Origin of the sequence: Brevundimonas sp. SPF441 (assembly GCF_009661015.1) — a bacterium.
Classification (GTDB): Bacteria; Pseudomonadota; Alphaproteobacteria; order Caulobacterales; family Caulobacteraceae; genus Brevundimonas; species Brevundimonas vesicularis.
Map to the genome: position 1 here is coordinate 1 of NZ_WJWX01000017.1, position 54,981 is coordinate 54,981.

Sequence of the window (54,981 nt, forward strand, 5' to 3'; positions counted from 1 at the left end):
TCGCGGGCCTTCTCGATCCGTTCTTCCTTCACGATACACTACCGTTTGCCGCGGGATGGAGCAGCCCGGTAGCTCGTCAGGCTCATAACCTGAAGGTCGTAGGTTCAAATCCTACTCCCGCACCCAAAACACCAAAAAGCCCCACCGCCAAAAGCCGTGGGGCTTTCTGACGTCTGGCGGTCAGAGGCCGAGACGTAGACATCGTCAGGCCGGAAGACGTAATGGCCTGTGCATCGGCCAGGCGAAAGCCGTCGCTGTAGGCGAAGGTGCTTGCTTCGGTGTCGAACAGATGTACACGGAGCGAGTTCCTGTCCAAGCGGACGCTTCGACATTCAAAGCTAGTCTTCTGGCACCGTAATCGCCCATGCGGTGTTGCTGACATCCGTTAGGCGCGACGCGCCGAGGTGGACAGGCCGCCGTCGCCCAGCAGCTTAAACGCTAAGCCCAGCGGGCTACGCCAGCTTAAGCACACAGTCGCTGAAGCCCACGACACCCCGGGCTAAATCCGCATCACGACAGAAAACCGCATTGGGCCATGTGATGCGTAGGTCGGCGACCAGCTCGTTGGCGAAAAGCTCGACTACTCCAGAGGGACGATGAGCAGACTAGGCTTAACAGAGCCCGGCACCGTGCTGGCGCGCCCCTAGATCCCGCCGCTTCGCATGACGACGACTGCGATCAGCGTCAGGAAGACGACGGCTGCGGCCGCTATGGCGAGGGCCGTGATGCGAAAGGCGCCGCGCGTCGGCTTGTCGGGCCGGTCTTCGTAGCCAATCGGGACTTTGCGGGGTTCTTTGTCGGTCATGGGCGATCAACGCACGGAGGCGGTTCGCGTTCGCCGACGCGTGTCAGCCTTCGGCGCAACCAAGGCTGCGCCGAAGGCTCTTGATGTTCGTCAGAAGCGGTAGGCGACGCCGACCCGAAGGTTGCGCCCCGGCAGAGGGGCGATGTCCTTGAGGAAGGACACGTGTTCGCGGGCTTCCTCGTCCGTCAGGTTCCGCGCCTCGGCGAACAGAGTGACGTTCTGCTGGGCGAAGGGGCGGACCGCGACCGAAGCGTTGACCAGGGTGTAGTCGTCGGTCGGCAGTTCGAACGCGTTGGCGACCCGGTCCTGTTCTCCAACGTGGCGAACCTCGGCGCTGGCGTCGAACTTGGTCGATGTCCAGGCCAGACGTCCGGTGACGGAGTAGGGCGGGATCCGCGCGGCAGGGCCGAAGTCCGTCTGGGCGTGGACATAGTCGGCCGCGCCTTCCAGCGACAGTTTGCGATCGCCGTCCTGCCAAAGCGCATAGGCGCCTTCCAGCTCGAAGCCATAGAACTTCGCGTCGGTCTGGACGAACCGATAGATGGGGAAGAACTCGTCCTCTTCCTCGAAGTAGAACTGGTCGCCCGTCGGCCGTTCGTCGATGAAGCCGTTATACCAGGAGTGATAAACGTGCAGATCGCCGGTGAACCTGCCGCGATCATAGTGGGCGGTGCCCTCCAGCGTCGTCACCTTCTCGGAGTTCAGCGTCAGGTCGCCGGTCTCGTAGGCGGCGGTGGCGATGTGGACGCCGTCGGCGAACAACTCGACCTCGCTGGGCGCGCGTTCATTGTGGGCCAGGCTGAGGCCCAGGAACAGCCCGGCGGTCGGGCGGATGAAGGCGGCGGCGGACGCCGACCAGTTGTCGAACTCGCGCGTGACTTCGCTTGCGCCCCCGATGGGCGTGCCGCTGAGTTCGCGCCGGTCATAGCGCAGGCCGCCCTCGAAGCCATGGTTGCCGAGGTCCAGACGCTGCACCGTATAAAGGCCCAGTTCGTCGATCTTGACGCTGGGCACGAAGGCCTCCTCGCCGATGGCCTCGAAGTTACGCGACAGGGCCTGAACCCCTATGGCGCCGTTCCAGCCGTTGCGTTCGCGCTGGACCAGGTCCGCACGGCCTTCCCACCCATCGGAGTTGAAGATGGTGCCCGGCTCGCCCACGGCCTCGAACTCGGTGTGGGTGTAGTCGGCATGGCCGTAGGAGCCGCGCAGGGCCGAGAAGGGCCCGCTGTCGAAACGGTATTCGCCGCGCGCGTCCCACCGCTTCTGGTTCAGCTTGATGAAGACCGATTCCTCGGCGACCGTGCCGTATTCACTGTCGGTGTTTTTGTAGGAGACGCCGGCGAAGCCCTTGTCGCCGATATAGGAACCGCCGACGCCCCAGGCTTCAAGATCGGTATAGCTGTTGGGCTGGGTTCCGGTGTCCTCGCGCGCAGTGCCTTCGGCGGCGGCGCGCCTGGCGGAAATGGCCGGGGCCGGGATGTCATAGTCGTCGGTCTTGCGCTTCACCCCATCGACGTTGAAGGCGAAGTTTCCACTGCCGACGGTCATGCGTCCGAAGGCGCTGCGGCCGTCGTCAACGCTGGACGCCTGGGTGGAGACCACGCCGGACACGCCGCCCTCGGGGATCTCGGTGGGGATGCGATCGTCAAGAACATTGACCACGCCGCCGATGGCCGAGCCGCCATAGACCAGCGTCGCGGGCCCGCGAATGATCTCGATACGATTGGCCTCGGCCGGGTCTGTGGCCACGGCGTGGTCGGGCGAGACAGAGCTCGCGTCGATCAGGCCGATACCGTTGGTCAGCACCTGGACGCGCGGCCCGCTAAGGCCGCGAATGACGGGTCGGCTGGCGCCGGGCGCGAAGTCGGTCGAACGAATGCCCGGACGCCCGCTCAGCATGTCGCCGAGCGAGGCCGCCGGCGCCGTGGCCAGGGTCTGTTCGTCCACGACGTCCGTCGCGATTACCGAGGCCCGCTGGCTGATGCCATAGGGCGCGCCCGTGACGATAATATCGCCCAACTCCGCCGGGGCTTGCGGAGCGGACTGCGCGGCGGCGGCGCCTGCCAGAATCGTGGAGCCTGCGGCCGCCATGAGCAGGGATCGCGAGACGCTTGAGGGACGCATGAAAAAACTCTCAGCCTGGGGAGGAAGTGACTTGTTACGAGATAACGTCACATAGGCTTTGCGCAATCAAGAACCCGACGACGATTTTGTGTCGGGCGTGTCTCCAGGGGCGCCGCGTGCCGGAGAAGAGTCGTGGACTACCTTAGAGGGAGAATGGCGCACCCGACAGGATTCGAACCTGTGACCTCTGCCTTCGGAGGGCAGCACTCTATCCAGCTGAGCTACGGGTGCGTCGGCCGGCGCGACGCCGGAACAGGCCGCTTACATCATGGCGCAAGCGGCCTCAATCCCGAATGCGCGGATGACGACCGGATGGCCGCCATCAATCACCGACAAGGAAGGCCGACGGCCTCAAGCAGCGCGAAGCGCGATAGGCCCAAAAAGAAAGCAATAGGGCGCTCGCGCCCTACTGCGCCGTCATGCCCCCGTCGATCTTGAACTCGGACCCCGTGACGAACTTGGATTCGTCGGACGCCAGATAGAGGACGCAGTAGGCGACGTCGTCGGGTTCGCCGATCCGCTTCAAAGGAATGCCACGCGCGAGGCGCTCGTGCGCCTTGTCCTCGTCCCCGCCGGCCATGGCGATGAAGGGATCCAGGATCGGCGTCTTGATGAAGACAGGGTGGACCGAGTTGCAGCGCACGTTCCATTCGGCCTTCGCGGCCTCCAGCGCCAGCGTCTTGGTGTACATCCAGACCGCCGCCTTTGTGGCGTTATAGGCGCCCATGCCGGGGGCGGCCGCGAGCCCTGCGATCGAGGAGATGTTGATGATCGAGGCCGGAGCCGAGGCGCGCAGATGCGGCATGGCGTGTTTGGCGCCCAGCATGATGGAGCGCAGATTGATCTCGTACTGACGCTGCCAGTTCTCGATCGTGTCCTGCTCGACGAAGGCCAGGGGGCCGCCGACGCCGGCGTTGTTGACCAGCACCGACAGGCCGCCGAGATCGGCGACGGCGGCGGCGATCACACCTTCCCATTCGGCCTCGCTGGCCACGTCGTGGGCATAGGCGAAGGCGGCGTCCGGAATTTCCGCATTGATCCGGCTCGCCAAGGCTTGAGCGCGCGCGGCGTCGATGTCGGTGACGGCGACGCGGGCGCCTTCGCGGGCCAGCATGAAGGCCATGGCTTCGCCCAGGCCGCCGGCCGCGCCGGTGATCAGGGCCGTCTTGCCGGCGACGCGGCCGGGACGCGCGGAGCCGCTCACGACTTCACCCCCATGCCGGCGGCGGCGTCGTCAATGAAGCGGGCCAGGGTCACGTCCTTGTCCGTCACGCCATCGGCGTCGTGGGTGGTGAGCAGGATCTCGACCCGGTCGTAGACATTCGACCATTCGGGATGGTGGTCCATCTTGTCGGCCATCAGGGCGACGCGGGTCATGAAGCCGAAGGCGGCGTTGAAATCCGCGAACGTCAGCGTCCGCGTGATGGCCGGGCGATCGCCGTCATGCGCGCGCCAGGCGGGCAAATCCTTCAGCGTTTCCGCTACGTCAAGCCGTGTGTCGGTCATCGCGTTTCCTCTTTTTCCATTTTGCGTAGGGCGCCTGATGGATGGCGGCAAGCGGCGAAGCCGCGCGGATCCGTCCAGGGAACCCATGGTCAAGCTTGTGCATTGAGCGAGCAGCGATCGTCGCTCTTCGGCGTCATCGGTCGCCAGCGGGGTTAGGATGGAAAATCTCTGGATCGCCGCCCTGGATGCGGCCGACCGCAAGCGGATCGAACCGCATTTGAAAGAGCGCGAGATCACACGCGGCCAGATGCTCTATGACGCCGGCGAGGCGGTCGATCAGGTGTGGTTTCCGATCAAGGGCGTGGTGTCGCTGATGACCATCCTGCCGGATGACAAGATGGTGGAGACGGCCGCCATAGGGCGCGAAGGTCTGATCGGCGTGACCTGCGGACCGTTCAACGCCCGCGCCGCCAGTCGGGCCATTTCCCAACGCGACGGGATCGCGGCCCATTGCTCGGCCGAGGTGTTCGGCGAGGCGCTGGAAGACAGCGAGACTCTGCGCTCAGCCCTGTCGCGCTTCACCGAAGGCTTGATGGCGCAGGTGCAGCAGGCGGCCGCCTGCAACGCCCAGCACCGGCTGGACGAACGGTTGGCCCGCTGGCTGTTGATGCTTCACGACCGGGCCGAGGATGACCGGATCGATCTGACGCAGGCCGATATCGCCGGTATGCTGGGCGTGCGTCGCGCCACGGTGTCGGAGGTCGGCACGGTGCTGGAGCGCAAGTCGCTGATCCAGCGGGGACGTGGCTGGGTCAAGGTGCTGGATCGCGACGGCCTGGAGGCGGCGTCGTGCGGCTGTTACGGCCTGATGCGCGACGTGATGAAGGATTTGAAACTGCCGCAGCCCGAAGCGGCCTGATCGGGTGTCTCATTGGATGACGGGGGCGCTGCGACGCGCTAGACGGTGCCCATGACCGACGCCTCCTCCCACGGCCCGCACTCGTCGGGTGATCGTTCCTCCTTCGGCTTTCGCGACGTGGATGCGCGCGAGAAGGTGAAGATGGTGCGCGGGGTCTTCGATTCCGTCGCCTCCAACTACGATGTGATGAACGACCTGATGAGCGTCGGCGTCCACCGCATCTGGAAAGACATCGCCGCCGCCAAGCTGAACCCGCGTCCCGGCGAGACCATTCTGGACGTCGCGGGCGGCACCGGGGACATGGCGCGTCGCTATTCCAAGATGGCGCGCGCCGCCCAGGAGCGGCGCGGCGGCGAGGACGCCAATGTCATCGTGCTGGACTACAACGCCGAGATGATCCTGGCAGGCGTCCACAAGGGCGGCGAACCGGAAACGCAGTGGAGCGTCGGCGACGCCATGAACCTGCCGCTGCCGGACGCCTCGGTCGACGCCTATTCGATCAGTTTCGGCATCCGCAACGTGGCCCATATCGACAAGGCCCTGGCCGAGGCGCGCCGGGTGCTGAAGCCGGGCGGTCGGTTCCTGTGCCTGGAGTTCTCGCGCCCCACCACCACGCCGATCCGCAAGGTCTATGACGCCTGGTCCTTCCACGCCATTCCGCGCATCGGCGGCTGGGTCGCCAAGGATCGCGACAGCTATCAGTATCTGGTCGAGAGCATCCGTCGCTTCCCCGATCAGAATATGTTCAAGGGCATGATCGAGGACGCCGGCTTCCGCCGCGTGTCCGTCACCAACCTGTCGGGCGGGATCGCCGCCATCCATCATGGGTGGGCGATCTGACCAGCCGGATCTATCGCACGGCCCCGCCGCCGCCCGCGACGGTCGCGGTCCAGAACCCGGTTGCGTCCTTTCTGCGTCTGCTGGGCTGGCTGTGGGTCCTGGCGCGTCATGACGCCCTGATCCCGCGCGAGGTGACCCATCTGCTGCCGGCCTGGACGCGGCCGTTCGCACGGTTCGTGCAACTGTTCTCAGGTCGCGCTGGGCGTCAGGGGCGGCCGGGCCAGAGGCTGGGCAAGGCGTTCGAACATCTGGGCCCCGTGGCGATCAAACTGGGCCAGGTCCTGGCGACGCGCGCCGACATCTTCGGGCTGGAGTTCGCGCGCGATCTTGGACGGTTGAAGGACGCCTTGCCGGCCTTCTCTCTGGAAGAGGCGCGGCGCGAGATCGAGAAGTCACTGGGTCGTCCGGCCGAAAGCCTGTTCATCGACCTCAGTCCGCCGGTCGCCGCCGCCTCCCTGGCCCAGGCGCACCGCGCGACCCTGGCCGACGGGCGGGCCGTGGCGGTCAAGGTGCTGCGCCCGGGAGTCGAGCGGCGGGTCGCCAATGGCCTGGATTCGATGCGTCTGGCCGCGCGGCTGGTCTGGCGGCTCGTGCCGATGGCGCGGCGGCTGGAGCCGTCCGCCTTTGTCGAGACCATCGCCAACTCGCTGGATCTGGAGTTGGACATGCGGCTGGAGGCCGCCGCCGCCAGCGAGATGGCCGAGGTGCTGGCCAAGGACGGATACATGTCCGCGCCGGCCGTGATCTGGGACGGGGTGGGCAAGCGCGTGCTGACGCTGGAGTGGGCGCAAGGCGTGCCCATGACGGATCCGGCGCTGCTGGACCTGCCGGGATTGGACAAGGATCAGCTGGCCGACAATGTCGTGCGCGCCTTTCTGGTGCAGGCGTTGGACCACGGGGTGTTCCACGCCGATCTGCACGAGGGCAATCTGTTCGCCAGCGCGCCGGCTCATCTGACGGCGATCGACTTCGGCATTGTCGGGCGATTGGGACCGGCGGAGCGGCGCTATCTGGCCGAGATCCTGTGGGGCTTCATCAGTCGCGACTACGACCGGATTTCGCGCGTGCATTTTGAGGCCGGCTACGTCCCGCCGCACCACTCGGTGGAGACCTTCGCCCAGGCCCTGCGTGCGGTCGGCGAGCCGGTGATCGGCCGCGCCGCCAGCCAGGTGTCGATGGGCCGGCTGTTGGGCCAGTTGTTCGAGATCACCGCCCTGTTCGACATGCGGCTGCGGCCCGAACTGATCCTGCTGCAAAAGACCATGGTCTCGGTCGAGGGCGTGGCGCGCCGCCTGCAACCCGATCACGATCTGTGGAAGGCCGCCCAGCCGGTGGTCGAACGCTGGATCCGCCGCGAGCTGGGACCGCAGGCCCAGGCGCGTGATGCGATCAACGAAATGATCGCCGCGGCCCGCGCCATCTCGCGACTGGTCCAGGAGCCGCCGCGCCCGGCGGCCGTGGTCATCGAAAAGTCGGGAACTCCGGCTTCGGTGACGGCTTCAGTCACGGTCGCGGTCATCGCGGCTTTGGCGGCCCTGGGCCTTTCGCTCTGGCCCTATCTGACCTGACCGGAGCTTTCGCTATGAAGCCGACCTTGATGAAGACCGCTATTGCAGCCGCCGTGCTGGTGGCGCCCATGCCCGCCTTGGCCCAAGCCGCAGCCGGCGCCGTGCCGAACGCCTTCGACCGCCCGGCTCAAACCGCAGCGCCTCAAGCCCGCGCCGCCGCTGCGCCCGCAACGGCGTCCGCCGCCCAGGCTCCCGACATCGCCCGTTCCGAAGAGGCGCTGCGCGCCGTGATCGCCAGCGCCCAGGGGACCGGCTTCGACTATTCGGATTTCACGACCGGCCTTGGAACCCAGATCCGTCAGCAGGAGGCCCAGGTGGTCCCGCTGATCAAGGGCTTCGGCGCCGTCAAGACGGTCGAATACGTCAAGCAGGAAGGCGAGGCCCAGATGTTCAAGGTCACCTTCGACAATCAGGTCACCGAATGGCTGATCGGCTTCGACGCCGAGGACAAGATCGCCGCCCTGCTGTTCCGCCCGGCCGAGCGCTGACCGTCAATCCAGCGAAGGCTTGCCGCGCCCCGACTTGATCGAGGCGCGGGTCGTCTTGGCCTTCAGGCGGCGTTCCTTGGACGCCTTGGTCGGGCGTGTCGGCACGCGATAGACGGGGCGGATTGAGGCCTCGTCCACCATCGCCTGAAGCCGTTCGATGGCGTCGGCGCGATTGCGCTCCTGGGTGCGATGACGCACGGCGGTGATCAGGATCACGCCTTCCAGCGTCAGCCGGCTGCCGGCCAGCTTCATCAGCCGCGCCTTGACCGGATCGGTCAGCGACGGCGAGTTCTTCACATCGAACCGCATCTGAACGGCGGTCGACACCTTGTTGACGTTCTGCCCACCTGGACCGCCCGCGCGGTAGAAGTGAAACTCAAGCTCGTCCTCGGGGATGACGGTGGTCATGTCGCCGCCTTGCGCGCCTTGACCACGGCCTGGTCCAGCGCCTGCAAGAAACGCGAACGGTCGGCGGCCGAGAACGGCGGAGGGCCGGAGGTCGCCACACCCATCGACCGCAGATGCTCGCCCACCATCCGTCCCGCTAGGGCCGAGCCGATGGAGTCCGGGGTGAAGGGCTGGCCGTTCGACTTCAGCGCCTGTGCGCCCGACTTCAGACAGCGGTCCGCTAGGGGGATATCGGCGGTGATAACCACGTCGCCTACGCCCGCCCGCTCAGCGATCCAGTCGTCGGCGATGTCGGGGCCGGCGTCCACCACCACCTGTTCGATCAGCGCCTCGCGCGGAACCTGCATCCAGGTGTTGGAGACGACATAGGTCTTCAGCCCATAGCGGCGGGCGACGCGATACACCTCTTCCTTTACGGGGCAGGCGTCGGCGTCGATGTAGAGCACGGTGGGCATGGGCCTGACCTAGCGCGGACGCGACCAATGAAAAAGGGCGGGACCGTCCGGCCCCGCCCTTTCCGTTCAGACCAAAGCGGTCCTCAGTTGCGATAGGCCGGCGGCATCGGCGTCTGCTGGCGATAGCGGTCGCGCAGCATCAGCGGGCGGCTGGTAAGGGGCTGTTCGACGCCATTGACGAAGACGGCCGACGGCTGGCTGAGCGGCTCCAGCGGATCGCCGGACCAGACCACCACGTCACCCGCTGCGCCCGGCGCGATCTGGCCGAACTGCCCGGCCATGCCGAAGATCTTCGCCGGATTGACCGTCAGGGCGGCGATGGCGGCACCATAGGGCAGGCCGTGCGAGACGGCGTTGCCCGCGTTGTAGCGGGCCTCGCGGGCGCGGTGGGTCGAGCCCTCGTTGCCCTTGATGGCGATCAAGACGCCCGCCGCGTTCAGAGCCGCTGCGTTTTCCGCCCGCGCCGCCCGCATCTCGAAATCGCTGGGCAGGTTGGAGATGGGGTTCAGCAGCACCGGTACGCCGGCTGCGGCGATGTCGCCGGCGACCAGCCAGCCTTCCTCGGCGCCGTCCAGGATCAGCTTGATCCCTTCCTCGCGCGCCAGACGCAGCACCTGCTGAATATCCGAGGCGCGGTGGACGGTCACGATCAGCGGCATCGTCCCGTTGGCGACGGGGATCAGCGCCTCGAGATCGGCGCGCGACAGGCTGAGGTCGCGCAGGCCCGCCCGCTCATAGGCCGACTTGTTGCGGGCATAGAGGCGGACTTCCGACAGCGTCTCCTTGAACAGGACGAACTGCGCCCCGCGCGCGCCTCCGGCGATGCCGGCTCCGGCCTCGCCGAACGGGGCGACCATGGCCACGCGCGGCTTGACCAGAATGTTCGAGCCTTGACCCAGATTGATGATCGCCGCCTGACCCGCGAACAGGCCCGGCGTCTGATAGCCGCCGTCGCCGGCGCCGGCCGTCTCGTCCTCATGCACATGGCCGCCGGAAGAGCCGGGGTGCTGGGGCACGACGATGGCGCGGGTGATGCCGCCCAGCCGCGCGACCGGCAGGGTGAAGGACCAGGGGTCCAGGCCGTACGAGATGTCGAAGGCGGCGCTGAGCGTATTGGCGCTGTTGCGCAGTTCGTTGGTGCCGCTGACCGAACTGACCTCGGTCCCGGCCAAGCCGGAATCCACGGCGACGAAACCGGGCGCGACTGTCTTGCCCGCTGCGTCGATGACGTGGGCGCCGGACGGCGCGCCGCCTGAGCCCACAGAGACGATCTTGCCGTCGCGGATCACGACCGTGCCGTTCTCGATGACGGAGTCGCCGGTCAGGATGCGTCCGCCGACGATGGCGACGGTTTCATTTTGGCCTACCGCGCTTCGCGCTGCTTGAGGCCCGGACTGGGCAAGGGCAGGAGCCGCGAGAGACAGGGCCGCGACGGCGCCCGCGAGGATGTGAGACAGGCGCATCAGCGGGCTCCTTCCGTGACGTTGGCGGCGGTCAGGCCATAGCCCGGCTGACCCAGTTCGAAGTCGCTGGTCGGCTGATAGGCGGGGTTGCTGCGATCAAAGGTCAGGGCGCCGTCGATGAAGACCTGATCGGCGCGGGCGTAGATCGAGAAGGGATCGGCGCTCCAGATCACCACGTCGGCGCGCTTGCCGGGCTCCAGCGACCCGGTCTGGTCAGCGATGCCGATGGCCTTGGCGGCGTTGGAGGTGATCCAGCCGATCGCGTGTTCTTCGGAAATGTTCAGCCCGGCGCGGCGACCGGCCGACAGGGCGGCGGCGGCCTCCTGGTTCAACCGTTGAGTCAGCTCGGCGTCGTCGGAGTGGATGACGGCGCACGATCCCTGCTGGGCGTCGACCAGAGCGGCGTTCTCCTCGATGGCGTCCAGCGCCTCCATCTTGAAGCCCCACCAGCCGGTCCACATGGCCGCGCAAATGCCGTTGGCGGCCAGTTGCGGCGCCAGCTTGTAGGCCTCGGTCGCGTGGTGGAAGGTCGTGATGCGGTAGCCGAACTCCTTGGCCATATCCATCATCAGCGCCATCTCGTCGGCGCGATAGCAGTGGTTCTGAATCAGGATCGAACCGTCCAGAACGCCCATCAGGGTCTCGTTCTGAAGGTTGCGGGTCGGGGCGGCGCCTTCGCCGTCCTCGCGCCACTTGTCCCATTTGGCCTTGTAGTCGCGTGCGGCGATGAAGGCGGCGCGATAGCCGGCCATATTGCCCATGCCCGTCGCCGGGCTCTGGTTGCGGCCGCCATAGACGCGCGACGGGTTCTCGCCGCAGGCCATCTTGACCGTATAGGGGGCGGCCGGGAATTTCAGGCCTTGCATGGTGATCGAGGGCACGTTGCGGATCGTGACGCCGCGTCCGCCGAACAGATTGGCCGAGCCGGGCAAGATGTGAAGCGTGGTCACGCCGCCGGCGCGGGCGGTGTTGAAACCAGGGTCCTGGGGCCACAGCGAATGTTCGGCCCAGACCTGGGCGGTGTTCGGGCTGGTCGCCTCGTTGCCGTCGCTCATGCCGCTGACGCCGGGCGACGGATAGACGCCCAGGTGGCTGTGCACGTCGATGACGCCGGGGGTGACATAGCGGCCGCGCGCCTCGACAACGCGATAGCCGGAAGGGACGGGGGTCGAGGCGTCGCCGACGGCGGCGATCTTGCCGTCCGTGACCACGACCACGCCGTTCTCGATCTTGCGATCCGTGCCGGTCAGGACGGTGGCGCCGACCACGGCGAAGTTCTCGCGCGGCAGGGGATGATAGGTGGAGGGATAGGGATCCAGCGTCGTCGCGGGATCCAGACCGGCGGCCAAGGTCCGGTCCTTCGACGGTTTCGCGGCCGTATCATCAGGCGTCTGGCCGGTGGTGGCGCAGGCCGACAGGCCCAGCACGGCGCATGTAATGGCCGCGAGGCTGACGCCCCGCAGATGATGTCCGATCATCGAAATCCCTCTCCCGCGAAGCGTCAGCCCCGACGCCGCTTGTGACCGGCATAGAAGGGCGTTCGGCCGCGACCGTCAAAAGGTTTCGGCGTTCGTCTTCTGGACGCCCGCAGCCGCGACGGCTAACGGCAGGCGCATGAACGCCGATGACCGTCCCGAGGACGAAAACCCGCATCTCGACCGCCCGCTGCGATCGTTCGGCCGCATCAAGGCCCGCCCCATCAAGCCCCGCCAGGCGGCGCTGATGGAGACCCTGCTGCCCGCGATCGCCGTGCCCGATCCCAAGGCCGGGCCGCTGGACCCCAAGACGATGATGCCCGAGGCGACCGAGGTCTGGCTGGAGATCGGCTTCGGCGGCGGCGAGCATATGGCCGCCCAGGCGGCGACGCGGCCCGACGCCTTGGTCATCGGCTGCGAGCCCTTCCTGAACGGCGTCGCCTCGGCCCTGCGTCACGTGGAAGAGGGCGGACTGAAGAACGTCCGCATCCATGCCGACGACGCGCGCGACCTGGTCGACGCCCTTCCGGACGCCTCGGTTGACCGGGTGCTGATCCTGTTCCCCGACCCCTGGCACAAGGCGCGCCACAATAAGCGCCGCCTGCTGCAGGACGAGACGGCCCAGGCCTTCGCGCGCATCCTGAAGCCCGGCGGGACCCTGCGCTTCGTCACCGATTGGCTGGACTACGCCGAATGGGCGCTGGAGCGGCTGAACCGCACGCCGGGACTGGAGCGGATCGGCTCCGCGGATCAGGACTGGTTCGTCCCGCCTGCCGATCACGTCGTGACGCGCTACGAAGAAAAGAAGCTTGGCGACACGACCCCGGTCTTCCTTGAATATCGGCGCGTCGATTAGCAGCTAAGGGGTCGTTCCAACCGGACCTGACCTCCATGGCCTTTTCGATCTACGACGCCTCGGCGCCCGTCTTCGTGCGTACGCTGAACAATCTGTCGGCCTTGCTCGACAAGGCGCTTGCCCAGGGGTTCGATGAGGCGGCCCTGATGGAGACGCGTCTCGCCCCGGACATGAACCCGTTCCCAGCCCAGGTACGCACGGCGGCGTTTTCGGCGCGGGCCTGCGTCGCCCGGTTGGCCGGACAGGACTGGCCCAAGACCGACGATACCGAAGCGTCGTTCGCCGAGCTGAAGGCCACCATCGCCCTGTCCATCGCCTATATCGAAAGCGTGCCCCGCGACGCCTTCGAAGGCGCCGAGACGCGCGAAGTGGTGCTGCAATTCCCTGCGGGCAGCACGAGTTCAACGGCGTCGATTATCTGACCGGGTTTGCGCTACCGAACTTCTTTTTCCACGTCACCATGACCTACGCCCTGTTGCGCGCGGCGGGCGTCGAGATCGGCAAGCGCGACTATCTGGGGCCGCGCTGACGGCGGGTTTGATCGCGGGGGGCTGACAACCCCTTTCGGTTGGCCTATATGGCGCTCACATCGTTAGACCGGCGTCCAACGGCGTCGTTCCAAGCGGCGGCCCGGACGGACCGCCGCTTTTGTTTTGGATATTCGTCGCTTGCGCGCAAGAACCGCCCAGGATCGCCAACTGCTGGACCTGATCGACCCCATCGCGGAGTCGTTGGGCCTGGACGTCGTGCGCGTGCGCCTGATGACCGGCTCCAAACGTCAGCGCCTCCAGATCATGGCCGAGCGGCCGTCCGACCACGACATCTCGGTCGAACAATGCGCCAAGCTGAGCCGCGCGGTGTCGGAAGTGTTCGACGCCGCCGACCCCATCCCCGGCGAATATATGCTGGAGGTGTCGTCGCCGGGCATCGACCGGCCCTTGACCCGTCCCATCGACTTCGACCTGTTCGAGGGCGAGGAGGCGCGTCTGGAAACGGACCGGATGATCGAGGGCCGCAAGCGGTTCAAGGGCGTGCTGGCCGGCTATGAAGACGGCAACGTCCTGATCGACCTGGACGGCGAGGACGACACCGCCCTGATCCCCTTCGACTGGCTGAGCGACGCGAAGCTGGTCCTGACCGACGCCCTGATGAAACGGGGCGCCGCCATTCGCGCCGCACGCGGCGAACCCGAAGACGACGGCCTTCCCGAAGGGGAAGCCTCCGACCTGACAACCGACACCACGACCCCTTCTGAGGACAACGCCTGATGGCCGTCACCGGTATTTCCGCCAACCGCCTCGAACTGCTGCAGATCGCCGAGGCCGTCGCCCGCGAGAAGAACATCGAGCGCGAAATCGTCATCGAGGCGATCGAAGAAGCGATCCAGAAGGGCGCCAAGTCGCGCTACGGCGCGCATCACGACATCCGCGCCAAGATCGACCACAAGACCGGCGAGCTGTCGCTGACCCGTCACGTCACCATCGTCGAGGACGACTGGATGCCGGAAGACGAGCTGGAAGAGTTCAACGACAGCGCCATGGTGCGCCTGAAGGACGCCTCCAAGCGCGATCCGGAGGCGGTGGTCGGCAAGGAATACGTCGAGAACCTGCCGCCGTTCGAGTTCGGTCGGGTGCAAACCCAGATGGCTCGTCAGGTCGTGACCGGTAAGGTCCGCGAGGCCGAGCGCGCCAACCAGTACGAAGAGTTCAAGGATCGCGTCGGCGAGATCGTCAACGGTACGGTCAAGCGCGTGGAATACGGCAACACCATCGTCGACCTGGGCCGGGGCGAAGGCGTCATGCGCCGCGACCAGTCCATCCCGCGCGAAGTGTTCAACATCGGCGACCGCATCCGCACCTACATCTACGACGTCCGCCCCGAGGCCAAGGGCCCGCAGGTCATGCTGTCGCGCGCCCACCCCGGCTTCATGGCCAAGCTGTTCGCCCAGGAAGTGCCGGAAGTTTATGACGGCGTGATCGAGATCCGCGCCGCCGCCCGTGACTCCGGCTCGCGCGCCAAGATGGCCGTCCTGTCGAACGACAGCTCCATCGACCCCGTCGGCGCCTGCGTCGGTATGCGCGGCTCGCGCGTTCAGGCGGTCGTCGCCGAACTGCAGGGCGAGAAGATCGATATCATCCAGTGGAATCCGGACGAGCCGACCTTCATCGTCAACGCCCTGGCCCCGGCCGAAGTCTCCAAGGTCGTGCTGGATGAAGAAGCCGGCCGCGTCGAAGTGGTCGTGCCGGACGAGCAGCTGTCGCTGGCCATCGGCCGTCGCGGCCAGAACGTCCGCCTGGCCTCGCAACTGACCGGCTGGCAGATCGACATCATCACCGAGGCTCAGGACTCCGAGCGTCGTCAACGCGAGTTCGCCGAGCGTACCGGCCTGTTCCAGGAAGCCCTGGACGTCGACGAAGTCATCGCCCAGCTGCTGGTCACCGAAGGCTTCGCCACCGTCGAAGACCTGGCCTATGTCGATCCGTACGAAGTCTCCGAGATCGAAGGCTTCGACGAAGAGACCGCTGAAGAGCTTCAGGCCCGCGCCCGCGAATATCTGGACAAGAAGGCCGCCGAACTGGACGCCAAGCGCGTCGAACTGGGCGTCGAGGACGGCGTGCTTCAGGTGCCGGGCGTCACCCTGCCGATCGCCGTCGCCCTGGGCGAAGGCGGCGTGAAGACGGTCGAGGATCTGGCCGACCTGGCCACCGACGAAATCCGCGGCGGCTATGAAGTTAAGAACGGCGAGCGGGTGAAGGTCCCCGGCGTGCTGGAAAGCTTCAATCTGGCGCAAGAAGACGCCGAGCTGCTGATCCTGCAGGCGCGCGTGGCCGCCGGCTGGATCGACGCTTCGGAACTGCCGCAGCCCGAGCCGGAAGAGTACGAAGAAGAGGGCGACTACGCCGAGGGCGAATACGATCCGGACCAGGTGTTCGGCGATGCGCCTGCCGAAGACGACACGGCCGAGGGCGAAGAGTCCGACGCCGAACCGTCGAACGCGTGATGGGAGACCTGGCCACATATGAGCTTGCGCGACGCAACGATCGATAGGGAACGCCGGGACCTCGTCTCTCACGAGGTCATGGACGAATCTCGCCTGATCCGTTTCGTCGCCGGGCCCGATGGCCAGGTGGTCCCCGACCTGGGCAGGAAGCTGCCCGGACGCGGCCTGTGGGTCGAAGCCAGCCGCGCCTCGGTCGAGGCGGCGGTCAAGAAAAACGGCTTCACCCGCGCGGCCAAGACCAAATTGACCGCCCCGGCCGACCTGGCCGATGTCGTCGAACGGCTGCTGGCAAGGCGCTGTCTCGACCAGCTGGGTCTTGCCCGGCGCGAAGGCGTTCTTATATCCGGCTTCGAGAAAACCGCGGCGAGCCTGCGTGCGGGCAAGGCCGCCTGGGTGCTGGAAGCCGCCGATGGCTCGGCCGACGGGCGCGGAAAGATCCTCGCCCTGGCCCGTCATCAGACCGCCAAGATCTGCGGCGCGTTCACGGCGGACGATTTGAGTTTGGCCCTTGGGCTGGAAAATGCGATACACGCCGTCCTGCTTGCGGGCGGACGCGCCGATCGGTGGACCATCGAGGTCGAACGACTGGCTGGATTTCGGCCGCTTCGCCCCCCTCACTGGAACGTTTCCAGTGTCGAGGACGGATCGGCGGGAGCACCCCCTACAGGGGCGAGCTGAGGATTTTAGCGGCCGAGGGCCTGTCTCCAAGGGCGGAGACGGGCTCACGGTCGTTCATGGGTATTAGATGAGGACGGCGGGCCTTTCCGCCCCGAGTAAAGCGACCGGATGAGCGACGAAAACGACAAGACCAACCAAGGCCAGGGCAACACGGGCGGCACCCCGTCCCAGACGGGGCCGCGCGCTCCGCTGAGCCTGAAGCCGCGCGTTGTGGGATCGGTGCCGACCGGCACCGTGAAGCAGAGCTTCAGCCATGGCCGATCCAAGACGGTGGTGGTCGAGACCAAGCGCCGCGCCGGCGCCGGCGGGCCGCAACGTCCGCAGGGCTTCGATGTCGCACGTCCTCAACAGGCCGCGCAGGCGCCGCGTCCGCAAGGTCCGCGTCCGTCGCAACCCGCCGGCGGCGCCCTGTCGGCCGAGGAGCAGGAAGCCCGCCGTCGCGCCATCGCCCTGGCCACGCAAGCGAACGCCGCCAAGGCTGACGCCGCCGCCGCCGCCAAGGCCGCCGCAGACGCCGCCGCGCGCGAACAGGCCGCCGCCACCGAACGCGCCGCCCAGGCCGCTCGCGACGAGGCCGCCGCCGCCAAGGCCGCCGCAGAAGCTGCACGCGCCGAAGCCGCCAAGCTGACGGCGGCTGCGCCTGTCGCGCCGGCCAAGCCCGCACCCAAGCCGGCCGCGCCCGTGGCCGCCGCGCCTGCGCCTGTCGCGCCGACCCCGGCGCCCGCGACTCCGGCCCCGGCTGCGCCCGCCCGTCCGGCCGCTCCGGCCCGCCCGGTGGTCAACTTCGGCCAACGTGTGCCCAAGCCCGGCAATCCCCAACGCGCCGCGCCCGAGCGTCCGGCCTTCGGCGGCCGTTCGGCCCGCGAGCAGGCGATGGGCGGCGGCGATCGCGCCTATTCGGACCGCCCCCAGAGCGATCGCCCCCAAGGCGACCGTCCGCAGGGCGCCCGTTCGGGCCCCGGCGGTCAACGCCCGCAAGGCGCCAAGCCGGCCGAGCCCGTCCGCTATTCGGCCCTGAATCCGCGTCCGGCGCCGGGCGCCGCCCGTCCCGGCGGCGCGCGTACCGGCCCTGGCGGTCGTCCGACTCCGAACGCCCCGCCGGCCGAGGCCAATGTTCTGCGTCCCGCCCGAGCGCCCGGCGCCGGCTTCGGTCGTCCGGCCGGCCGTGACGACGATCGCGAGAAGCGTTTCTCCGACGCCGGCAAGGCCGTCAGCCGTACGCGTGGCGAGCCCAAGCGCCGCGAAGGCCGCATGACCATCCAGTCCGTGGTCGGCGACGGCGACGCCGCCGAGCGGATGCGCTCACTGGCCTCGGTCCGTCGTGCTCGTGAACGCGAGAAGGAAAAGCGCAAGGGCGGCTCGACCGATGCGCCCAACCGTCCGCGCGAAGTCGTCATTCCCGACGTCATCACAGTGCAAGAGCTGTCCAACCGGATGGCCGTTCGCGGCGTCGACATCATCAAGTTCCTAATGAAGCAGGGCCTGATGATGAAGATCAACGACGTGATCGATTCCGACACCGCCGAACTGGTGGCCGAAGAGTTCGGCATGGCCGTCAAGCGCGTCTCGGAATCCGACATCGAAACCGGCTTCCTGGGCGAGGCCGACGATGCGGACGCTTCCGACACCCGCGCGCCGGTCGTGGCCATCATGGGCCACGTCGACCACGGCAAGACCTCGCTGCTTGACGCCCTGCGCACGACCGACGTCGCAGGCGGCGAAGCCGGCGGCATCACCCAGCACATCGGCGCCTATCAGGTTCGCCTGCCGGACGACCAGAAGGTCACCTTCCTGGACACCCCGGGCCACGCCGCCTTCTCGGCCATGCGGGCGCGCGGCGCCAATGTGACCGACATCGTGGTTCTGGTCGTCGCCGCCGACGACGGCGTCATGCCGCAGACCATCGAAGCCATCCAACACGCCAAGGCGGCCAACGCGCCCCTGATCGTGGCGGTCAACAAGATGGATAAGCCCGGCGCGACGTCGCAGAAGGTCGTCAACGAGCTGCTGCAGTACGAAGTCATCGCCGAAAGCCTGGGCGGCGAGACCCAGATCATCGAGGTCTCGGCCAAGGAGCGGATGAACCTCGACGGCCTGCTGGAAGCCATCCTGATCCAGGCCGAGGTCATGGACCTGCGCGCCAACGCCGATCGCTCGGCTGAGGGCGTGGTCATCGAGGCCAAGCTGGACAAGGGTCGCGGCCCGGTCGGCACCGTGCTGGTCAAGCGCGGCACGCTGAAGCGCGGCGACATCGTCGTCGCCGGTGGATCGTGGGGCAAGGTTCGCGCCCTGCTGAACGAGCGCAACGAACAGCTGACCGAAGCCGGTCCGTCGGTCCCGGTCGAGATCCTCGGCCTGGACGAGGCGCCCTCGCCGGGCGACGTCTTCGCCGTGGTGGAATCCGAAGCCCGCGCCCGCGAGCTGACCGAATACCGTCAGCGGGTGAAGCGCGAGAAGGCCCAGGTTTCGGGCGGCTCGGTCTCGCTGGTCGACATGATGGCCAAGCTGGGCTCCAAGAAGGCCTCGGAACTGCCGGTCGTCATCAAGGCGGACGTGCAGGGCTCGGCCGAAGCCATCATGGGTTCGCTGGACAAGATGAGCACCGACGAGGTGCGCGCCCGCACGGTCTATTCCGGCGCCGGCGGCATCACCGAGAGCGACGTCAACCTGGCCAAGTCGGCCGGCGCGCCGATCCTCGGCTTCAACGTCCGCGCCTCGAAACAGGCGCGCGATCTGGCCGACCGCGAGGGCGTCGAGATCCGCTACTATTCGATCATCTACGACCTGCTGGACGACATCAAAGGCGTGCTGTCCGGCATGCTGGCGCCGCTGCAACGCGAAACCTTCCTGGGCAACGCTGCTGTCCTTCAGGTGTTCGACATCTCCAAGATCGGCAAGATCGCCGGTTGCCGGGTGTCGGAAGGCGTGGTCCGCAAGGGCGCGCGCGTCCGCATCATCCGCGACGACGTCGTGGTGCTGGAGCTGGGCACGCTCAACACGCTCAAGCGCTTCAAGGACGAGGTCAACGAGGTCACGGCCGGCCAGGAATGCGGCATGCAGTTCCAGGGCTTCCAGGACATCAAGGAAGGCGACTACATCGAGTGCTTCACGGTCGAAGAGATCAAGCGCACGCTGGACTAGCTCCTCGTCGCGAGCGCGAATAGACCGAGGCCCGGAACTCAGGTTCCGGGCCTTTTCTTTTGCGGCCCGGGGGCGATGCGTTCGAAGTGTTCGTTCGCGCTTCGTCAACGCCGCTGGCTGTGCATTCGCGAACGGCGGCCGTTCATCGCCGCAAGCGCGGTGGTGAAGGGCAGGGGACGACGGCACGGTCCCGATCATTGAGGGCCGGTCGTCGGTCCTCTCACCGACACAGGACACGCCGTCATGAAGACTGTCGCCGCCATCGCTCCCGTCCTCGCTCTCGCCGCCGCCCTTACCGTTGCGGCGCCGGCCGCGCCCGCCTTCGCCGCCGACCTGACCGTCGCCTTCCCGAGCGCGGCGCCCCAGGGCCAGATCATGGTCGCCGTTTTCAACAGCGAGGCCAACTATGGCGGCGAGGGCCAGCCGGCCCAGGTCGCCATGCTGGATGCCGCCGCCGGCCAGACTAGCGTCACCTTCGACGGGCTACCGGACGGCGACTATGCGGTGCGCGCCTTCCACGACCTGAACGGCGACGACAAGATGAACACCAATCCCTTCGGCATGCCGGTCGAGCCCTTCGCCTTCTCCAACAACGCCGTTGGCAATATGGGACCGGCGTCTTGGGAGCGCGCCAAGTTCGCGGCCGCCGGCGCGACGACCCAGTCGATCGATCTGAAGTAAGCGACGAAATCCGGAGCCGGATCATGACCCCTTCACGCCGTTCCTTCCTGATGGGCGCAGCCGCCCTCTCGGCCGCAGTCGCCACGCCCGAGATGGCGCGCGCCGCCGCCGCCCTGGACGCCGTCGCCGCGACGAAGGCCGACTGGGCGCTGGCGACTCAGGACGTCGAAGGCGACATTGCGCGCCAAACGATGCGCCTGGTCCACGGCCGGGCGCCGGCGGGGTTGCAGGGCGCGCTGTATCGCAACGGACCGGCCAAGTTCCGGCGGCCAGGCGGGTCGGCAACCCACTGGTTTGACGGCGACGGCATGATGCGCGCCTTCCGCATCCAGGACGGCCAGGCGACGCTGGAGGCGCGGTTCGCCGACACGCCCAAGCGCCGCACCGAAACGGAGCTGGACGCCGTGGTCACGCCGGGCTTCGGCACCAAGGGCGACGGCCGCGCCCGCATCGGCTCGAACGACGACGCCAACGCCGCCAACACCGCCGTCATGGTCGCTGGCGATCAGGTCTGGGCGCTCTGGGAAGGGGGATCGCCGCTGGCCCTGTCGGCGTCGGACCTATCGACGCAAGGCTTCGTCACCCTGCGCGACGACCTGAAAGGCATGCCGTTCCAGGCCCACCCGCGCTATGCGCCCGATGGGTCGATTTGGAATGTCGGCCTGGCCGGAAACCGCGCAGTGATCTGGCGTCTGAACCCCGACCGCAGCCTGAACGACGCCCAGATCGTGTCCCTGCCGCGCGCCAGCTATATGCACGACTTCACCGCCACCGACCGGCACGTGATCCTGGTGCTCCAGCCCTGGGTGTTCGCGACCCACACCATGCCGGTGACCGCAGGCCTGGCCTGGCGGCCGGAGATGGGGACGCAGGTTCTGGTGTTGGACAAGGACGACCTGTCGAAGCGCCGCCTTTATGAGTTGCCGGGCTTCTTCCACTTCCACCTGGGCGACGCCTGGGCCGAGCGCGACGGCACGATCCGCTTCGATGTCGCCGCCAGCGGCGATCCGCGCTTCGCGGTCGATGGCGCGCGGGTTCTGGTGGATGGGTATGGGGTCGTTCCGGGCGATCCGGCGAAACTGGCGCTGATCACCCTGCGACCTGATGGGCGCGCCGACATGACCTATAGCGATGTCGTGGGTGAATTCCCGAAAGCCGATCCCCGTCGTGCGGGGCTGAAGCGCAGCCTGACCGCCCATACCTCCGGCGAGACTCGCGGCCGTCCCCTGCCGACGGGACTGGCGGTCCACGACTGGGACAGCGGTCGCTCGCACGCCTTCGAGTTCGGCGTGCATCAGGTGGTCGAGGAGGCGGTCTTCGTGCCCAAGCCCGGCGCGGCGGCGGAACGCGACGCCTGGCTGGTCGGACCGTCGGTCAATCTGAAGGATGGGCGGACGGAACTGCATGTCTTCGACGTGGCGCGGATCGAGGACGGCCCGGTCGCGACCTGGCAGGCGGACGTGGCCCTGCCGGCCGGCTTCCACAGCGCGTGGGCGGGATAAGGCCGAACGGGCACAGCCTTTGCGGGCCTTCATGGTTCGAAAAGGCTGACGTGCCAAGGTGAAACCATGACCCCAGTCCAGACGCCCGCCGACCTTCGCCCCATCACCGCCCTGCGCTTCGGCGCGGCCATGTGGGTCGCCGTCTACAGCTTCTGGGAAAACCTTGCGGGCGCGGGTCAGTCGGGCCTGGTCGCCAAGGGCTATCTGGGTGTCGAGCTTTTCTTCGTCCTGTCCGGCTTCATCCTCAGCCACGTCTATCTGGCGGCGGCGGGCGAGAAGCGGTTCTCGTATCGCGGCTTCCTGTGGGCGCGGATCGCGCGCGTCTATCCGCTGCATATCGCCACCCTGATCGGCGTGGGGCTGCTGGCAGCCGCCGCCCTTTTCGCCGGTATGAGCGTGGACGCCAATGTGCTGAGTTGGGCGTCGCTGCCCGCCAACCTCTTCATGGTCCACGCCTGGGGGCTGGCGCCGGTCGCGGGCTGGAACCATCCATCCTGGTCCATCTCTGCGGAGTGGTTCGCCTATCTCTGCTTCCCGCTGTTCGCCTTCGTCTTCTGGCGTCTGCGTCACCGGCCGATCGCGGCGGTGGTCGGGGCTGCGGCCTTCCTCGTCATCCTCTATTTCGCGTTCGAGCAACTGGCCGGCTTCGCCTTGACCGAAGCGACGATCCGCTGGGGCGCGCTCAGGATCGTGCCGTGCTTCGCCTTGGGCTGCGCTCTCTATCTCGTTTATCGCCGCGCGCCGTTGAAGGCGCCGTGGCTGTGCGCCGCCGTCTCGTTCGGCCTGATGGTGCTCAGCGCCGCGCTCGGGCTATGGGACGGCGTCACGGTTCTGCTGGCCGGCGCCCTGATCCTGTCGCTGGCCTCGCTTCCCAACGAACGCGCCGGATGGCTGGCGTCAAAGCCGGCCGTCTACCTCGGCGAGATCAGCTATTCGGTCTATATGGTCTGCGTGCCGTGGAAGCTTCTGGCGGTCGGTTTGGCCGCCAAACTGTTCGACACGCCGGACAAACAGCTTCAAATTTTCGTGTGGTTGGCGATCCTGGCCATTCTGCCTGTTGTCGCCGCCGTCTCCTATCACCTCGTTGAACGCCCGGCGCGCAAGGCTCTGAGAGACATGGCCGACAAGCGCGCCAAGCGTCACGACAAGATTTCAGAAGGAAATATGAAGCACGGCGATATGCCGAAACAACTTGCGACAGGTCGTGATCCCGTGGCCTAAAGGGCGCTTCCAAAGGCGGGTCGGGATACCCCAAGCATGTCAAAACGGCTCAAAGCCGCCGCGGTTGCGGCGACCCTCGGTTTTTTTGCGCTGGGCGCCGTCCCCTCCACCGCAAAGGCTGATGAGCCCTATTGGCAGTGCGTGACCTTCGCGCGCATGTTCTCCGGCATCAACATCTTCGGCGACGCCTGGACCTGGTGGCGCCAAGCCGCCGCCAACTTCCGCACCGGCAAGGCCCCGGAAACCGGCTCGGTTCTCGTCTTCCGCCCCGAGGGCCGCATGAGCCGGGGCCACGTCGCCGTCGTCTCCGACATCCTGACCGACCGCGTCGTGCGCGTGACCCACGCCAACTGGGGCGGCAGCCGCGGCAAGGTCGAAGAAAACGTCACCGTCGTTGACGTCTCACCCTCCAACGACTGGTCGCAGGTCAAGGTCTGGTACAATCCGATCAACGACCTGGGCACGACGGTCTATCCGACCTACGGCTTCATCTACAAAGGCGCCCGCGACGCCTTCGACGCCGGCCGTCAGATCGCCGCCAACGTCTCGGCGCAAGGCCAGCACTAAGCTTGCACCGCTCGCCATCGCGGGCGATAGGCGGGCATGACCCAATCCAGCGACATCACCTACGCCGGCTATCTGGCGTTGGACGACCTGCTTTCGACCCAGCATCCGCTGTCGGACCAGCACGACGAGATGCTGTTCGTCGTCATCCATCAGACCAAGGAACTGTGGCTCAAGCAGATATTGCATGAGACGGCCCTGGCCCAGTCGATGGTGCGCGCCGGCGACCTGGTCCCGGCCTACAAGAGCCTGGCGCGTGTCTCCCGCATCCAGGCGGTGATGACCCATAGCTGGGACATTCTGTCGACGATGACGCCGTCGGACTATCTGCGGTTCCGAGGGTCGTTGGGGTCATCGTCCGGCTTCCAGAGCGACCAGTTCCGATGTTTCGAGGCCATGCTGGGCCTGAAGGACGCCAGCTTCCTGAAGTTCCACGAAGACCGTCCCAAAGCACTGGCCGCGCTTCAGGCCGCCATCGCTGCGCCCAGCCTTTACGATGACGCTCTGGCCCAACTGGCCAAGGCCGGTCTGCCGGTGCCCGCCGAAGTGCTGAACCGCGACGTGACCCAGCCCTATGCGCCGTCCGAAGCCGTCGAGGCGGCCTGGCTGGAGGTCTATCGCGACACGGAACGGTGGTGGGTCCTTTATCAGCTGGCCGAGAAGCTGGTCGATCTGGACGACGCCCTGCTGACCTGGCGGCACAAGCATGTCGTCACGGTCGAACGCATCATCGGTCGGCGTCGCGGCACGGGCGGAACGGAAGGCGCCGCCTATCTGGCCTCGACCCTGACCAAGCGCTGCTTCCCCGAGCTGTGGTCGCTTCGCACCAAACTTTGATGTCGCAGGCGGCAACCTTCGCCGCGCCGGACCATTTCGCCGTTTGACCGCAACAGCGGAAGGAATGGACGAGATGAGCAACCCCAACGCCCACGACATCAAGGTTCTGAACGGCCTGATCGAAACGACGCTGGACAGCGCGGACGGCTATCGCGAAGCCGCCGAACAGACGCAAGACCCGCACTACCGCACCCTGTTCGAGCGCCGCAGCAGCGAACGCCAGCAGGTCGTCGACGACCTGTCGGCCGCCGTGCGCGGTCTGGGCGGCGATCCCGAGTCCGATGGATCGATCCTGGCCAAGGCCCACCGCGCTTTCCTGGATGTGAAACACGCTTTGCTGCGCAACGACGATTCCGTCGTCGGTTCGATCAACTCGGGCGAAGGGTTCATCGCCAACAAATATGAAAAGGCGCTGGAAGACACCGGCATTTCCGCCACCACGCGCGAGACGATCCGGCGGGCCTATGCGGCGGTCAAGACCGAGCATGAGCAGATGGAAGCCCTGAAACACAGCCTGGAAGGCCAGCGCGACGCGGCCAACCCCTTGTTCCCGCAGTAATTCCGGACTGACGGATTTGAAAAAGGCCCCGGCGTTTCCACCGGGGCCTTCGTCATTTGATCGTGTAGCCTGAAACTAGGCTTCTTCGGTCTTGGCGGCCGAACCGGTTTCCGGAACGACGACGCCCTTGGCGGGACGGACCGTCTGGCGCTCGGCGATACGGGCCGACTTGCCGCGACGATCACGCAGGTAATAGAGCTTGGCGCGACGCACGACGCCGCGGCGCTTCACTTCGATCGACTCAATGTTTGGCGACAGGATGGGGAAGCGGCGCTCGACGCCTTCGCCGAACGAGATCTTGCGGACCGTGAAGGTTTCGCTGATGCCGCCGCCGTCACGGGCGATGCAGACGCCTTCGAAGGCCTGAACACGTTCGCGCTCGCCTTCCTTGATCTTCACGTTGACGCGCAGGGTGTCGCCGGGCTGGAATTCCGGGATTTTGCGTTCGCCCAGGACGCGGGCTTTTTCTTCGGCGTCCAGCTGTTGAACGATGTTCATGTCATTTCTCCTCGGGCTTTGCGCCCTTTAGCTGTGAGTTGGCGAGATGCGCCTGCCAGAGGTCCGGCCGCCGCTCCCGCGTAGTCGTCGCCCGCTGCGCCTCGCGCCATCCCGCGATCCTCTTGTGATCGCCCGACAGCAGCACCTCGGGTATCTCAAGCCCCTCAAACGTCCGCGGTCGCGTGTACTGCGGGTGTTCCAAGAGCCCGTCCTCGAAGCTTTCGGACGACAGGCTGTCGCCTGAGCCGAGCACGCCGGGGATCAGTCTTACGCACGCCTCGATCGCGACCATCGCCGCCGCCTCGCCGCCGGCGAGAACCGCGTCTCCGACCGAGACCTCCTCGAACCCGCGTGCGTCCAGCACCCGCTGATCCACCCCCTCGAAACGGCCGCACAGCACGACGATCCCGTCGGCTTTCGCCCATTCCTTGACGCGCGCCTGGGTCAGGGGTCGACCCCTGGCGCTCATGTACAAAAGCGGCCGTTTCGGTCCCGGCAGGCTATCCACCGCCCGAGCCACAACGTCCGCCTTCAGCACAGCTCCCGGGCCGCCACCCGCAGGGGTGTCGTCCAGGAAGCCGCGCGTATCTGTGGAAAAGGCGCGAATGTCAACCGTTTCCAGGCTCCACAAGCCCTTCTCCCGCCAGGCCGTGCCAATCAGCGACACGCCGAGCGGGCCCGGAAAGGCCTCGGGAAACATGGTCAGGACGGTCGCGGTAAAGGGCATGGCGCGCGCCCTTTACCGCTCCGTGACCGGAAAGGCGAGCCGAGTCAGGTCGTCGGCGCCCCGCCGCCCGCCGCGATCCAGCTGTCCACCTGGTCCTCCAGCACGTCCAGCGGCACGGAGCCGGAACCCAGGACCACGGCGTGGAAGTCCTTTATGTCGAACCGATCGCCCAACGCCGTCCTGGCCCGGTCGCGCAGTTCCTCGATCTTCAGCTCGCCGATCTTGTAGCTGGTTGCCTGGCCGGGGTTTGTGATGTAGCGCTCGACCTCCTTTTCGATGTCGCGCTCGGACAGCAGGGAGTTCTGGCGGAAATAGTCCATCGCCTGTTCGCGGCTCCAGCGCTTGGCGTGCAGACCGGTGTCGGTCACCAGACGCACCGCGCGCCACAGCTCGGTCGAGAGCCGGCCGAAGTCGGAATAGGGGTCCTGATAGAAGCCCATCTCCTTGCCCAACTGTTCGGCGTACAGCCCCCACCCTTCCGCATAGGCGCCGTAGCCGCCGAACCGGCGGAAGCGCGGCAGGCCCTCGATCTCCTGCGCATAGGCGATCTGGAAATGGTGGCCCGGCGCGCCCTCGTGATAGCTGATGCCCTCGATCTGGGGCTTCAGCACCTGGGTCATGTCCGACAGATTGACGTAGTAGATGCCCGGCCGCGAGCCGTCTGGCGCGGGCGAGTTATAGAAGGCGATCGAGGCCGTCGCCTCGCGGAACGACTCCACCGCCCGCACCTCCAAGGCCGCCTTGGGCAGGGTCGAGAACCACTGCGGCGCCGCCGCCATCACCTGGGCGATGAAGCCGCGGGCGTCGGTCAGATAATGCTCCTTGCCCTCGGGCGTATTCGGATACTGGAACCGTGGATCCGTCTTCAGGAAGGTGAAGAACGCCTGCAGCGAGCCGGTGAAGCCGACCTGGGTCTTGATGGTCTCCATCTCGGCCTGGATTCGGGCGACCTCGGCCAGACCGATCTGATGGATCTGGTCGGCGGTCAGGTCGGTGGTGGTCGAGAGCTGGAGCCGGGCGTTGTAATAGGCCTCGCCCTGCGGCAGTCGCCACACGCCCGCATCGCTGTCAGCCTTGGGCTGCACCTCGGCCAGGGCCGTCAGAACGGTCTCGAACCCGGCCTTGTAGGGACCGGTCAGGGCGGCGCGGGCTTCCGACAGCAGCCGGTCCTTCGTCGCCTGATCCGTCTCCAGCGCCGCAACCTTCTTGGTGAAGTCGGCCCAGACCGGATTGTCCGCGCCATCGTCGAACGGCGCGCCGGTGATGACGTTTCGGGTGTTGGCGATGGACGGCGCGAAGACGAAGCGCGGCGAGACGACGCCCGCCGCCGCGCGCTGACGCAGTTCGTCGGCCACCTGATCCATCTGCGTCTCGGCGGCCTTGATCCGCGCGACATAGGCCTCGGCGTCGGCCACGCTGGAGACCCGGTGGTTGTTGATCAGAAAGACCGGCAGGCTGGTGGTCGGATTGCCGTTGGCGGCGAACTGAAAGCCCCAGTCGCGCCACTGGTTCGACAGTCGCGCCTGCTGGACGCCATATTCGAACATCCGCCACGACAGCGCCGCCTGCGGCCCCAGCTTCTGCGGATCGAACTGGGCCTTCATCTGCGCCAGCTGCGCCTCCTGAAGCGCCAGGGCGCGGTCGGCGGCGGCGTCCGACACATCGTCCAGCTTGTCGTAGTCGGTCTTGATGCCCAGAGACGTCATCTGCTGCGGGCTCAGCGCGATCCGCGCCTGGAAGGCCTGCTCAAAGAAGGCGTTCAGCCGCGCGTCCTCGCTTTCGGCCGCGGCTGTCTGTGCGGGAGCGGAGGTTTGCGCCAGCGCGGGCGCGGCGGACAGCACCGCCATCATGGCGGCGGACGAAATCAGAAGACGACGCATGAACAACCCCTCGTGAAACAGGGGCGCACCTTCGGGGCCGCGTGCGCGCGGCGCAAGGGATCAATGCCCCCGCCGTTGCGGCGATCGGACACGTCGAAAGCAAAATTTTCGATACGGCGTCGCTTGATGCAACCCAAGCCCAGGGTCGGCGTTTCGACGAAACTTGACCATACCAACAAGGGTTCAAACCATGCGCAAGATCATCACCCTGTCCATCGTCGCCGCCGCTCTGGCCGTGTCGGCCTGCAACACCATCGCCGGCGCCGGCCGCGATGTCTCGGCCGCCGGTTCGGCCGTCACGCAAGGCGCCAACGACGCCAAGAACTAAGGCTTTCGCAAAAGCCGATGTTGGAAAGGCCCGTCGGATCCCGGCGGGCCTTTCTCGTATCCGTCGCATCACAGTGTTACGTTGCGTCATCATTCGGGAGACGGCGATGGGCTTTCTGGACAGTGTAGTGAAGGGTCTCGGCGACGACGCCGCAGGCGGTCTGAGCGATCTGCTCAAGGGTCAGGGCGGCGTCGGCGGACTGGCCGAGAAGTTCGGTCAGGCGGGCCTGGGCGATGTCATCGGCTCCTGGGTCGGCACGGGGCCGAACGCCAATATCTCGCCTGAGCAGATCACGGCCGTCCTCGGCCACGGCCCCATCGCCGACATCGCCGCCAAGATGGGCGTGACCCCCGAACAGGCCGGCGAGACCCTGGCCGGTCTTCTGCCCGAAGCCATCGACCGCCTGACCCCCGGCGGTCAGATCGACGGCGCCGACGACCTGCTTGGCAAACTGCCGGGCGGCCTGGGCAACATGATCGGCGGCTTCCTGAAGCGCTGAAGCCTCAGGACGGCTGGCCCTCGGTCGCCGCGATCGCGGCCTCTTCTTCCATCGCGGCCTTCTGGCGCGCCTGCAAGGCGGTTTGCCTGGAAGCCACCACGAACGCCAGAACGATGGCGAACACGCCGATGATCGTCGAATAGAGGAAGAAAACGACGTAGCCCGCGCCGAGCGCCGCCGGCGTCACGCCGCTGGTCGCCGCTCCCGCCGCCAGCGACCCTTCGGGCAATCGCGCGAACAGCGGCCGCAAACCGGCGAACGGTCCTGTCCCCTCCGCAGCCCGCGCCGACGCCTCGACGATCCGGCCAGACTGCGACGCGATCAGCTTGCCCGGGAGCGCATAGAGCGAACTGAACAGGGCGTATTGCGTCGCGGTGAAGCCAATCGACGTCAGGCTGGACATATAGGCGATCAGGGCGGTCCCTGCGTATCCCGTGGCGACATTGTCCACCCCGATGGCGACGGTCAGGGCCGGGATGCTGGGGCCTTGGGTCGCCAGCCAGGCGAAGACCAGGTTCGACACCGGGCTCATGAAGGCGCCGATCACCATGGTGCGGATCAGGCCCAGCTTAGCCACCGACCAGCCGCCGACGAAGACGCCCAGGGTGGTCATGACCACGCCAAACACCTTTCGCACCTCGGCCAGTTCCGTCTTGGAGAACCCAAGATCCAGATAGAAGGGGTTCATGATGTTCAGCACGAAATCGGCCAGGCGATAGACGCAGATCAGCGCCAGGATCAGCGTGGCGACCCCCGCGAACCGCTTGTAAAAGTCCACCACGGGTTCGCCGAACGACCCTGCCAGATAGGCGCCAGGTCGGGTCTTCACGCCAGGCACGGGCCAACACGCCAGCACCATCACCGCCAGGCCAAGGAAGACTAGGCCAACCTGCAGATAGACGCCCTCGGGCTTGGCCGAGAGGGCCGACGCCACCGCCGCCTTGCCTTCCGCGCCCAGGCCGAACAGTCCAAACATCGCATTCAGCGGGCCCGACTGGCCGGTCAGGCCTGACCCCAGCACCATCGCCGCCACACCGATGACGGCCAGGCGCACGATCCATTCGATCACCTCGAAGCCAGGGCGAGACGGCACGTCACCGACCGGGATGGCGCGGATGGAATGGGCCTTTTCACGCGGGGCGAACAGAACGCCGGCGATGCCAAAGCCCATCAGAGCGGCCATCACGGCGTAGGACAGGTTCCAGTTATAAAGATCAGCCAAGACCAGCGGCACGGCGCCCGCGACGATCATGGCGACCCGGTAGCCCATCTGATAAGCGGCGGCCATGGCGCCATGCCGGCTGTCGTCGGCGGCCTCGATCCTCCAGGCGTCGATGACGATGTCCTGCGTCGCCCCGAAGAAGCCGACCAGGGCGGCGAATCCAGCCACCGCGATCAGGGCGTTGGCGGGGTTCAGCGTCGAGATCGACCACAGGCCGAACACGATCACGGCCTGCGTCACCAGCATCCAGGCGCGGCGATGACCCAACAGCCGCGTCAGTCCAGGCACGGACGTCCGGTCGATCAGCGGCGCCCAGACGAACTTCAGCGAATAGGACAGGGTGGCCAAGGCGAAGAAGCCGATCACTTCCAGCGTCTGGCCGCTCTCGCGAAGCCAGGCGGACAGGGTGTCGAAGATCAGCAGGTTCGGCAGGCCCGCCGAAAAGCCCAGCAGCAGCATGATGAAGACACGCCGCTCGCCATAGACGGCGAGGCCGCCGAAACGGCCGGCGGGCTTGCCGTTCGCGGGGGGATGGGCTTGGTCGGTCATGCACGGCTCCGGCGCGGCGGCCGGAAACGCGGGCGCCTGTAACTCAGCCGACCTTGGCGCGGATGTCGCGCTTCGTCCAGCGGGCGAGCGCGGCGCGCAGGGCCTCGGCGTCCAGCGGCTTGACGATATGGTCGTCCATGCCGGCCTCCAGACAGGCGCGGCGGTCCTCGGCGAAGGCGTTGGCTGTCAAGGCCAGGATCGGCGTCGTGTCGCCCGCCGCGCGGATGGCGCAGGCGGCGGCGGGGCCGTCCATGCCGGGCATCCGCATGTCCATGAAGACAACGTCGTAGCGCGCGCGTTTCAGCGCTGCGACGGCTTCGTCGCCGGTGGCGGCCGTCTCGACGGTGCAGCCCTCGCGGCGCAACAGGGTGCGGGCCAGAAGCGCGCCGACGGGATTGTCCTCGGCCAGCAGGACGCGGATGCCGGCGAACTGCACGGGGGCGACGCGGTCGTCTTCGATCGGGGCGGCGCAGTGGGCGCTGGCCTTGTCGGGCGCCTCCGCGCCGATGGCGGCCAGGACGCGCTCGGCCAGGGACGCGCGACGCAAGGGCTTGATCAGATAACCGTGGAAACCGACGGCGCGATAGCGGGCGATCAGATCGCGCTCGGCCGGTTTCAGCAGGATGATGCCGCGACCGCTCGAAGGCAGGGCCGCCAGCGCGCCCGACGGCGCGTCGGCGTGATCGACCAGGGTCACCGGGGCCGCATCCGCCACGACGCCGCCCGAGGCCTCGATCTGGGCGCGCGCCGCCGAAAGGACAAACGGATTGACGGCGCGCACCGCGACCGTCTGGCCGCGCAACGGCTTGTCGCGCGCCACCGCGACGGCGGCAAAGGCGGCCTCGAAGCGAAAGCGGGCGCCCCCGCCGGTTGCGGCGCCGTCGGGGCGGCTTTCGACCTTCACCGAGCCGTCCATGGCGGCGGCCAGCTTTCGCACGACCGCCAGACCCAGGCCGGCCCCATCCTGACGGACCGCGTCGGAACTGTCAGCGTGGCCGAATTCCTCGAAGATCCGTGTACGCGCCTCGGGCGCGACGCCGGGGCCGGTGTCGTCGACCAGGAAGGCCAGTCGCGGGCGCGCCGCGCTGCCGCCGACGCGCTCGACCGAAATGCGCACGCCGCCGGTTTCGGTGAACTTCACGGCGTTGCCCGCTAGGTTGAAAAGCACCTGACGCAGCCGGCCTTCGTCCGCCAGCACGTCGGGCGCGTCGGCGGCGACCGACCAGACGATCTCCAGCCCCTTGTCGTGGGCGCGCGGGCTCAGCAACTCGGCGACGCCCCGCACCAGACCTTCCAGATCGACGGGCGCCAGGTCGAACTCCAGCGCCCCGGCCTCCAGCCGCGCATAGTCCAGCAGGTCGTTGACCAGACCCAGCAGATGTTCGGCCGACTGACGCGCGTTCTCGGCATAGGCGCGCTGGGCGCCGTCCAGCCGGGTCCGCTGCAACAGGTTGATCATGCCGATGACGCCGTTCAGCGGCGTGCGCATCTCGTGGCTCATCAGCCGCAGGAACTGCTGGGCGGGGTCGACAGGCGCGCTCGTCCGCTCCTCAATCCGCTTCGTCGCCGTCCGTCGCGTCATGGCCGCCTCCCCAACGAGACGGAGCCTAAAGGTCGACGGTTAAGGATGTCTCCACCATGACGCGGGCGCGTCACGCGTGCAGGAAGGGCGTCTGCTCGTCGTCGTCCTCGCGCAGACCGAAGCCTTCATGGCGCTGCGCCACGCGGCGGTCGAAGTCGGCCTCGGCGCCGATGGTGGTGCGGCGGTAGATCAGGGCCTCGGCGATGTGGCGACGCAGAACGCCGGTGCTGCCATCCAGGTCGGCGATGGTGCGCGCCAGGCGCAGGGTGCGGGTCCAGCCGCGCGCGGTCAGGCCGCCGGCCTCGCCCGCCCGCATCAGCAGCATTCGGCCCGCCTCGTCCGGCGAGGCGAACCGATCCAACGTGGCGCCGGAGGCGCGGGCGTTCAGCCCTTGGGCGGCGTCCAGCCCGGCCTCGCGCACCCTGTCCTCCTGCATGGCGCGGGCGGTCGCGACGCGCGCCCGCGCCTCGGCAGTGCCCTCGGCGGGCGGGGGCAGGGCCATGTCGGCGGCGGTGACCGGCGGCGTCTCCACTGTCAGGTCGATCCGGTCGAACATCGGGCCGGACACGCGGTTCTGATAGTCGCGCTGGCAGCGCGGCGCCTTGCCGCACGCGCCGCGCCCGGCCCCGCCCATGCCGCAGCGGCACGGGTTCATCGCCGCAATGAGTTGGAACCGCGCGGGATAGCGGATGTGGGCGTTGGCGCGGGCGACCACGATCTCGCCGGTCTCCAGCGGCGCCCGCAGCGAGTCCAGGGCCTGGGCGCTGTGTTCCGGCAGTTCATCCAGGAACAGCACGCCATTGTGCGCCAGCGAGGCCTCGCCCGGCTTGGCGCGCAGGCCGCCGCCGGTCAGGGCCGCCATCGAAGCGGAATGGTGCGGGCTGCGGAACGGGCGGTCGCGGGTCAGGGCGCCGCGTTCGATCAGGCCGGCGACCGACCAGACCATCGAGGTCTCCAGCAACTCCTGCGAGGTCAGGGGGGGCAAGAGGCCCGGCAGCCGCTGTGCCATCATCGACTTGCCCGACCCCGGCGGGCCGATGAAGAGCAGGTTGTGGCCGCCGGCCGCCGCGATCTCCAGCGCGCGCTTGGCGCTTTCCTGACCCTTGACCTCGCGCAGGTCGGGCACAGCCTTGCCGTCCGCCAGCGGTCCGGGCTCGGGCGCGCGCAGAACCTGGGTTCCCTTGAAATGGTTGACCAGGCTGATCAGCGAGCGCGGTGCGAGGATGCGGGCGCCGCCGGCCCAGGCGGCCTCCGGTCCCGTCGCCTCGGGGCAGATCAGACCCAGGCCCATGGCGTCTGCGGCGACGGCGGCGGGCAGGGCGCCGCCGACCCGCGCGATTTGACCGTCCAGCCCCAGCTCGCCGATGGCGGCCCAGCCGTCGAGCGCATCGGGCGCGATCACCCCCATGGCCGCCATCAGAGCGAGGGCGATGGGCAGGTCGAAATGGCTGCCCTCCTTGGGCAGGTCCGCCGGCGCCAGGTTGGCGATGATCCGTTTGGCGGGCAGGGCCAGACCGATGCCGGCGAAGGCCCCACGCACCCGCTCCTTGCTTTCGGCCACCGCCTTGTCCGGCAGGCCTACGATGTTGAAGATGGTCGGCCCGTCATTGCCGATCAACTGAACCTCGACGTCCACGCGCCGGGCTTCCACTCCGTCAAAGGCGACCGTGACAACCCGCGCGACCATGTCGTTCTCCCACCTGAGCGAGAGAACGAACCATGAACTGAAATCTAATTCAAGTGGCGGTTACGCAACCTGTGCGGCGCGCTTGGCCTCGATGGCGTCCCACATCAGGGCCGTGGCGTCGATGCCGGTGAAGGCCTTCAACTGCTGGGCGCCTGTGGGGGAGGTGACGTTGATCTCGGTCAGATAGTCGCCGATCACGTCGATGCCGACGAAGATCAGGCCGCGTTCCCTCAGCGTCGGGCCGATGGCGGCGCAGATTTCCAGATCTCGCGGCGTCAGCTCGACCGGCATGGCCGTGCCGCCGACATGCAGGTTCGAGCGCACCGCGCCCGCCGCCGGGACACGGTTGATGGCGCCGACGGGCTCGCCGTCGATCAGCAGGATGCGCTTGTCGCCCTTGGACACGGCGGGAATGAACTTCTGGATCACCAGCGGATCGCGGCTGCCGGCGGCATGGATCTCGATCAGGGCGTCCAGGTTGGGATCGTCGGCGCGCAGCTTGATCACGCCCGAGCCGCCGTTGCCGTGCAGGGGCTTCAAAACCACCTCGCCATGCTTCTTGTGGAAGGCGTCCAGGGCGACGGGGTCGGCCGAGATCAGGGTCGGCGGTTGCAGGCCGGGGAAGGCGGTGACCATCAGCTTTTCGGGGGCCGAACGCACCTGGGCCGGGTCGTTGACCACCAGGGTCCGTGGATGCACCGTCTCCAGCAGATAGGTGGCGGTCACATAGGCCATATCGAACGGCGGATCCTGGCGCATCAGGATCACGTCCACGTCCTTGGCCAGATCCAGCTTTTCGCAGTCGCCGAAGTCGACATGGTTGCCGACCTCGCGCCGCACGGTGATCGGGCGGGCGCGGCAGAAGAGGCGGCCCTCTTCCAGCGCCAGAGTGCGGAAGTCATAGACCCACTGTTTGTGACCGCGCGCCTGCGCCGTCTCGGCCATCAGGAAAGTGGTGTCCCCGGCGATGTCGACGGCCTCGATCGGGTCCATCTGGATGGCGACTCTGAGGGTCATTGTTCTTGGGCCTATCGCGCGTTGCGCTACTTGAGGCCCGTTGGGCGCGCCGCGCTCCGGGCCAGTGAATGTTCGGTGTCGGTGCGGCGCTCAGTCGAGCTGACGCGCTTCCTCGGCCAGCATGATCGGCACGCCTTCGCGGATCGGATAGGCCAGTTTGGCGCCCGCCGAGATCAACTCGTTGGCGTCGCGGTCGTAGGTCAGTTTGCCCCGCGTGACCGGACAGACCAGCACTTCGAGCAGGCGGGGATCGACGGAGACAGGGGTGTTGAAGGCGTCACTCATGGCGGATTCCTGAAAGCGTGGCCGCTTATTGCATGGACGGCGCGGCGTCGTCACCGCCGTCGGCGGCGTCGATGCGCATCAGGGCGGTCAGGGCCTCGGCGCGGGGCATCAGGCCCATGGCCTCCAGCAGAGCCTGCTTCTCGGCGGGTTCGAACGGCAGGGCCATCGACAGGCTGTTGACCAAGGCCTCCATCGGCGCGGTCTCGGCCGTCTCCCAATCGATGTCCAGGAGCCGGTGGGCCATATAGGCGCGCAGGGCGTCGAGGAAGGCGTCCCTGTCGAAGTCCGGCTCCTCGGGCGGGGAGACCAGATCGTCCTCATAGGCCTCGAACGCTGCGCGAACCTGGCGGTAGGGGGTCTTGGACGGCATCTCGGCGGCGATGCGGAAACGCGACACGCCGGTCAGGGTGATCAGATAGCGCCCGTCGGAAGTCTCGGCGAAACTGGTGATCCGACCGGCGCAGCCGACCGGCGACAGGCCGGGCAGTGCCGGCGTGCCGCCCTTGGGCTGGACCAAGCCGATGATCCGGTCGCCGGCCATGGCGTCGTCCACCATGTTCAGATAGCGCGGCTCGAAGATGTTCAGCGGCAGCTGTCCGCGCGGCAGCAGGATGGTCCCGCCCAGCGGGAATACCGGGATCACCTGGGGCAGGTCGAGGGCACGGACATAGCCTTGAGGCATCTTTTCTCCTTGGCCTATCGCCCTTCGGGCGACTTGAGGCCGGTGGTTTCGCGCTTACGAAAACAGGATGGACGACAGGCGGCGACGGCCATCCTTGGACACGTCAGAGGTCAGGCCCGCCGCCTCGAAGATGACCAGCAACTGTTTGCGGGCCGCTTGATCGTTCCACTCGCGGTCGGCCTGGATGATGGCCAGCAGATTGTCGACCGCGCCCTTGAAGTCGCCGGCCGCGCTCTGGGCCTCGGCCAAGTCGAAACGCGCCTGATGATCGTTCGGATCGGCGGCGACCTTGGCCTCGAGTTCGGCCGAGGCGCCGGAAGGGGTTTTAGACACCAGGGCCAGCTGGGCGCGCACGCTCTGGACCGTCGGTTCCTTGGAGTCCTGCGGCGCCATGGCGATGGTCTGGGCCGCCTGTTCGGGGTCGCCACCCGCCAGATAGACCCGCGCCATGCCGGCGATGGCCGTTTCGTTCTCGGGCTCGATCGACAGGACGTGGGCGAAGGCCTGGGCCGCGCCGCCGAAGTCGTTCAGGCCCAGCGATTCCTCACCCAGCTCCAGCAGTTGCGCCGTCTCGGTCGAGCCCCCCTGACCGCCGGTCAGCTTGTCGATGAAGGCCTTGATCTGACTGTCGGGAATGGCGCCCTGGAAGCCATCGACCGGCTGGCCGTTGACGAAGGCGTAGACCGTCGGGATCGACTGCACCCGCAGCTGGCCCGCATAGGCCGGGTTGGCGTCCACATCGATCTTGACCATCTTCACCGCCCCCTTGGCGGCGCGCACGGCCTTCTCCAGCGCCGGTCCCAGCGTCCGGCACGGCCCGCACCAAGTGGCCCAAAAGTCGACGATGACCGGCTGATGTTTCGACGCCTCGATCACGTCGGTCATGAAGGAGGCGTCGGTGCCTTCCTTGATCAGGTCGCCGGCGGCGTCGGGGGTCAGGGTCGGGTCGAGCAGGGTCATGGGCGAGGTCCGCGCAGAGATCAGTCAGGTTCAACGGTTCAGATGGCGTCGGGATGCGTCGGCATCAAGCCGGGAAAAGGTCGCGCCGGGATTTCAGACGGCAGTCGTGAAAAACACCGTCTAATTCGTCTGAATTCTCCGCTGTGCGTCGTCATTTCGGCCGTGATCCTCGAGATGGGGCGGCGGCGCAGATCGTCAAGCGAGCGTTGGTAGTGTCTGTGAGGATAGAAAGTGGATATCGGGATGCTATTGTTTTCCGCAGGCAAAACCTTGAGGGCGTCGTGGCCAAAATCAGTCGGACTGCGGCGAGCAGACTAGGCTTAGGTCTGCTCGGAGTGCTCTGGCTCACGGGGTGCCAATCCGATGATCGTCGTACTTCTTTGATCGGTTACTGGTATGCTGTCGAGGTTGATGGCGAGCCAGCAATCGGGTCTCGTGTAGAGATGAGGTTGCCGGATTTGAACCCGGATACCATGAAAGCCTCGACGTATAGACTGTCCATCGGTTGTGAAGACTGGGGCCGCCTCGATCAGAGCCGCAGTGTTTTGATCAGCGACGCGCTCGATTCTTTTGGCAAGTCGCCGCAAGCGCAATGTGATCTGCGTGATCCGGCGCGTTTGGATGCGCTGCGACAGATGACGCACGAAGGGGTTTTTATCACAGTAGACCCGATGACACTTAAGGCAGTGCTTTCCACGAAATCGGGACGAACCGCTCGCTTCGATTTTATGGACATGACGCCTGTCGATTGAAGGCGGAAAAGGATCGAACCCCAAGCCATAAGTTCTACGACGAGGCTGAATTAGGAAGTCCAAATTCAGATTGAAAAGCGGTCTCTTAGTCAGACCATCGCTTCGAAATCTACCACGACCGGCTCCCGCTCCAGCAGCGCCAGCACTCGCCGGAAGGCCGACTGATCCAGAGCCGTCGTCGCGGTATTTGTCAGGGGGTGGAAGTTGACGATGTCGGCGTCCCAAAGGCGCTGGTCCAGCACGAAGGTCACGCGGCGGTCGATGTCGTTGATCAGGCCCAGCGCCGTGACCGAGCCGGGGCGGACGCCCAGCGTTTCCCACATCAGCGTCTCGGCGCCGAACGACAAGCGGCCTGAGCCCATGACGGCGGCGGCGCGTTTCAGGTCGATCACCGTGTCCTGGCGCGCCGAGATCAGCCACAGCCGGCCTTTGTGATCCTTGAGGAACAGGTTCTTGGTGTGGGCGCCGGGCAGGTCGGCCTTGAGGTCCAGCCCTTCCTCGACCCGAAAGACGGCCGGGTGTTCGTGGATGAGGTGATCCACGCCGTTCTCCTTCAGCCAGACGCTCAGGGTCTCGCGGTCGAAAGCGGGTGCGTCAGTCATGGTTGAGCCGTCGGGTTTCGGGCGTTAGGAAATGGTCATGGTCGATACCGTCAACACGCGCCCGCTGGAACTGGAATGCTATCCGATGACGGCCCGGCCGCCGGACCTGGTGCCCGGCCGCCAGTCGCGCAACTGGATGGACGCCTTCATCAGTCGCCACCCCTATCGCTGTCTGCCGCTGAACATGGCCAACACGACGGGGTGGGAGATCCTGTGCCCGTTCGGCTTCTCGGCCGAGTGGAACGGCGGTCCGCGCCAGGAAGACATCGTCATCACGCCGGATCGGCCCCAGCACGATCTGGCCCATTTCGTCACCTCGCACTTTTCGCGCGGCGTGCTGACCATGCATCCGCAATATCTGTTCCGCACGCCGCCCGGCTGGGGGATGATGTGTTCGGGTTCGCCCAACCATGTGAAGGACGGCATCCAGCCGCTGGTCGGCCTGATCGAGACGGACTGGCTGCCCTTCCCCTTCACGATGAACTGGATATTCACCCGGCCGGGGCGGATCACCTTCGAGAAGGGCGAACCCTTCTGCTTCATCAATCTGATCGAGCACAAGAAGGTCGAGCAGTTCCAGCCGATCATCCGCACCCTGGAATCCAACCCGGTGATGAAGGGTCAGTTCGAGGCCTGGAACCGCGCCCGCACCGACTTCAACCAGCGTCTGGCCGGCGGCGATCCGGATGCGGCCAAGGAGGCCTGGCAGCGCTACTATTTCAAGGGCGAGGTGCCGGAAGATCTGGGCACGGCGCCCGCGACCCACTCCAACAAGCGCCGGCTGAAGTCGCCGCGGGTGGGATGAAAGAACAAGCCCCTCTCCACGCCGTGGAGAGGGGCTTTCAGCATCAGGCCGCCGGGCGGGTGACCTGCGGGCCCAGGTTCTGGATCACTTCGCGGGCGTCGAAGGCGTTGGGGTCGTTGGCGGGTTTGGGGCCGCGACCCAGGACGATTTCGGCGTTGGCCTCGAAGCGGTCGACCTGACGGACGTCGAAGTCGTTGACGCCCCACGGGCCGTAACGGTCCCATGGGCTCCAGAAGCCGCTGCGGTAGTAGCGCCACGACGGACCCCAGTAGGGGCTGTAGAAGCGGTTATAGCCCGAATAGAACGGATCGGGCGTGCCGACGAAGCGGGTGTCGCGGTCGGTGGCGCGGTTGACGGTGGAGAACCAGTCGTAGCCGCTCTCAACCGTCAGTTCGGCCGAACGCAGCAGCAGCGACTGTTCGACCTGCTCGCGCGAGGTCAGCGAATTGCCCGAGAAGCTGACCCGGAAACGATTGTTCTCCAGGCGCTGCTCGGCATAGCCGCCACGCTGGCCGTTGAAGCCTGCGGGTTGATACGGGGTGGCGGTGGCGCAGGCCGCCAGGGCCAGACCGGCGGCGACGGTCACCGCCAGGGTCTTCAGGGGGAGGGTTTTCATGACATCAAACTCCTTGATCGCCCATTCGGGCGCTCTGACGGCTGAACGGAGCATGAACGAAGGCGTTCCCGACCACTGTATGACGAAGCGTCGCGGCGTCTAGAGCCTGATCGGCTGAGGAGGAATCGCTTCGCGATTCCGCTGATGCCGTGAATCAGGCTCCAGATTCATGCTGGAGCGAAATCTGAGCCGAGTTGGACTGCGTCCAACTCAACCGATTTCGCTCTAGAGCCTCATTACGATCAGAACGGCGGCGACCATCAGCAGCAGGCCGACGAAGACGCCGAAGCCCTTTCGAAAGCGTGGTTGCTGCATGCGTTGCGACAAGGCGGCGCCGGACAGGGCGTAGGTGCTCATGGACACCATATCCATGCCGATGGCCGCCATGGCGAACATCGCCATCTGCGGCGCGACCGGGCGGTTCACGTCGATGAAGGGCGGCAGGACGGCGGTGAAGAACAGGATGGCCTTGGGGTTGGCGATCTGGACGGCGAACCCGTCGATCAGGGCGCTGCGGCCCTTCTCGACGACGACCTCGTCGGGATCGGCGGCGGTGGCGAAGGCGCCGCGCAGCGCCTTGATCCCCAGCCACGCGACATAAAGCGCGCCCAGCACGGCGATGACCTTGAAGGCGGCGGGAAAGGCCTTGACCAGGGCGCCCAGACCCAGGGCCGCGGCGCCGAACCACACCAGGGTCGCGGCATTCATGCCCAGCACGCCGATCAGGGCGGAGGCGCGACCCTTTTCAACGCCGGTGGCGACAGCGAACAGATTGGCGGGGCCGGGCGTGATCGCCATCACCGCCATGACGCCGAGGAAGGTCGAATAGAGGTGCGGATCGACGGGCAGGGCAGGCATGCGGCGCGATGTCGCTGCTTAGTCGGGCGCGGTCAAGGCGCTCTGTCTCCTCCCCGCGTGACGGAGGAGTTCTTGGAGGCATCCTCGCGCCCGTGGGACGTCAAGAGCCCCTCCACCGCTGCGCGGTCCCCCTCCCCGCTGCGCAGGGAGGAGACGACTGACTTAAGTCGCCGGGCGCGCGGGCGGCGCCGGCGGTTCGGGCGCTTCCGGCGCCTCGGGCGCTTCGGGAACCTCGGCGGCCGCTTCGTCCTCGACGACGGCGTCGGCGGCCTGGTCCAGCGCGTATTGAGCGACCAGGCTGTAGGTCTCCATCTGCTCGGGCGTCGGATTGGTCCAGGCGCTGTTGCGGGCGATGCCTTCGGCGGTGACGACGCCCTTCTGCATCCCCTCTTCCATCGCCTGCTTGACCTCGGGGTCGTTCAGGGCGTCCGCGACAATGGCGTCGACGTCGATGTCCTTCAGGGCCTGGGCGGCCATTTCGGTGGCGTGTTTCGTGGTCTCGGCGGTGAAGGCGGCGACGTCGGGCGCATACTCCGACCACAGGGCGGCGATGCGACGACCGCGTTCGGCCTCGCTCAGGCTCTCGTCTTCGGAAATCGCCTCGGCGCGTTCGCCAAAGGTCTCCATGCGCGCTTCGAAGGCGTCGGCGGCGGCTTCCATGCGGGCTTCGGCGGCTTCAGCGGAAGCCGGAGCCGGCGTGGGCGCAGGCGCGGGGGTCTGCGCCAGGGCTGAGGAGAGGGGCGCGAGCGCCAGGGCGGCGGTCAGGCTGAGCAGGCGGATCATGGGACGGCTCCCGTTGAATGACCCGCGCAAACTCCGCTCTCAGCCGCCCCGTCTCAAGTGAAATCGCGGTAAGGCTTGGCTTACTGCGGTTGGGCGGGGGCTGCTCCGGCGGGCGCAGCGGCGACAGCTTCCTCAATCTTGGCACGGATCATCGCAGGGTAGGCTTTGATCTGCTGAGCGGCCGCGCCCATCTGGTCGGCGGGCGCGCCTTGGCTTACCACGAAGGCTAGGAACTCGTCTGCAAACGTGTCGGCGTCCGCCTGATTGCGCGCCTGGATCGCGTCGAGGTCAGTCTTGGCCTTGGCCTTGTCGGCCTGAGTTGCTGCCGCCTGCATTTCTTCGGCCATGGCTTCCATACGTTCGCCGAAGGCTTCTCCCTTCGCTTCGAAGGCGGCTTCCTCGGGGCTGTCCGCTTCTTGGGCGGGCGCCGGAGCGGCCTGCGGCGCAGGCGCAGGGGCGGCGGCCTGACCGGCGGCGAAGGCGGGGGTTGTCAGGGCCAGGACGGCGACGGCCGCGACGGAAGACAAAAGGCGCATCGGAAACTCCACGACGGGCCGCCTTGCGGCCCCGAACGAGGCTGCATCCCAGCCCCGGCCGCACCCTCCTACAGTCCGGTTAGATTTCAAAGACCCGATAAGGCTTGTCGCCCAGGGTCTTCAGCACCGGCAGGGCGACATTATAGACAGGCGTGCCCTTGGTGGTGCGTCCCTCCGGTCCGCCGCGATGGGCGTGGCCGTGCACAACCAGGCGAACATTGTCATAGCGGTCGATGGTCTCGGCCAGGCGCGACGACCCCAGGAAGGCGTGGATTTCGGGCGGCTCGCCCATCACCGTCTCGACCACGGGCGCATAGTGCAGCAGCACGACCGAGCGTTCGGTGCGCAGCATGCGGATTGAGTTCTCGATCAGATTGGCGTCCTCGACCGCCTCCTGCACGAAACGCTTGATCGAGGCCTCCCCGAACGAGGAGAGCATGTAGCGGCCGAAGCCGCCGACGAACCCCTTGCCGCCCGCAAAGCCGACTCCGTCGATCTCATAGGCCTCGCCGGTCAGCATCTTGACCCCGGCGTCGGTCAGCATCTTGGTGACGACCTCGGGCTGGCCGCACTCGTGCTCATGATTGCCCAGCACGCCGACCATCGGGATTTTGCAAAGCTTGAGATCCTCAAGCAGCCGCTCGACCTCGGGCGTCTTGCCGTAGTTGGTCAGGTCGCCGCACAGGCACAGGACATCGGCGTCGTCGGACACCCGCTCGAACAGGTCGCGATAGCGATGCTCTGTAGTCTCGCCGACATGAAGGTCGCCGACGGCGGCGACGCGCAAGGTTTTGTCAGGGCCAGGCTCCAGGCCGGGTTGGGTCGTCTGGGGATCGGGGACGGCGTCAGTCATGGCGGCTTACCTTTCAGTGGCCCAGGTTGACGGGGTCGTGGCGTTCCTCCAGCCCCTTGCCAACGACATCGCCAAAGCCCCATTCGGCGACGTCGGCGACATAGTCGCGCGGGCTGAACAGGCGGCCGCGACAGACCTTCACGCGCGGCGCCGGCAGATCGATCTGGGCCGTCAGTCGCTGGACCAACTCTTCCATCAGCCAGCGCGGAATCCGGTCGCGCTCGGTCGGATAGGCGAAGCGGAAGTTCAGCAGATGCGCGGCCAGCACCTCCCAATACAGGTCCATCTGGTCCAGCAGGCTCTTCCAGTCGATGGCGTCGGACTGTTTCAGGATGACGTGGTTCACGTCGGCCCCGTCATAGCGATAGCGGTCCTGAATGAAGACCTTGGACAGGATCAGGGCCGTGGGCGGGGTGATCTGCACCTGATGGCCATAGACGGTGATCCGGTCCTCGCTGAACCAGCTGTCGGACACGGCGATGGTGCCGTTGGACATGGCGAAGATGACGTCGAAGAAGTGTTTCTCATCCTTCCAGACCTTGGCGATCCAGCGCTCGTCCTCGACGTCGGTTCGGTAGCCGTGCTTCTGGAAGAAGGCCAGGATGCGGGGGTAGTCGCCAGGCTTGCAGAAGACGTCCAAATCCTTGGTCGGACGCCGGATGCCGGTGTAGGCCGTGACCGCATAGGTGCCCGACAACAGGAAGGGAATGCTGCTCTCTTTGAGCAGGCGCAGGCTCTCTTCATAGAAGGCCAGGGCGTCCGCCGGCGGCTCGAAGGTCGGTTCGGCGATCACGTCTGACATCGGCTGGGGCCCTTCGCTGGCAAGGGCGAGTAAACGGCGACGCTGAACGGCGGTTCCGCAATTCTACCTAGCTGGGCCGCTACGGGATCCTTAACCCCTGCGTGTCACCGTTCCGTCATGGGACTGAAGTGGGTGAACGCAGAAGGCGGGCGCTGGCGGTTTTTCCGTCACGAGGCCGGCCGCGCGGCTGGGCCGTCGCCCTACGCCTATGCGGCCTTGTTCGCCCTGTGCCTGTCGGTCGCCCAGTGGAGCATGCATGCGTTCGGCGCCACGGTTCTGTGGCCGGCCAATGCGGTGCTTCTGGCCGCTGTCCTTCAGCTTCATCGTCGCCAGGCCATCGGCGTCATGCTCGCCTGCGCCGCGATCAACCTGGCCAGCAACATCGTGCGCGGCGACCCCGGCGTAATGATGTTCACCAATGTCGCCCTGAACCTGACGCAGGTCTGCATCGCCGCCGTGCTGGCGCGCCGTTTTTGCGGGGCCGCGCTGGATATGCGCCGGCCTTGGCGTCTGTTCCGTTTCGCCGTCTTTGCCGCCGTACCGGCGGTTTTGATCAGCACTCTGCTGGCGGGCGCGGTCGCGGTGCTGATGAGCTGGAAGGTGCCGGGCACGCTGGCGTTCCGGATGCACCACCTGTTCGACATGGAGCTGCTGGCGATGATGATCGTCACGCCGTCCCTGTTGCTGCTGGCGCGCAACCATCGTTTCAGGGACGACGCCCAAGCCACGATGACGGAGGCGGCCGCCCTGCTGGTTCTGGTCGGCGGCGTCACGCTGTGGGTGTTTACCCAGTCGTCGGCGCCGGTGATGTTCGCGGTGCTTCCGCCGCTGGTTCTTCTGGCCTTCCGGCTCGGTCCGCCGACCACCGCCTGCGCGGTGGTGCTGGTCGCGGCCATCGGCGGCGCCGCCACGCTGGCCGGGCATGGGCCGGTCGTGCTGACCCGCCTGCCGCCCGATCCGGTTCTCGCCGCCCTGCCTGAGGTGATGCGCCAGATGAACGTGTTTCATCTGTTCCTGCTGTGCGTCGTCGGGTCTGTCCTGCCCATCACCACCCTGTCGACCGAGCGTCGGCGTCTGACGGCGCGTCTGCGGACGCGCACGGCGGCGGCGCTGGACGCCCTGGCCCGGGCCAAGCGCGCCGATGAGGCGAAGTCGCGCTTCCTGGCCTTGATGAGCCACGAGATGCGCACGCCCCTGACCGGGGTCACCGGCTATGCCGACCTGTTGTCGCGCTCCACCAGTCTGGACGCCGAGGGCCATCGGCAGGTCAATGCGGTGCGCCAGTGCGGCGAATCCATGCTGCGTCTGGTCGAGGACTTGCTGGAGATTTCGCGCGGAGGCGACGAGGTCGTGCTGAAGCCCGCCGATCTGCGCGCCTTGATCCAGGACGCCGTGGCGCCGGCGCGCGAGTGGGCCGAGATCCGCGGCCTGACGTTCGACCTGCACATTGCGCCGGAGGCCGAGGGCTGGGTGCTGACCGACATGCGGCGGCTTCGCCAGATTCTGCATCATCTGACTCTGAACGCCTCGAAATTCACCTCGCACGGGGGCGTGGGCGTCATGGTCGATCGGACCGATGACCGGCTGCGGATCGCCGTGTCGGACACCGGCTGCGGCATGGACGCCGAGACCCTGGCGGGCGTGTTCCGCCTGTTCGAACAGGCGGACGCCTCCACCAGCCGCGCGCATGAGGGGGCGGGCGTCGGTCTGGCCCTGGCCAAGAGCCACGCCGAGCGGCTGAACGGCACCATCGCCGTCGACAGCGTCCAGTGGCAGGGCTCGACCTTCACCCTGGAGATCGAGGCGCCGGTCGTGGCACCGGTGGAGACGGAGAGCGGCGCGCCGCTGGACAGCCGTCGCATGAAGGTTCTGATCGTCGACGACCACCCTGCCAATCGCGATCTGCTGCGCATCATGCTGCAGGCCGCCGACTGCGACACCGCCGAGGCCTGCGATGGGCGCGAAGCGGTGAACGCCGTCTCGGCCGAGGCTTTCGACCTGATCCTGATGGATGTGCGCATGCCGGTGATGGATGGCTTGGCCGCCACCCGTGCGATTCGCGCCCTGGCCGATCCCGCCAGCCAGACGCCGATCCTGGCGGTCACCGCCGAGGCCATGCCCGAAGACGCCGCACGGTGCCTGTCCGCCGGCATGGACGGTCATCTGGCCAAACCGGTGACCCAGGCCAAGCTTTATGCCGCCATCGACGAGACGCTGAGCGCCGCTGCGTCGCGACTGGACGCCCAAGCCGCCTGAGCCGTCGGGCGCGGCTTCATCCCCAGGCCCGTCCCCAGGAATGTGCGGCACGGACACAACATCTAGCGGTCGAGATAAATTGTGATCGCAACATAGACCTATTTTGACTTGGCGCCGACGCCTTCAAATCGCATGGTGAATGCGTCTTTAGAATCGCCCTCAGGTCCAGTTCGATGAACGCCATCACTCCGATCATCCTCCCCGAGCGCGCCGGTCTTCTGACCCCGTCGGCCGCCTACAAGCCGTTCCGCTATCCGTGGGCGTTCGACATGTGGAAAAAGCAGCAGCAGGTCCACTGGATGCCCGAAGAGGTGCCGCTGGGCGAGGACGTCAAGGACTGGGCCTCGACCCTGAATGACAACGAACGCAATCTGCTGACCCAGATCTTCCGCTTCTTCACCCAGGCGGACATCGAGGTTCAGGACAACTACATGGAACGCTACGGTCGGGTCTTCAAACCGACCGAGGTGAAGATGATGCTGGCCGCCTTCGGCAATATGGAGACGATCCATATCGCGGCCTACGCCCTGCTGCTCGAGACGATCGGCATGCCCGAGAGCGAGTTTGGCGCCTTCATGGAATACGAGGCCATGCGGGACAAGCACGACTACATGGGCCAGTTCGGGGTCGATTCAGACGCCGACATCTGCCGGACCCTGGCCATGTTCGGCGGCTTCTCGGAAGGCGTTCAGCTGTTCGCGTCCTTCGCCATGCTGATGAACTTCCCGCGCCAGAACAAGATGAAGGGCATGGGCCAGATCGTGTCCTGGTCGGTGCGCGACGAGAGCCTGCACTGCGAAGGCATCATCAAGCTGTACCACGCCTTCAACAAGGAGACGGGCGCTGTCACCAAGTCGGTCGCGGACGACATCGTCGACTGCTGCAAGACGGTGGTGAATATGGAGGACAAGTTCATCGACCTGGCCTTCGAGATGGGCTCGGTCCAGGGCATGACGCCGGACGACATCAAACAATACATCCGCTTCATCGCCGACTGGCGCCTGCGTCAGCTGAAGCTGCCGGAAGTCTATGGGGTGACGGAAAACCCGCTGCCCTGGCTGCAGTCGCTGCTCAGCGGCGTCGAACACGCCAACTTCTTCGAGGCCCGCGCCACCGAATATTCCAAGGCGGCGACGCAAGGAAACTGGCACGGCGCCGACGGCGTCTGGACCGAGTTCGACCGCATGATGGCGCGCCGCGACATGAGCCTGGTCGCGGGCTGACACCCCGGCCGGTTCAGCCGTAGGCTCTCCCGAAAGGGAGAGCACGCCATGAGCCAAGAGATCGTCTTCTACACCAACCCCATGTCGCGCGGACGCATCGTCCGATGGATGCTGGAGGAGGCAGGCCAGCCCTATCGCACCGTCGTGGTCGACTATGCGGCGATGAAGTCGCCGGACTATCTGGCGATCAATCCGATGGGCAAGGTGCCGGCCGTCGCCCATAGCGGGATCGTGGTCACCGAATGCGCCGCCATCTGCGCCTATCTGGCCGACGCCTTTCCTGACGCCGGTCTGGCGCCGGCGACGGACGATCCGCTGCGCGGCCTTTATTATCGCTGGATGTTCTTCGCTGCCGGGCCGGTCGAGGCGGCGGTGACCGCCAAGTCGCTGGGTCAACTGCCGCCGCCCGAGAAATCGGCCATGGTCGGCTACGGCTCGTTCGATCAGGTGATCGACGGGCTGGAACATGCGCTGGATCGCAGTCCGTGGATCCTTGGCGAGCGGTTCAGCGCCGCCGATGTCTATGTCGGCAGTCAGATCGCCTGGGGGCTGATGTTCAAGAGCCTGCCTGAACGGCCGGCCTTCACGGCCTATGCCGAACGGATCACGACACGCCCGGCCGCTGTGCGCGCCCGCGAAATCGACGACGCGCTGATCGCCGAGGCGAAAACCAGGGCGGACTGATGGCGCTTATTGCGCCGGCGCGACCCACGCCGGTCGGGCGGTGCAGGCGGGGCGGAAGCCCGTGCGGCACAGTCGCACCTGTTCCTGCCAAGCGGCGTAGTCGCGGTCGTATTTCTCCTGGGCCAAGCGGGCGGTCTCGGCGGCGGCGCGCGCCTGTTCCTCGGCCTGACTGACCTCGATCTGATGACGGGCCAAGGCGGCGTCGTAGTCCAGCCGGTTGGCGGCGTCGGTCTTGTCGGCCAGGGCGTTCTGGGCGGCGATCTCGTCGTTCAGAACGCGGGTGGTGCGCAGTTCCTCTTCGGTCTGCTGGGCGTCGCTGGCCCGGTGATAGGCCTCGCCCCGCGCCTTCAGCAGGGCGTCGCGGCTGGCGGGATCGGCCGGATCGGGCAGGGCGCGCTGATCGCGATAGGGGTCGGCGGTCGCCGGCGCCGTCGTCGTCTGGGCGGCGACAGGCGCAGTCAGGGCGGCGACCAGCAGGGCGGCGGCGGTGCGAACGATCATGACTGTCTCTCCCGAGGCCGTGGCGTTACCCGCAGCTTGGCTATTGTGATGCTGCTCACAACGCCGCAGCGATGAAAAGGTGGCGAAAGGCTCGGCTTCGCGTCATGGTCGATCTCTCCCGACCGCAGCCTATCAGAGAAGACCGATGATCCTCAGCACCTCGTCCGGCGACTTCCCCATTCCTGCGGATGTCGCGCGCCAGTTGCCGAACGTGCCGGCCCTGCCCGATACGACCGCCGCGGACGCCCGGCTTCAGATCGAGGACTTCCGTCACTGGCTGGACGCCTCGCCCGAGCACGCCATCGACTATGAGCGGCTGCGGCGCTGGCATCTTGTCCAGAACGAGCTGGCGGCCCAGGCCAAGGCTGAGAACCGGCCCTTCGTCGTCTCGGACGACGGCCTGCAATAGGGCGACGCTGGAACGTCTTCGAGCGCGGGGGATTGCGGCAACATCCCCTTGCCCCCGGAGACTTTCATGTTCCAATCAATCGGTTACGGCGCAAAGACCGCCCGGTCGAAGCTCGAGCCCATGACGTTCGAGCGCGACGATCCCAAGCCCAACGAGCTGGTGATCGAGGTTCTTTACGCCGGCGTCTGCCACTCCGACATCCACCAGGTCAAAAACGAATGGGCCAACACGGTCTATCCGTGCGTGCCGGGCCACGAGATCGTCGGGCGGGTCAAACAGGCGGGCGCCGAGACCTCGCGCTTCAAGGAAGGCGATCTGGTCGGCGTCGGCTGCATGATCGACAGCTGCCGCCAATGCGAGGCCTGCAGCGCCGGCGATCAAAACTACTGCGAGGGTCCGAACAGCTGGTTGGCGACCTATAACGGTCCCATGACGCCTGCGACCGAGACCGAAGACGGCGCCAACATGTACGGCCGGGACAATACCTACGGCGGCTACTCCGACGTGGTGGTCGTGCCCGAGGATTTCGTGTTGCGCATCCCCGAAGGCCTGGACCCCAAGGCGGCCGCGCCCATCCTGTGCGCCGGCGTGACCACCTGGTCGCCGCTGAAACACTGGGGCGTCAAGGCGGGGGACAAGGTCGCCGTCCTGGGCTTTGGCGGTCTGGGCCATATGGCGGCCAAGCTGGCCAAGGCTCTGGGGGCGGAAGTGACCGTCCTGACTTCGACGCCGGAGAAGATCGAGGACGCCAAGCGGCTGGGCGCCGACGCGGCCCATATCGAGACGGACAAGACGGCCCTGGCGCCCCTGGCGGGAACGTTCGACTTCATCCTGTCCACCGTGCCCGAGAAGCACGAGATCGGCGCCCTGCTGGACCTGATGAAGCGCGATGCGGCCTTCATCGTTGTTGGCAATCTCGATGTCGTGGACGGGGTCGATAACTCCAAACTGGCCTTCAAACGTCAGACGGTCGGCGGCTCCTTGATCGGCAATCTTCAGGAAACCCAAGACGTGCTGGACTTCTGCGCCGCCAACGGCGTGGCCCCCGAGGTCGAAATGATCGACATCGCCGAGATCAACGACGCCTATGTGAAGATCGAGAACGGCGAGGCGCGCTACCGCTACGTCATCGACATGGCGACCCTGAAGGCGGCCTGATCGCCTATCCGGGCAGGCGCAGTTCGAAGGCTGCGCCTGTTCCGTCGGTTTCGACCAGACGCAGGTCGCCGCCGTGAAGGGCGGCCAGTTCGCGCGAGATGGTCAGGCCCAGGCCCGAGCCGTCCGAGCTCTTCGAGCTCACGAAGGGTTCGAACAGGCGTTCGGCCAGACGCGGCGGAATGCCGGGGCCGTCGTCGGCGATGCGCACGACGCAGAAGCCGTCCTGACCGAAGGCGCTGACGGTGATGGCGCCCTTGCCGCGCCGCTCGGGCGGACGCGTCGGATCGGCCTCGATGGCCTGACGGGCGTTTCGCATCAGATTGACCAAGATGCGATACAGCTGATCCGGGTCGGCCTCGACGGCGAACCGGGGCGGCAGCTGTTTGACCAGGCGCACGCCGTCGGGGTCCAGTCCGGCGTCCTCGGCCGCCAGGGTCAGAGCCTTGGTCAGGACGACGCGGGTCTTCTGGGGGGCAGGCTCCTCGCTCTTTCCGTACTCCAGCACATTGCGCGACAGGCCGGCGGCGCGGCTGAGCGCGCGCTCCAGCCGGGGCAGGGCCTTGGCCACCTGGGGGTCGGCGGAGGTCGCCAGCCGCTCGGACGCCATCTGGGCCGAGGTCAGCATGTTGCGCAGGTCGTGGTTGATCTTGGCCACCGCCTCGCCCAGCGCAACCAGACGGGCGCGAGAGCGCAGGGAATGGCGCACCTCCTCCTGCATCCGGCTGAGTTCGCGCTCGACGCGGCCGATCTCGTCGTGGCGATCGGACGGCACCTCGGCCTCGCTCTCGGGATCGGCGGCGAACCGCTCCATCGAGCGGGTGACGCGACGAAGCGGCCGCAGCACCAGTAGGGCCAGACCACCATACAGCAGCGCGCCCGCCGTCACCGACACCAGCAGCGACACCAGCAGGCTGTTCAGCAGGAAGGCGCGCAGTTCCAGCTTCAACGGCTGGGCGGGGGTGACGATCTCGATGAAGTCGCCCGAGCGATAGCGCGGCTTGGCCTGAACCCGCAGCGAGCGGTCCGGATGGCCGAACAGGGTGCGCCACGGGTCGGTCAGGCGCGACCAGCTGTCCTGACGCCTCAGATCGATCAGTTCGGGCGCGCGGGGCAGGTTGGGGGCCTGAAGCAGCAGGCGGCGCACGCCTTGCTCTGTCAGGGCGACCGCCTGAACCCCGCCGATCCGCATCAACTCGGCGGCCGTGTCGTCCTCGACCGCGCTATAGGGCAGGGCTTCGACCCCGACCGAGGCCAGTTCGGCGGCCTGGAGCCGGTCGCGCAGCCAGCGCTCATGGAAGGCCGCCAGGTTCGGGCCCAGGATCAGAGCCTCGACCGCCAGGGTGAAGGCGACAGTCAGCAGCAGCAGCCGCGCCGACAGACCGTCGGGCGCGCGCGGGGTCAGGCGCTCGCGCCAGAGACTGGCCTGGTCCGGCGTCAGGTTCAGCCGTGCCGCGATCCGGTCGAACAGGGCGCTCATGCCGCCGTCGCCCCGATCCGCCGGGCACGGATCATCTGGAACAGCTTGATGCCGATGGGCAGCAGCAGGGACAGGAAGACCACGCCCATCAACGGCCAGAAGAACTGTTGCAGCAGCATGGGCAGGTCCGGCCGAACGCCGGCGCGCAGCAGGCCGCCCAGCTGCGATCCGATCCAGGTGTAGATGAAGGTGGACGGCAGCAGTCCGATGAAGGTGGCGATGATGTAGGGCCTCAGCGGCACCGCCATCATCCCCGCCGTCGCGTTGACCAGGACGAAGGGCACGCTGGGGATCACGCGCAGGGTGAACAGGGTGGTGAAGGCGTTGCGGTCGATGCCCTTGGCCAGCCGATCCATGAAGCCGGCGTCGGCCTCGAACTTGGCGCGCAGCCACGAACCGATCGAGGTGCGATAGACATAAAAGATGACGACCGAACCGATGGTGGCCCCCGTCGACTGGGCCAGGGCCCCGACATAGGGGCCGAACATCATCCCGCCCAGCAGGGTCAGGAAAACGGGTCCGGGAATGGTCGAGGCGGTCGCCACGGCATAGACGGCGATGAAGGCGACCAGCGCGACCCACCAGTTCTGTTGCGCATAGGCCTGAAGGTTCAGCCCGTGCTCGCGGATCAGATCCATCGACAGATAGCGGTTCCAGCCCAGGGCGAAGAAGGCGATCACCAGGCCGGCGATGGCCGCCAACGGCGCCAGCCGCAGGGCCCATTCCTTCGCCGTTCGTTTCGCCATCCGTTTCATCGTCCCGAAATGCCGTCCGAGCGTTGACTCACGCGGACATGCGACTTATACGCCCGCCCTTCCTGCGGCGGACGCCTCTTGCCCCGTCGCCCAACCTTTTAACGTCAGGAGCCGACCGTGAAGCGGACCTATCAGCCGTCGCGACTCGTGCGCAAGCGCCGTCACGGCTTCCGCAGCCGGATGGCCACCAAGAACGGCCAGAAGATTGTTGCGCGCCGTCGCGCCAAGGGCCGCAAGCGCCTGACGGCGTAAGCGGCTTACGCGTCCGGACCTTTTGGACGCATGAGCGACCTTTTACAGATCAAGCGTCTGTTGCGGCGGCCCCAGTTCCTGGCGGCCGCCAAAGGCGTTTCCGAGGCGCGCGGCGCCGTGGTGATCCAGCGGCTGGAGCGCGGCGACGGTTCGCCGCACATCGGCCTGGGCTTCACCGCCACCAAGAAGATCGGCGGGGCGGTTCAGCGCAACCGCGCCAAACGCCGTCTGCGCGAGGCCGCACGGGCCATGCTGGCCCAGCATGGCGTGCCCGGAAGCGACTATGTCTTCATCGCCCGCATGGGCACGACCGAGCGTGCGTGGGACCGTCTGCTTGACGACGTGAAATCGACGCTTACAAGGCTGGCGACACCCAAGGCCAACAGGCCTTCGCACGCCCGCGCCCCCTCCGGCCAGGACCGCCAGAATCCATGAAAAACGAAAACACGCGCAACACGATCATCTTCATCGTGTGCTCGGTCCTGATCATGGGGATCTACTATTTCGCCGTGTTGCGTCCGCAGGCCGAGCGTCGCGCCGTGCAACAGCAGGCCCAGGCCGAGCAGTCGCAGACCGCTGACAACGCCGCGCGCACGGCGCTGAGCCCGCAGGGGCCGACCTTCGTCACCGACCGCAGCCAAGCGCTGAGCACCGCCGCGCGCGTGCCGATTCAGTCCGGCACGCTGAAGGGGTCGCTGTCGCTTCAGGGCGGCCGGATCGACGACCTGTTCCTGACCGACTACCGCGAGGTTCAGGACAAGCCCCAGCCGGTGGAGCTGTTCCGGCCGCAGGGGATGCAGAACGCCTATTTCGCCCAGTTCGGCTGGACCGGCCCCAATGTCGCCGGCGGCGTGCCCGGACCCAATACCGTCTGGCGCCTGACCAATGGTTCGACCCTGACGCCGACGACTCCGGTCACCCTGACGTGGGACAACGGCCAAGGCCTGCGCTTCACCCGCGTGATCTCGGTCGACGACAAATACGTCTTCTCGGTGCAGGACACGGTCCAGAACCTGGGCACGCAGGCGATCACCATCGCCCCCTACGGCAGCGTCCAGCGCCAGGGCGTGCCGCCCGCAGCCGGCTCGTCGCACATCGTCCACGAGGGTGCGATCGGCACCTTCGGCAAGCCGGGCGACTACCGGACCGAGCAGAAGAAATACAAGGACTGGCTGAAGGAGCCGCGGATCGAGAACGCCTCGACCGGCGGCTGGCTGGGCATCACCGACAAATACTGGCTGGCGGCCCTGCTGCCTCAGCAGAACGAGGCGGTCGAGACCGAATTCCGCGTGCGCGACCTGAACGGCGCCCAGCAGCTGGAAGCCAATGTCCTGGGCACGACCCGCACCATCCAGCCCGGCGCGACCGCGACCGAGACCCAGCGCCTGTTCGCCGGGGTCAAGCGCGCCGAGGTGCTGAAATCCTATGAGCAGAGCCTGAACCTGCCGCGCTTCGTCTATGCGATCGACTGGGGCATGTTCTGGTTCCTGACGCGTCCGATCTTCTGGATCCTGGAGAACGTCTATGGCCTGGTCGGCAGCTTCGGCGTCGCCATTCTGGCCCTGACCGTCATCGTCAAGCTGGTGATGTTCCCGCTGGCCAACAACGCCTACGCCTCGATGTCCAAGATGCGGAACCTCCAGCCCAAGATGGAGGAGATCAAGAAGAAGTTCAAAGACGACCCGCAGAAGCAGCAGCAGGAGACAATGGCCCTGTATCAGCGCGAGAAGATCAATCCGGTCGCCGGATGCCTTCCGCTGGTGCTGCAGATCCCGGTCTTCTACGCCCTGTACAAGGTGCTGACCGTAACCATCGAAATGCGTCACCAGCCGTTCCTGGGCTTCATCCATGACCTGTCGGCGCGCGATCCGTCGTCGATCTGGAACCTGTTCGGCCTGATCCCGTGGGATCCGGCGATGGCGCCGCTGATCGGCGGCCTGTTGGCCGGCCCGCTGCACCTGGGTCTGCTGGCGATCGCCTATGGCCTGACGATGTGGTTGCAGACGGCGATGAACCCCCCGGCGGCCGATCCGGTCCAGCGCCAGATCTTCCAGTTTATGCCGCTGCTGTTCACCTTCATCATGGCGCCGTTCGCGGCAGGCCTGCTGATCTACTGGGCCTGGTCCAACATCCTGACCATCCTGCAGCAGTATGTGATCATGCACCGCTACAAGGCCGAGAACCCGATCGATACCTTCTTCGCCCGGTTCAAGAAGTCACCGGCGTGATCGACGAGACCGAGTTCACGCCCGAGGACATCGAGGCGGCGCGCGTCCTGTTCGCGCGGCCTGCGACCTTCGTCATGGGCGCGGCCAAGATCGAGCAGTTGCCCGACCCCGATCTGCCCGAGATCGCCTTCGCTGGGCGCTCGAACGTGGGCAAGTCCAGCCTGATCAACGGGCTGGTGGGCATGCACAAGCTGGCCCGCGCCTCGAACGAGCCGGGCCGCACGCGCGAGGTCAACTTCTTCGACCTGGATGGCCGGATGCGTCTGGTCGACCTGCCCGGCTATGGCTGGGCCAAGGCGTCCAAGACCACGGTCAAGAAGTTCCAGGATCTGGGCCGCGACTATCTGCGCGGCCGGGTGACGCTGAAGCGGGTCTATCTGCTGATCGACAGCCGCCATGGGCTGAAGTCGGTGGATACGGAGGCGCTGGATGCGCTGGACTTGGCGGCCGTCAGCTATCAGATCGTCCTGACCAAGGCCGACAA

At 66.8% G+C, this 54,981-nt stretch carries 56 protein-coding genes, 2 tRNA genes and 1 pseudogene (1 of these 59 only partly in view); 30 read left to right on the forward strand and 29 right to left on the reverse strand.

Going from position 1 to position 54,981, the window contains the following annotated elements; all coding sequences use genetic code 11:
- Nucleotides 1-49: 49 nt before the first annotated feature.
- Nucleotides 50-126: transfer RNA gene (locus GGC30_RS10585), tRNA-Met, on the forward strand.
- A gap of 517 nt (nt 127-643) precedes the next feature.
- Here GGC30_RS10585 and GGC30_RS10590 read toward each other — a convergent pair.
- The 5 genes from GGC30_RS10590 to GGC30_RS10610 all read right to left on the reverse strand — a co-directional run bounded on the left by GGC30_RS10590 (nt 644) and on the right by GGC30_RS10610 (nt 4,435).
- On the reverse strand, nt 644-805 hold the full coding sequence (locus GGC30_RS10590; RefSeq protein WP_153923917.1) for a hypothetical protein: 162 nt from the start codon (nt 803-805) through the stop codon (nt 644-646).
- A 90-nt stretch (nt 806-895) separates the two neighbouring features.
- Nucleotides 896-2,929 carry a TonB-dependent receptor gene (locus GGC30_RS10595; protein WP_228763705.1) on the reverse strand — a complete coding sequence of 678 codons (2,034 nt, stop codon included), beginning with the start codon at nt 2,927-2,929 and terminating at the stop codon, nt 896-898.
- Between the two features lie 154 nt (nt 2,930-3,083).
- Nucleotides 3,084-3,160: transfer RNA gene (locus GGC30_RS10600), tRNA-Arg, on the reverse strand.
- Nucleotides 3,161-3,335: 175 nt separating this feature from the next.
- Nucleotides 3,336-4,133, reverse strand: coding sequence for an SDR family oxidoreductase (locus GGC30_RS10605; RefSeq protein ID WP_370451955.1), 798 nt, complete (start codon nt 4,131-4,133; stop codon nt 3,336-3,338).
- Nucleotides 4,130-4,435: a 4a-hydroxytetrahydrobiopterin dehydratase gene (locus GGC30_RS10610; protein WP_082854180.1), complete on the reverse strand. Its 306-nt coding sequence runs from the start codon at nt 4,433-4,435 to the stop codon at nt 4,130-4,132. Before GGC30_RS10610 ends, GGC30_RS10605 begins: the two co-directional genes overlap by 4 nt.
- Nucleotides 4,436-4,592: 157 nt before the next feature.
- Between GGC30_RS10610 and GGC30_RS10615 the strand changes: the two genes are divergently transcribed.
- From GGC30_RS10615 to GGC30_RS10630, 4 genes are read left to right on the forward strand one after another with little or no spacing between them, the layout of a single operon-like run.
- On the forward strand, nt 4,593-5,294 hold the full coding sequence (locus GGC30_RS10615) for a Crp/Fnr family transcriptional regulator (protein ID WP_153923919.1): 702 nt from the start codon (nt 4,593-4,595) through the stop codon (nt 5,292-5,294).
- A gap of 51 nt (nt 5,295-5,345) precedes the next feature.
- Entirely contained in the window at nt 5,346-6,134 is a 789-nt protein-coding gene (locus GGC30_RS10620) for a class I SAM-dependent methyltransferase (protein WP_153923921.1), read from the forward strand.
- Nucleotides 6,122-7,702, forward strand: a complete 1,581-nt coding sequence (gene ubiB / locus GGC30_RS10625; RefSeq protein ID WP_370451956.1) for a 2-polyprenylphenol 6-hydroxylase — start codon at nt 6,122-6,124, stop codon at nt 7,700-7,702. The genes GGC30_RS10620 and ubiB overlap by 13 nt, the downstream gene beginning before the upstream one ends.
- A gap of 14 nt (nt 7,703-7,716) precedes the next feature.
- On the forward strand, nt 7,717-8,190 hold the full coding sequence (locus GGC30_RS10630) for a hypothetical protein (RefSeq protein ID WP_153923923.1): 474 nt from the start codon (nt 7,717-7,719) through the stop codon (nt 8,188-8,190).
- A gap of 3 nt (nt 8,191-8,193) precedes the next feature.
- Here GGC30_RS10630 and arfB read toward each other — a convergent pair whose 3' ends face one another.
- From arfB to GGC30_RS10650, 4 genes are all read right to left on the reverse strand, one after another.
- A complete protein-coding gene (arfB, locus tag GGC30_RS10635; RefSeq protein ID WP_017505001.1) occupies nt 8,194-8,598 on the reverse strand; it encodes an alternative ribosome rescue aminoacyl-tRNA hydrolase ArfB in 405 nt (134 codons plus the stop codon).
- Entirely contained in the window at nt 8,595-9,053 is a 459-nt protein-coding gene (locus GGC30_RS10640; protein ID WP_153923925.1) for a YaiI/YqxD family protein, read from the reverse strand. Before GGC30_RS10640 ends, arfB begins: the two co-directional genes overlap by 4 nt.
- A gap of 83 nt (nt 9,054-9,136) precedes the next feature.
- Nucleotides 9,137-10,516, reverse strand: a complete 1,380-nt coding sequence (locus GGC30_RS10645; RefSeq protein ID WP_153923927.1) for an amidohydrolase family protein — start codon at nt 10,514-10,516, stop codon at nt 9,137-9,139.
- A complete protein-coding gene (locus GGC30_RS10650) occupies nt 10,516-11,994 on the reverse strand; it encodes an amidohydrolase (RefSeq protein WP_153923929.1) in 1,479 nt (492 codons plus the stop codon). Before GGC30_RS10650 ends, GGC30_RS10645 begins: the two co-directional genes overlap by 1 nt.
- Nucleotides 11,995-12,130: 136 nt before the next feature.
- Here GGC30_RS10650 and trmB point away from each other — a divergent pair, with 136 nt between their 5' ends.
- From trmB to GGC30_RS10710, 12 genes and pseudogenes are all read left to right on the forward strand, one after another.
- Entirely contained in the window at nt 12,131-12,847 is a 717-nt protein-coding gene (gene trmB, locus GGC30_RS10655; RefSeq protein ID WP_153923931.1) for a tRNA (guanosine(46)-N7)-methyltransferase TrmB, read from the forward strand.
- Between the two features lie 35 nt (nt 12,848-12,882).
- Nucleotides 12,883-13,376, forward strand: a pseudogene (locus GGC30_RS10660) (DUF1993 family protein).
- Between the two features lie 139 nt (nt 13,377-13,515).
- Complete coding sequence (gene rimP / locus GGC30_RS10665; RefSeq protein WP_066555243.1) at nt 13,516-14,115, forward strand: ribosome maturation factor RimP; 600 nt, start codon at nt 13,516-13,518, stop codon at nt 14,113-14,115.
- On the forward strand, nt 14,115-15,848 hold the full coding sequence (gene nusA, locus GGC30_RS10670) for a transcription termination factor NusA (protein WP_066553711.1): 1,734 nt from the start codon (nt 14,115-14,117) through the stop codon (nt 15,846-15,848). The genes rimP and nusA overlap by 1 nt, the downstream gene beginning before the upstream one ends.
- A gap of 18 nt (nt 15,849-15,866) precedes the next feature.
- The gene (locus GGC30_RS10675) at nt 15,867-16,526 is read left to right on the forward strand and encodes an RNA-binding protein (RefSeq protein WP_153923933.1); all 660 of its coding nucleotides are present in this window, start codon (nt 15,867-15,869) and stop codon (nt 16,524-16,526) included.
- Nucleotides 16,527-16,634: 108 nt separating this feature from the next.
- The gene (gene infB, locus GGC30_RS10680) at nt 16,635-19,667 is read left to right on the forward strand and encodes a translation initiation factor IF-2 (RefSeq protein ID WP_153923935.1); all 3,033 of its coding nucleotides are present in this window, start codon (nt 16,635-16,637) and stop codon (nt 19,665-19,667) included.
- Nucleotides 19,668-19,910: 243 nt separating this feature from the next.
- Nucleotides 19,911-20,348: a DUF2141 domain-containing protein gene (locus tag GGC30_RS10685; RefSeq protein WP_153923937.1), complete on the forward strand. Its 438-nt coding sequence runs from the start codon at nt 19,911-19,913 to the stop codon at nt 20,346-20,348.
- A 23-nt stretch (nt 20,349-20,371) separates the two neighbouring features.
- Complete coding sequence (locus tag GGC30_RS10690) at nt 20,372-21,850, forward strand: carotenoid oxygenase family protein (protein ID WP_153923939.1); 1,479 nt, start codon at nt 20,372-20,374, stop codon at nt 21,848-21,850.
- 66 nt (nt 21,851-21,916) lie between these two features.
- Nucleotides 21,917-23,071 (forward strand): acyltransferase, encoded by a 1,155-nt coding sequence (locus GGC30_RS10695; protein WP_153923941.1) that lies wholly within the window; start codon nt 21,917-21,919, stop codon nt 23,069-23,071.
- 36 nt (nt 23,072-23,107) lie between these two features.
- Nucleotides 23,108-23,638, forward strand: a complete 531-nt coding sequence (locus tag GGC30_RS10700) for a CHAP domain-containing protein (RefSeq protein ID WP_055809437.1) — start codon at nt 23,108-23,110, stop codon at nt 23,636-23,638.
- Between the two features lie 36 nt (nt 23,639-23,674).
- On the forward strand, nt 23,675-24,472 hold the full coding sequence (locus GGC30_RS10705) for a tryptophan 2,3-dioxygenase (protein WP_153923943.1): 798 nt from the start codon (nt 23,675-23,677) through the stop codon (nt 24,470-24,472).
- 73 nt (nt 24,473-24,545) lie between these two features.
- Nucleotides 24,546-25,031, forward strand: a complete 486-nt coding sequence (locus tag GGC30_RS10710; RefSeq protein WP_039247171.1) for a PA2169 family four-helix-bundle protein — start codon at nt 24,546-24,548, stop codon at nt 25,029-25,031.
- A gap of 75 nt (nt 25,032-25,106) precedes the next feature.
- Here GGC30_RS10710 and rplS read toward each other — a convergent pair whose 3' ends face one another.
- From rplS to GGC30_RS10725, 3 genes are read right to left on the reverse strand one after another with little or no spacing between them, the layout of a single operon-like run.
- The gene (rplS, locus tag GGC30_RS10715; RefSeq protein ID WP_017505017.1) at nt 25,107-25,529 is read right to left on the reverse strand and encodes a 50S ribosomal protein L19; all 423 of its coding nucleotides are present in this window, start codon (nt 25,527-25,529) and stop codon (nt 25,107-25,109) included.
- 1 nt (nt 25,530) lies between these two features.
- Entirely contained in the window at nt 25,531-26,256 is a 726-nt protein-coding gene (gene trmD, locus GGC30_RS10720; protein WP_153923945.1) for a tRNA (guanosine(37)-N1)-methyltransferase TrmD, read from the reverse strand.
- Nucleotides 26,257-26,300: 44 nt separating this feature from the next.
- Nucleotides 26,301-28,136, reverse strand: a complete 1,836-nt coding sequence (locus tag GGC30_RS10725) for a DUF885 family protein (protein WP_153923947.1) — start codon at nt 28,134-28,136, stop codon at nt 26,301-26,303.
- A 190-nt stretch (nt 28,137-28,326) separates the two neighbouring features.
- On the opposite strand from GGC30_RS10725, the gene GGC30_RS10730 reads away from it, so the two are divergent.
- Both GGC30_RS10730 and GGC30_RS10735 read left to right on the forward strand, forming a co-directional pair.
- Nucleotides 28,327-28,464, forward strand: coding sequence for an entericidin A/B family lipoprotein (locus tag GGC30_RS10730; protein WP_039247129.1), 138 nt, complete (start codon nt 28,327-28,329; stop codon nt 28,462-28,464).
- A gap of 106 nt (nt 28,465-28,570) precedes the next feature.
- Nucleotides 28,571-28,963, forward strand: coding sequence for a YidB family protein (locus tag GGC30_RS10735; protein ID WP_153923950.1), 393 nt, complete (start codon nt 28,571-28,573; stop codon nt 28,961-28,963).
- A gap of 4 nt (nt 28,964-28,967) precedes the next feature.
- On the opposite strand, the gene GGC30_RS10740 is transcribed toward GGC30_RS10735, so the two are convergent.
- The 7 genes from GGC30_RS10740 to trxA form a co-directional block, all read right to left on the reverse strand.
- Entirely contained in the window at nt 28,968-30,734 is a 1,767-nt protein-coding gene (locus GGC30_RS10740; RefSeq protein WP_153923952.1) for an MFS transporter, read from the reverse strand.
- A 43-nt stretch (nt 30,735-30,777) separates the two neighbouring features.
- A complete protein-coding gene (locus GGC30_RS10745) occupies nt 30,778-32,316 on the reverse strand; it encodes a response regulator (protein ID WP_153923954.1) in 1,539 nt (512 codons plus the stop codon).
- Nucleotides 32,317-32,386: 70 nt separating this feature from the next.
- Entirely contained in the window at nt 32,387-34,003 is a 1,617-nt protein-coding gene (locus GGC30_RS10750; protein WP_153923956.1) for a YifB family Mg chelatase-like AAA ATPase, read from the reverse strand.
- Nucleotides 34,004-34,063: 60 nt separating this feature from the next.
- On the reverse strand, nt 34,064-35,020 hold the full coding sequence (gene gshB / locus GGC30_RS10755) for a glutathione synthase (protein WP_153923958.1): 957 nt from the start codon (nt 35,018-35,020) through the stop codon (nt 34,064-34,066).
- A gap of 90 nt (nt 35,021-35,110) precedes the next feature.
- Nucleotides 35,111-35,305: a Trm112 family protein gene (locus tag GGC30_RS10760; RefSeq protein WP_055754657.1), complete on the reverse strand. Its 195-nt coding sequence runs from the start codon at nt 35,303-35,305 to the stop codon at nt 35,111-35,113.
- A gap of 25 nt (nt 35,306-35,330) precedes the next feature.
- Nucleotides 35,331-35,987: an LON peptidase substrate-binding domain-containing protein gene (locus GGC30_RS10765; protein ID WP_026108391.1), complete on the reverse strand. Its 657-nt coding sequence runs from the start codon at nt 35,985-35,987 to the stop codon at nt 35,331-35,333.
- A 54-nt stretch (nt 35,988-36,041) separates the two neighbouring features.
- Nucleotides 36,042-36,947 (reverse strand): thioredoxin, encoded by a 906-nt coding sequence (gene trxA / locus GGC30_RS10770; protein ID WP_153923960.1) that lies wholly within the window; start codon nt 36,945-36,947, stop codon nt 36,042-36,044.
- 143 nt (nt 36,948-37,090) lie between these two features.
- On the opposite strand from trxA, the gene GGC30_RS10775 reads away from it, so the two are divergent.
- Entirely contained in the window at nt 37,091-37,699 is a 609-nt protein-coding gene (locus GGC30_RS10775) for a hypothetical protein (protein WP_153923962.1), read from the forward strand.
- An 89-nt stretch (nt 37,700-37,788) separates the two neighbouring features.
- Here GGC30_RS10775 and GGC30_RS10780 read toward each other — a convergent pair whose 3' ends face one another.
- Nucleotides 37,789-38,301 (reverse strand): prolyl-tRNA synthetase associated domain-containing protein, encoded by a 513-nt coding sequence (locus GGC30_RS10780; protein ID WP_153923964.1) that lies wholly within the window; start codon nt 38,299-38,301, stop codon nt 37,789-37,791.
- A gap of 37 nt (nt 38,302-38,338) precedes the next feature.
- On the opposite strand from GGC30_RS10780, the gene GGC30_RS10785 reads away from it, so the two are divergent.
- The gene (locus tag GGC30_RS10785) at nt 38,339-39,106 is read left to right on the forward strand and encodes a DUF6065 family protein (RefSeq protein WP_156146787.1); all 768 of its coding nucleotides are present in this window, start codon (nt 38,339-38,341) and stop codon (nt 39,104-39,106) included.
- Between the two features lie 43 nt (nt 39,107-39,149).
- Here GGC30_RS10785 and GGC30_RS10790 read toward each other — a convergent pair whose 3' ends face one another.
- The 6 genes from GGC30_RS10790 to GGC30_RS10815 form a co-directional block, all read right to left on the reverse strand.
- Nucleotides 39,150-39,722 carry a hypothetical protein gene (locus tag GGC30_RS10790; RefSeq protein ID WP_026108394.1) on the reverse strand — a complete coding sequence of 191 codons (573 nt, stop codon included), beginning with the start codon at nt 39,720-39,722 and terminating at the stop codon, nt 39,150-39,152.
- A 225-nt stretch (nt 39,723-39,947) separates the two neighbouring features.
- A complete protein-coding gene (locus GGC30_RS10795) occupies nt 39,948-40,580 on the reverse strand; it encodes a LysE family translocator (RefSeq protein ID WP_153923966.1) in 633 nt (210 codons plus the stop codon).
- Between the two features lie 162 nt (nt 40,581-40,742).
- The gene (locus GGC30_RS10800; protein WP_153923968.1) at nt 40,743-41,363 is read right to left on the reverse strand and encodes a hypothetical protein; all 621 of its coding nucleotides are present in this window, start codon (nt 41,361-41,363) and stop codon (nt 40,743-40,745) included.
- A gap of 80 nt (nt 41,364-41,443) precedes the next feature.
- Complete coding sequence (locus GGC30_RS10805; RefSeq protein WP_153923970.1) at nt 41,444-41,899, reverse strand: translation initiation factor IF-2; 456 nt, start codon at nt 41,897-41,899, stop codon at nt 41,444-41,446.
- Between the two features lie 79 nt (nt 41,900-41,978).
- Nucleotides 41,979-42,752, reverse strand: coding sequence for a metallophosphoesterase (locus tag GGC30_RS10810; RefSeq protein WP_194943580.1), 774 nt, complete (start codon nt 42,750-42,752; stop codon nt 41,979-41,981).
- 13 nt (nt 42,753-42,765) lie between these two features.
- Complete coding sequence (locus GGC30_RS10815; protein WP_153923972.1) at nt 42,766-43,554, reverse strand: nucleotidyltransferase family protein; 789 nt, start codon at nt 43,552-43,554, stop codon at nt 42,766-42,768.
- 132 nt (nt 43,555-43,686) lie between these two features.
- Between GGC30_RS10815 and GGC30_RS10820 the strand changes: the two genes are divergently transcribed.
- The 3 genes from GGC30_RS10820 (at nt 43,687) to GGC30_RS10830 (ending at nt 47,717) form a co-directional block, all read left to right on the forward strand.
- Nucleotides 43,687-45,810 carry a response regulator gene (locus tag GGC30_RS10820; protein WP_370451957.1) on the forward strand — a complete coding sequence of 708 codons (2,124 nt, stop codon included), beginning with the start codon at nt 43,687-43,689 and terminating at the stop codon, nt 45,808-45,810.
- Between the two features lie 173 nt (nt 45,811-45,983).
- Nucleotides 45,984-47,033: a ribonucleotide-diphosphate reductase subunit beta gene (locus tag GGC30_RS10825; RefSeq protein ID WP_153923976.1), complete on the forward strand. Its 1,050-nt coding sequence runs from the start codon at nt 45,984-45,986 to the stop codon at nt 47,031-47,033.
- Between the two features lie 48 nt (nt 47,034-47,081).
- Nucleotides 47,082-47,717, forward strand: a complete 636-nt coding sequence (locus GGC30_RS10830; protein ID WP_153923978.1) for a glutathione S-transferase family protein — start codon at nt 47,082-47,084, stop codon at nt 47,715-47,717.
- A 6-nt stretch (nt 47,718-47,723) separates the two neighbouring features.
- On the opposite strand, the gene GGC30_RS10835 is transcribed toward GGC30_RS10830, so the two are convergent.
- A complete protein-coding gene (locus tag GGC30_RS10835) occupies nt 47,724-48,218 on the reverse strand; it encodes a hypothetical protein (protein ID WP_153923980.1) in 495 nt (164 codons plus the stop codon).
- Between the two features lie 145 nt (nt 48,219-48,363).
- Here GGC30_RS10835 and GGC30_RS10840 point away from each other — a divergent pair, with 145 nt between their 5' ends.
- Nucleotides 48,364-48,627, forward strand: coding sequence for a hypothetical protein (locus GGC30_RS10840; RefSeq protein ID WP_153923983.1), 264 nt, complete (start codon nt 48,364-48,366; stop codon nt 48,625-48,627).
- A 66-nt stretch (nt 48,628-48,693) separates the two neighbouring features.
- Nucleotides 48,694-49,785 (forward strand): NAD(P)-dependent alcohol dehydrogenase, encoded by a 1,092-nt coding sequence (locus GGC30_RS10845; protein WP_066553790.1) that lies wholly within the window; start codon nt 48,694-48,696, stop codon nt 49,783-49,785.
- Between the two features lie 4 nt (nt 49,786-49,789).
- On the opposite strand, the gene GGC30_RS10850 is transcribed toward GGC30_RS10845, so the two are convergent.
- A complete protein-coding gene (locus tag GGC30_RS10850; RefSeq protein ID WP_153923985.1) occupies nt 49,790-51,262 on the reverse strand; it encodes a sensor histidine kinase in 1,473 nt (490 codons plus the stop codon).
- A complete protein-coding gene (locus GGC30_RS10855) occupies nt 51,259-52,008 on the reverse strand; it encodes a TVP38/TMEM64 family protein (protein ID WP_153923987.1) in 750 nt (249 codons plus the stop codon). The genes GGC30_RS10850 and GGC30_RS10855 overlap by 4 nt, the downstream gene beginning before the upstream one ends.
- A gap of 126 nt (nt 52,009-52,134) precedes the next feature.
- Between GGC30_RS10855 and rpmH the strand changes: the two genes are divergently transcribed.
- The 4 genes in view from rpmH to yihA are tightly spaced (at most 30 nt apart) and all read left to right on the forward strand, a layout consistent with a single transcriptional unit that may run on beyond the window.
- Nucleotides 52,135-52,269, forward strand: coding sequence for a 50S ribosomal protein L34 (gene rpmH, locus GGC30_RS10860; RefSeq protein WP_003164000.1), 135 nt, complete (start codon nt 52,135-52,137; stop codon nt 52,267-52,269).
- A gap of 30 nt (nt 52,270-52,299) precedes the next feature.
- On the forward strand, nt 52,300-52,704 hold the full coding sequence (gene rnpA, locus GGC30_RS10865) for a ribonuclease P protein component (protein ID WP_055754640.1): 405 nt from the start codon (nt 52,300-52,302) through the stop codon (nt 52,702-52,704).
- Entirely contained in the window at nt 52,701-54,497 is a 1,797-nt protein-coding gene (gene yidC / locus GGC30_RS10870) for a membrane protein insertase YidC (protein ID WP_055754639.1), read from the forward strand. Before rnpA ends, yidC begins: the two co-directional genes overlap by 4 nt.
- Nucleotides 54,494-54,981 carry the 5' portion of a ribosome biogenesis GTP-binding protein YihA/YsxC gene (gene yihA, locus GGC30_RS10875; RefSeq protein ID WP_055809369.1) on the forward strand. It continues 166 nt past the right edge of the window, so only the first 488 of its 654 coding nucleotides appear in the window; the start codon lies at nt 54,494-54,496; its stop codon lies off the right edge, out of view. The genes yidC and yihA overlap by 4 nt, the downstream gene beginning before the upstream one ends.

Excerpts from the sequence above, each read along its gene's own strand:
- GGC30_RS10855 (WP_153923987.1), bottom strand. The coding sequence starts at position 52,008 with ATGGCGAAACGAACGGCGAAGGAATGGGCCCTGCGGCTGGCGCCGTTG.
- GGC30_RS10640 (WP_153923925.1), bottom strand. The coding sequence starts at position 9,053 with ATGCCCACCGTGCTCTACATCGACGCCGACGCCTGCCCCGTAAAGGAA.
- GGC30_RS10685 (WP_153923937.1), top strand. The coding sequence starts at position 19,911 with ATGAAGACTGTCGCCGCCATCGCTCCCGTCCTCGCTCTCGCCGCCGCC.
- rnpA (WP_055754640.1), top strand. The coding sequence starts at position 52,300 with ATGAGCGACCTTTTACAGATCAAGCGTCTGTTGCGGCGGCCCCAGTTC.
- GGC30_RS10780 (WP_153923964.1), bottom strand. The coding sequence starts at position 38,301 with ATGACTGACGCACCCGCTTTCGACCGCGAGACCCTGAGCGTCTGGCTG.
- trxA (WP_153923960.1), bottom strand. The coding sequence starts at position 36,947 with ATGACCCTGCTCGACCCGACCCTGACCCCCGACGCCGCCGGCGACCTG.
- GGC30_RS10800 (WP_153923968.1), bottom strand. The coding sequence starts at position 41,363 with ATGATCCGCCTGCTCAGCCTGACCGCCGCCCTGGCGCTCGCGCCCCTC.
- GGC30_RS10630 (WP_153923923.1), top strand. The coding sequence starts at position 7,717 with ATGAAGCCGACCTTGATGAAGACCGCTATTGCAGCCGCCGTGCTGGTG.
- trmD (WP_153923945.1), bottom strand. The coding sequence starts at position 26,256 with ATGCCCTTTACCGCGACCGTCCTGACCATGTTTCCCGAGGCCTTTCCG.
- GGC30_RS10620 (WP_153923921.1), top strand. The coding sequence starts at position 5,346 with ATGACCGACGCCTCCTCCCACGGCCCGCACTCGTCGGGTGATCGTTCC.
- GGC30_RS10840 (WP_153923983.1), top strand. The coding sequence starts at position 48,364 with ATGATCCTCAGCACCTCGTCCGGCGACTTCCCCATTCCTGCGGATGTC.
- GGC30_RS10610 (WP_082854180.1), bottom strand. The coding sequence starts at position 4,435 with ATGACCGACACACGGCTTGACGTAGCGGAAACGCTGAAGGATTTGCCC.
- GGC30_RS10705 (WP_153923943.1), top strand. The coding sequence starts at position 23,675 with ATGACCCAATCCAGCGACATCACCTACGCCGGCTATCTGGCGTTGGAC.
- GGC30_RS10695 (WP_153923941.1), top strand. The coding sequence starts at position 21,917 with ATGACCCCAGTCCAGACGCCCGCCGACCTTCGCCCCATCACCGCCCTG.
- GGC30_RS10735 (WP_153923950.1), top strand. The coding sequence starts at position 28,571 with ATGGGCTTTCTGGACAGTGTAGTGAAGGGTCTCGGCGACGACGCCGCA.
- GGC30_RS10850 (WP_153923985.1), bottom strand. The coding sequence starts at position 51,262 with ATGAGCGCCCTGTTCGACCGGATCGCGGCACGGCTGAACCTGACGCCG.
- GGC30_RS10700 (WP_055809437.1), top strand. The coding sequence starts at position 23,108 with ATGTCAAAACGGCTCAAAGCCGCCGCGGTTGCGGCGACCCTCGGTTTT.
- GGC30_RS10825 (WP_153923976.1), top strand. The coding sequence starts at position 45,984 with ATGAACGCCATCACTCCGATCATCCTCCCCGAGCGCGCCGGTCTTCTG.
- GGC30_RS10785 (WP_156146787.1), top strand. The coding sequence starts at position 38,339 with ATGGTCGATACCGTCAACACGCGCCCGCTGGAACTGGAATGCTATCCG.
- GGC30_RS10595 (WP_228763705.1), bottom strand. The coding sequence starts at position 2,929 with ATGCGTCCCTCAAGCGTCTCGCGATCCCTGCTCATGGCGGCCGCAGGC.
- yidC (WP_055754639.1), top strand. The coding sequence starts at position 52,701 with ATGAAAAACGAAAACACGCGCAACACGATCATCTTCATCGTGTGCTCG.
- GGC30_RS10615 (WP_153923919.1), top strand. The coding sequence starts at position 4,593 with ATGGAAAATCTCTGGATCGCCGCCCTGGATGCGGCCGACCGCAAGCGG.
- rplS (WP_017505017.1), bottom strand. The coding sequence starts at position 25,529 with ATGAACATCGTTCAACAGCTGGACGCCGAAGAAAAAGCCCGCGTCCTG.
- GGC30_RS10845 (WP_066553790.1), top strand. The coding sequence starts at position 48,694 with ATGTTCCAATCAATCGGTTACGGCGCAAAGACCGCCCGGTCGAAGCTC.
- nusA (WP_066553711.1), top strand. The coding sequence starts at position 14,115 with ATGGCCGTCACCGGTATTTCCGCCAACCGCCTCGAACTGCTGCAGATC.
- GGC30_RS10810 (WP_194943580.1), bottom strand. The coding sequence starts at position 42,752 with ATGACTGACGCCGTCCCCGATCCCCAGACGACCCAACCCGGCCTGGAG.
- GGC30_RS10740 (WP_153923952.1), bottom strand. The coding sequence starts at position 30,734 with ATGACCGACCAAGCCCATCCCCCCGCGAACGGCAAGCCCGCCGGCCGT.
- arfB (WP_017505001.1), bottom strand. The coding sequence starts at position 8,598 with ATGACCACCGTCATCCCCGAGGACGAGCTTGAGTTTCACTTCTACCGC.
- GGC30_RS10690 (WP_153923939.1), top strand. The coding sequence starts at position 20,372 with ATGACCCCTTCACGCCGTTCCTTCCTGATGGGCGCAGCCGCCCTCTCG.
- GGC30_RS10790 (WP_026108394.1), bottom strand. The coding sequence starts at position 39,722 with ATGAAAACCCTCCCCCTGAAGACCCTGGCGGTGACCGTCGCCGCCGGT.
- GGC30_RS10650 (WP_153923929.1), bottom strand. The coding sequence starts at position 11,994 with ATGATCGGACATCATCTGCGGGGCGTCAGCCTCGCGGCCATTACATGC.
- GGC30_RS10750 (WP_153923956.1), bottom strand. The coding sequence starts at position 34,003 with ATGGTCGCGCGGGTTGTCACGGTCGCCTTTGACGGAGTGGAAGCCCGG.
- GGC30_RS10590 (WP_153923917.1), bottom strand. The coding sequence starts at position 805 with ATGACCGACAAAGAACCCCGCAAAGTCCCGATTGGCTACGAAGACCGG.
- GGC30_RS10815 (WP_153923972.1), bottom strand. The coding sequence starts at position 43,554 with ATGTCAGACGTGATCGCCGAACCGACCTTCGAGCCGCCGGCGGACGCC.
- GGC30_RS10745 (WP_153923954.1), bottom strand. The coding sequence starts at position 32,316 with ATGACGCGACGGACGGCGACGAAGCGGATTGAGGAGCGGACGAGCGCG.
- GGC30_RS10710 (WP_039247171.1), top strand. The coding sequence starts at position 24,546 with ATGAGCAACCCCAACGCCCACGACATCAAGGTTCTGAACGGCCTGATC.
- GGC30_RS10645 (WP_153923927.1), bottom strand. The coding sequence starts at position 10,516 with ATGCGCCTGTCTCACATCCTCGCGGGCGCCGTCGCGGCCCTGTCTCTC.
- GGC30_RS10765 (WP_026108391.1), bottom strand. The coding sequence starts at position 35,987 with ATGCCTCAAGGCTATGTCCGTGCCCTCGACCTGCCCCAGGTGATCCCG.
- gshB (WP_153923958.1), bottom strand. The coding sequence starts at position 35,020 with ATGACCCTCAGAGTCGCCATCCAGATGGACCCGATCGAGGCCGTCGAC.
- infB (WP_153923935.1), top strand. The coding sequence starts at position 16,635 with ATGAGCGACGAAAACGACAAGACCAACCAAGGCCAGGGCAACACGGGC.
- GGC30_RS10805 (WP_153923970.1), bottom strand. The coding sequence starts at position 41,899 with ATGCGCCTTTTGTCTTCCGTCGCGGCCGTCGCCGTCCTGGCCCTGACA.
- GGC30_RS10760 (WP_055754657.1), bottom strand. The coding sequence starts at position 35,305 with ATGAGTGACGCCTTCAACACCCCTGTCTCCGTCGATCCCCGCCTGCTC.
- trmB (WP_153923931.1), top strand. The coding sequence starts at position 12,131 with ATGAACGCCGATGACCGTCCCGAGGACGAAAACCCGCATCTCGACCGC.
- GGC30_RS10830 (WP_153923978.1), top strand. The coding sequence starts at position 47,082 with ATGAGCCAAGAGATCGTCTTCTACACCAACCCCATGTCGCGCGGACGC.
- GGC30_RS10725 (WP_153923947.1), bottom strand. The coding sequence starts at position 28,136 with ATGCGTCGTCTTCTGATTTCGTCCGCCGCCATGATGGCGGTGCTGTCC.
- GGC30_RS10730 (WP_039247129.1), top strand. The coding sequence starts at position 28,327 with ATGCGCAAGATCATCACCCTGTCCATCGTCGCCGCCGCTCTGGCCGTG.
- GGC30_RS10835 (WP_153923980.1), bottom strand. The coding sequence starts at position 48,218 with ATGATCGTTCGCACCGCCGCCGCCCTGCTGGTCGCCGCCCTGACTGCG.
- GGC30_RS10675 (WP_153923933.1), top strand. The coding sequence starts at position 15,867 with ATGAGCTTGCGCGACGCAACGATCGATAGGGAACGCCGGGACCTCGTC.
- GGC30_RS10795 (WP_153923966.1), bottom strand. The coding sequence starts at position 40,580 with ATGCCTGCCCTGCCCGTCGATCCGCACCTCTATTCGACCTTCCTCGGC.